At 58.6% G+C, this 54594-nt stretch carries 61 protein-coding genes and 3 pseudogenes (2 of these 64 only partly in view); 21 read left to right on the forward strand and 43 right to left on the reverse strand.

Translation table 11 applies throughout. From position 1 onward, the window contains the following. The 19 genes and pseudogenes from TU75_RS12790 to TU75_RS12870 all read right to left on the reverse strand — a co-directional run. Positions 1-938: the start of a phage tail protein gene (locus tag TU75_RS12790; RefSeq protein WP_060549129.1), read on the reverse strand. Its footprint begins 946 nt before the window's first position; only the first 938 of its 1884 coding nucleotides appear in the window; it begins with the start codon at positions 936-938; the stop codon falls past the left edge of the window. Further along, positions 935-1636: a phage tail protein I gene (locus tag TU75_RS12795; protein WP_060549130.1), complete on the reverse strand. Its 702-nt coding sequence runs from the start codon at positions 1634-1636 to the stop codon at positions 935-937. Before TU75_RS12795 ends, TU75_RS12790 begins: the two co-directional genes overlap by 4 nt. Further along, positions 1636-2547 (reverse strand): baseplate assembly protein, encoded by a 912-nt coding sequence (locus tag TU75_RS12800; RefSeq protein ID WP_060549131.1) that lies wholly within the window; start codon positions 2545-2547, stop codon positions 1636-1638. Before TU75_RS12800 ends, TU75_RS12795 begins: the two co-directional genes overlap by 1 nt. Beyond that, a complete protein-coding gene (locus TU75_RS12805) occupies positions 2544-2888 on the reverse strand; it encodes a GPW/gp25 family protein (protein ID WP_060549132.1) in 345 nt (114 codons plus the stop codon). Before TU75_RS12805 ends, TU75_RS12800 begins: the two co-directional genes overlap by 4 nt. Then, positions 2885-3463, reverse strand: a complete 579-nt coding sequence (locus TU75_RS12810) for a phage baseplate assembly protein V (protein WP_060549133.1) — start codon at positions 3461-3463, stop codon at positions 2885-2887. The genes TU75_RS12805 and TU75_RS12810 overlap by 4 nt, the downstream gene beginning before the upstream one ends. A 74-nt stretch (positions 3464-3537) precedes the next feature. Then, positions 3538-4263, reverse strand: coding sequence for a DUF4145 domain-containing protein (locus TU75_RS26535; RefSeq protein ID WP_082630391.1), 726 nt, complete (start codon positions 4261-4263; stop codon positions 3538-3540). Between the two features lie 105 nt (positions 4264-4368). Next, positions 4369-4833, reverse strand: coding sequence for a phage virion morphogenesis protein (locus TU75_RS12815; protein WP_060549134.1), 465 nt, complete (start codon positions 4831-4833; stop codon positions 4369-4371). Beyond that, positions 4823-5305, reverse strand: coding sequence for a phage tail protein (locus TU75_RS12820; RefSeq protein WP_060549135.1), 483 nt, complete (start codon positions 5303-5305; stop codon positions 4823-4825). The genes TU75_RS12815 and TU75_RS12820 overlap by 11 nt, the downstream gene beginning before the upstream one ends. Then, positions 5302-5487: pseudogene (gene lysC, locus TU75_RS28050) on the reverse strand (Rz1-like lysis system protein LysC); the annotation flags it as partial. The gene TU75_RS12820 and the pseudogene lysC, both read right to left, overlap by 4 nt. Beyond that, a complete protein-coding gene (gene lysB, locus TU75_RS12825; RefSeq protein WP_060549136.1) occupies positions 5402-5845 on the reverse strand; it encodes an Rz-like lysis system protein LysB in 444 nt (147 codons plus the stop codon). The gene lysB and the pseudogene lysC, both read right to left, overlap by 86 nt. Beyond that, positions 5842-6045: a hypothetical protein gene (locus TU75_RS12830; protein ID WP_060549137.1), complete on the reverse strand. Its 204-nt coding sequence runs from the start codon at positions 6043-6045 to the stop codon at positions 5842-5844. The genes lysB and TU75_RS12830 overlap by 4 nt, the downstream gene beginning before the upstream one ends. Next, entirely contained in the window at positions 6042-6887 is an 846-nt protein-coding gene (locus TU75_RS12835) for an N-acetylmuramidase domain-containing protein (protein WP_060549138.1), read from the reverse strand. Before TU75_RS12835 ends, TU75_RS12830 begins: the two co-directional genes overlap by 4 nt. Further along, complete coding sequence (locus TU75_RS12840; RefSeq protein WP_014717567.1) at positions 6884-7162, reverse strand: phage holin family protein; 279 nt, start codon at positions 7160-7162, stop codon at positions 6884-6886. The genes TU75_RS12835 and TU75_RS12840 overlap by 4 nt, the downstream gene beginning before the upstream one ends. Before the next feature lies 1 nt (position 7163). Further along, positions 7164-7517, reverse strand: a complete 354-nt coding sequence (locus TU75_RS12845) for a putative holin (RefSeq protein WP_060549139.1) — start codon at positions 7515-7517, stop codon at positions 7164-7166. A gap of 27 nt (positions 7518-7544) precedes the next feature. Then, positions 7545-7757 carry a tail protein X gene (locus TU75_RS12850; RefSeq protein WP_060549140.1) on the reverse strand — a complete coding sequence of 71 codons (213 nt, stop codon included), beginning with the start codon at positions 7755-7757 and terminating at the stop codon, positions 7545-7547. Beyond that, positions 7757-8218 (reverse strand): head completion/stabilization protein, encoded by a 462-nt coding sequence (locus tag TU75_RS12855; RefSeq protein WP_060549141.1) that lies wholly within the window; start codon positions 8216-8218, stop codon positions 7757-7759. Before TU75_RS12855 ends, TU75_RS12850 begins: the two co-directional genes overlap by 1 nt. Positions 8219-8316: 98 nt before the next feature. Next, positions 8317-9027 (reverse strand): phage terminase small subunit, encoded by a 711-nt coding sequence (gpM, locus tag TU75_RS12860; protein WP_060549142.1) that lies wholly within the window; start codon positions 9025-9027, stop codon positions 8317-8319. 10 nt (positions 9028-9037) lie between these two features. Next, the gene (locus tag TU75_RS12865) at positions 9038-10162 is read right to left on the reverse strand and encodes a phage major capsid protein, P2 family (protein ID WP_060549143.1); all 1125 of its coding nucleotides are present in this window, start codon (positions 10160-10162) and stop codon (positions 9038-9040) included. Positions 10163-10206: 44 nt separating this feature from the next. After that, positions 10207-11052 (reverse strand): GPO family capsid scaffolding protein, encoded by an 846-nt coding sequence (locus TU75_RS12870; RefSeq protein ID WP_060549144.1) that lies wholly within the window; start codon positions 11050-11052, stop codon positions 10207-10209. Positions 11053-11205: 153 nt separating this feature from the next. On the opposite strand from TU75_RS12870, the gene TU75_RS12875 reads away from it, so the two are divergent. Both TU75_RS12875 and TU75_RS12880 read left to right on the forward strand, forming a co-directional pair. Then, positions 11206-12966, forward strand: coding sequence for a terminase ATPase subunit family protein (locus tag TU75_RS12875; protein WP_060549145.1), 1761 nt, complete (start codon positions 11206-11208; stop codon positions 12964-12966). Further along, a complete protein-coding gene (locus tag TU75_RS12880) occupies positions 12966-13997 on the forward strand; it encodes a phage portal protein (protein WP_060549146.1) in 1032 nt (343 codons plus the stop codon). Before TU75_RS12875 ends, TU75_RS12880 begins: the two co-directional genes overlap by 1 nt. A gap of 78 nt (positions 13998-14075) precedes the next feature. Here TU75_RS12880 and TU75_RS12885 read toward each other — a convergent pair whose 3' ends face one another. From TU75_RS12885 to TU75_RS12915, 6 genes are all read right to left on the reverse strand, one after another. Next, positions 14076-14786, reverse strand: coding sequence for a hypothetical protein (locus TU75_RS12885; protein WP_141719190.1), 711 nt, complete (start codon positions 14784-14786; stop codon positions 14076-14078). Between the two features lie 888 nt (positions 14787-15674). Then, positions 15675-15965, reverse strand: coding sequence for a hypothetical protein (locus TU75_RS12895; protein ID WP_060549149.1), 291 nt, complete (start codon positions 15963-15965; stop codon positions 15675-15677). Positions 15966-16236: 271 nt separating this feature from the next. Further along, positions 16237-16713 (reverse strand): hypothetical protein, encoded by a 477-nt coding sequence (locus TU75_RS12900; RefSeq protein ID WP_060549150.1) that lies wholly within the window; start codon positions 16711-16713, stop codon positions 16237-16239. A gap of 118 nt (positions 16714-16831) precedes the next feature. Then, positions 16832-17080 (reverse strand): hypothetical protein, encoded by a 249-nt coding sequence (locus TU75_RS12905; RefSeq protein ID WP_060549151.1) that lies wholly within the window; start codon positions 17078-17080, stop codon positions 16832-16834. A gap of 228 nt (positions 17081-17308) precedes the next feature. Beyond that, positions 17309-18067 (reverse strand): DUF4435 domain-containing protein, encoded by a 759-nt coding sequence (locus TU75_RS12910; protein ID WP_060549152.1) that lies wholly within the window; start codon positions 18065-18067, stop codon positions 17309-17311. Between the two features lie 2 nt (positions 18068-18069). Next, on the reverse strand, positions 18070-19170 hold the full coding sequence (locus TU75_RS12915; protein WP_060549197.1) for an AAA family ATPase: 1101 nt from the start codon (positions 19168-19170) through the stop codon (positions 18070-18072). A gap of 558 nt (positions 19171-19728) precedes the next feature. Here TU75_RS12915 and TU75_RS28555 point away from each other — a divergent pair. Continuing rightward, positions 19729-19966, forward strand: a pseudogene (locus TU75_RS28555) (site-specific integrase); the annotation flags it as partial. A gap of 53 nt (positions 19967-20019) precedes the next feature. Here TU75_RS28555 and TU75_RS12930 read toward each other — a convergent pair. Beyond that, positions 20020-20802 carry a sulfite exporter TauE/SafE family protein gene (locus TU75_RS12930; RefSeq protein WP_060549154.1) on the reverse strand — a complete coding sequence of 261 codons (783 nt, stop codon included), beginning with the start codon at positions 20800-20802 and terminating at the stop codon, positions 20020-20022. 45 nt (positions 20803-20847) lie between these two features. Continuing rightward, the gene (locus tag TU75_RS12935; protein ID WP_060549155.1) at positions 20848-21822 is read right to left on the reverse strand and encodes a hypothetical protein; all 975 of its coding nucleotides are present in this window, start codon (positions 21820-21822) and stop codon (positions 20848-20850) included. Positions 21823-21967: 145 nt separating this feature from the next. Between TU75_RS12935 and TU75_RS12940 the strand changes: the two genes are divergently transcribed. Continuing rightward, positions 21968-22837 (forward strand): LysR family transcriptional regulator, encoded by an 870-nt coding sequence (locus TU75_RS12940; protein WP_060549156.1) that lies wholly within the window; start codon positions 21968-21970, stop codon positions 22835-22837. 41 nt (positions 22838-22878) lie between these two features. Here the strand turns inward: TU75_RS12940 and TU75_RS28055 are convergent. After that, positions 22879-23090: pseudogene (locus tag TU75_RS28055) on the reverse strand (CopG family ribbon-helix-helix protein). A gap of 245 nt (positions 23091-23335) precedes the next feature. Between TU75_RS28055 and TU75_RS12950 the strand changes: the two are divergent. Continuing rightward, positions 23336-24004 carry a class I SAM-dependent methyltransferase gene (locus TU75_RS12950; RefSeq protein WP_060549157.1) on the forward strand — a complete coding sequence of 223 codons (669 nt, stop codon included), beginning with the start codon at positions 23336-23338 and terminating at the stop codon, positions 24002-24004. A gap of 127 nt (positions 24005-24131) precedes the next feature. Then, positions 24132-24350, forward strand: coding sequence for a hypothetical protein (locus tag TU75_RS26540; protein ID WP_015371540.1), 219 nt, complete (start codon positions 24132-24134; stop codon positions 24348-24350). Between the two features lie 79 nt (positions 24351-24429). On the opposite strand, the gene TU75_RS12955 is transcribed toward TU75_RS26540, so the two are convergent. Beyond that, positions 24430-25617, reverse strand: coding sequence for an MFS transporter (locus TU75_RS12955; protein ID WP_003235282.1), 1188 nt, complete (start codon positions 25615-25617; stop codon positions 24430-24432). Between the two features lie 427 nt (positions 25618-26044). On the opposite strand from TU75_RS12955, the gene mqo reads away from it, so the two are divergent. After that, on the forward strand, positions 26045-27691 hold the full coding sequence (mqo, locus tag TU75_RS12960) for a malate dehydrogenase (quinone) (RefSeq protein ID WP_003235284.1): 1647 nt from the start codon (positions 26045-26047) through the stop codon (positions 27689-27691). A 78-nt stretch (positions 27692-27769) separates the two neighbouring features. Here the strand turns inward: mqo and TU75_RS12965 are convergent, their stop codons facing one another. Beyond that, complete coding sequence (locus TU75_RS12965; protein WP_060549158.1) at positions 27770-28606, reverse strand: LysR family transcriptional regulator; 837 nt, start codon at positions 28604-28606, stop codon at positions 27770-27772. Positions 28607-28704: 98 nt separating this feature from the next. Here TU75_RS12965 and TU75_RS12970 point away from each other — a divergent pair, with 98 nt between their 5' ends. After that, positions 28705-29604, forward strand: a complete 900-nt coding sequence (locus tag TU75_RS12970; protein ID WP_060549159.1) for a DMT family transporter — start codon at positions 28705-28707, stop codon at positions 29602-29604. 124 nt (positions 29605-29728) lie between these two features. Beyond that, a complete protein-coding gene (locus tag TU75_RS12975; protein ID WP_049818518.1) occupies positions 29729-30058 on the forward strand; it encodes a YXWGXW repeat-containing protein in 330 nt (109 codons plus the stop codon). A gap of 6 nt (positions 30059-30064) precedes the next feature. On the opposite strand, the gene TU75_RS12980 is transcribed toward TU75_RS12975, so the two are convergent. The 5 genes from TU75_RS12980 to TU75_RS13000 form a co-directional block, all read right to left on the reverse strand. Further along, positions 30065-30415 carry a hypothetical protein gene (locus tag TU75_RS12980; RefSeq protein ID WP_231982014.1) on the reverse strand — a complete coding sequence of 117 codons (351 nt, stop codon included), beginning with the start codon at positions 30413-30415 and terminating at the stop codon, positions 30065-30067. Between the two features lie 96 nt (positions 30416-30511). Further along, positions 30512-30907: a type II toxin-antitoxin system VapC family toxin gene (locus TU75_RS12985; RefSeq protein WP_003235293.1), complete on the reverse strand. Its 396-nt coding sequence runs from the start codon at positions 30905-30907 to the stop codon at positions 30512-30514. After that, the gene (locus TU75_RS12990) at positions 30904-31218 is read right to left on the reverse strand and encodes an AbrB/MazE/SpoVT family DNA-binding domain-containing protein (RefSeq protein ID WP_173664747.1); all 315 of its coding nucleotides are present in this window, start codon (positions 31216-31218) and stop codon (positions 30904-30906) included. Before TU75_RS12990 ends, TU75_RS12985 begins: the two co-directional genes overlap by 4 nt. A gap of 115 nt (positions 31219-31333) precedes the next feature. After that, positions 31334-32707 carry a nucleotide 5'-monophosphate nucleosidase PpnN gene (ppnN, locus tag TU75_RS12995; protein ID WP_003235297.1) on the reverse strand — a complete coding sequence of 458 codons (1374 nt, stop codon included), beginning with the start codon at positions 32705-32707 and terminating at the stop codon, positions 31334-31336. Positions 32708-32854: 147 nt separating this feature from the next. Further along, positions 32855-33679: an aspartyl/asparaginyl beta-hydroxylase domain-containing protein gene (locus TU75_RS13000; RefSeq protein ID WP_060549161.1), complete on the reverse strand. Its 825-nt coding sequence runs from the start codon at positions 33677-33679 to the stop codon at positions 32855-32857. Positions 33680-33996: 317 nt separating this feature from the next. Between TU75_RS13000 and fabV the strand changes: the two genes are divergently transcribed. Both fabV and TU75_RS13010 read left to right on the forward strand, forming a co-directional pair. After that, on the forward strand, positions 33997-35190 hold the full coding sequence (gene fabV, locus TU75_RS13005; RefSeq protein ID WP_003235301.1) for an enoyl-ACP reductase FabV: 1194 nt from the start codon (positions 33997-33999) through the stop codon (positions 35188-35190). 214 nt (positions 35191-35404) lie between these two features. Further along, positions 35405-36028 carry an HAD family hydrolase gene (locus tag TU75_RS13010; RefSeq protein ID WP_060549162.1) on the forward strand — a complete coding sequence of 208 codons (624 nt, stop codon included), beginning with the start codon at positions 35405-35407 and terminating at the stop codon, positions 36026-36028. On the opposite strand, the gene TU75_RS13015 is transcribed toward TU75_RS13010, so the two are convergent. Next, a complete protein-coding gene (locus TU75_RS13015) occupies positions 36025-36930 on the reverse strand; it encodes a LysR family transcriptional regulator (RefSeq protein WP_060549163.1) in 906 nt (301 codons plus the stop codon). The genes TU75_RS13010 and TU75_RS13015 overlap by 4 nt on opposite strands. Before the next feature lie 104 nt (positions 36931-37034). Here TU75_RS13015 and TU75_RS13020 point away from each other — a divergent pair, with 104 nt between their 5' ends. Further along, positions 37035-38204, forward strand: coding sequence for an aspartate aminotransferase family protein (locus TU75_RS13020; RefSeq protein WP_060549164.1), 1170 nt, complete (start codon positions 37035-37037; stop codon positions 38202-38204). A gap of 61 nt (positions 38205-38265) precedes the next feature. On the opposite strand, the gene punR is transcribed toward TU75_RS13020, so the two are convergent. After that, positions 38266-39180, reverse strand: a complete 915-nt coding sequence (gene punR, locus TU75_RS13025; protein WP_060549165.1) for a DNA-binding transcriptional activator PunR — start codon at positions 39178-39180, stop codon at positions 38266-38268. Between the two features lie 123 nt (positions 39181-39303). Between punR and punC the strand changes: the two genes are divergently transcribed. After that, a complete protein-coding gene (punC, locus tag TU75_RS13030; protein ID WP_015371551.1) occupies positions 39304-40494 on the forward strand; it encodes a purine nucleoside transporter PunC in 1191 nt (396 codons plus the stop codon). A gap of 77 nt (positions 40495-40571) precedes the next feature. Then, positions 40572-42074: a nucleobase:cation symporter-2 family protein gene (locus TU75_RS13035; RefSeq protein WP_003235311.1), complete on the forward strand. Its 1503-nt coding sequence runs from the start codon at positions 40572-40574 to the stop codon at positions 42072-42074. Between the two features lie 36 nt (positions 42075-42110). On the opposite strand, the gene TU75_RS13040 is transcribed toward TU75_RS13035, so the two are convergent. Next, positions 42111-43043 (reverse strand): proline iminopeptidase-family hydrolase, encoded by a 933-nt coding sequence (locus TU75_RS13040; protein WP_060549166.1) that lies wholly within the window; start codon positions 43041-43043, stop codon positions 42111-42113. Positions 43044-43136: 93 nt separating this feature from the next. Beyond that, complete coding sequence (locus tag TU75_RS13045; RefSeq protein ID WP_003235316.1) at positions 43137-43901, reverse strand: LuxR family transcriptional regulator; 765 nt, start codon at positions 43899-43901, stop codon at positions 43137-43139. Positions 43902-44084: 183 nt separating this feature from the next. Here TU75_RS13045 and TU75_RS13050 point away from each other — a divergent pair, with 183 nt between their 5' ends. The 6 genes from TU75_RS13050 to TU75_RS13075 are packed head-to-tail and all read left to right on the forward strand — an operon-like array spanning position 44085 to position 50247. Then, positions 44085-44972 (forward strand): proline iminopeptidase-family hydrolase, encoded by an 888-nt coding sequence (locus TU75_RS13050; RefSeq protein ID WP_060549167.1) that lies wholly within the window; start codon positions 44085-44087, stop codon positions 44970-44972. 3 nt (positions 44973-44975) lie between these two features. Further along, complete coding sequence (locus TU75_RS13055; protein WP_060549168.1) at positions 44976-45923, forward strand: ABC transporter permease; 948 nt, start codon at positions 44976-44978, stop codon at positions 45921-45923. Next, entirely contained in the window at positions 45920-46777 is an 858-nt protein-coding gene (locus TU75_RS13060; protein WP_003235322.1) for an ABC transporter permease, read from the forward strand. Before TU75_RS13055 ends, TU75_RS13060 begins: the two co-directional genes overlap by 4 nt. After that, the gene (locus TU75_RS13065) at positions 46774-47730 is read left to right on the forward strand and encodes an ABC transporter ATP-binding protein (RefSeq protein WP_060549169.1); all 957 of its coding nucleotides are present in this window, start codon (positions 46774-46776) and stop codon (positions 47728-47730) included. The genes TU75_RS13060 and TU75_RS13065 overlap by 4 nt, the downstream gene beginning before the upstream one ends. Next, positions 47727-48698 carry an ABC transporter ATP-binding protein gene (locus TU75_RS13070; protein WP_060549170.1) on the forward strand — a complete coding sequence of 324 codons (972 nt, stop codon included), beginning with the start codon at positions 47727-47729 and terminating at the stop codon, positions 48696-48698. The genes TU75_RS13065 and TU75_RS13070 overlap by 4 nt, the downstream gene beginning before the upstream one ends. Before the next feature lie 34 nt (positions 48699-48732). Continuing rightward, complete coding sequence (locus tag TU75_RS13075; protein WP_060549171.1) at positions 48733-50247, forward strand: ABC transporter substrate-binding protein; 1515 nt, start codon at positions 48733-48735, stop codon at positions 50245-50247. A 287-nt stretch (positions 50248-50534) separates the two neighbouring features. Here the strand turns inward: TU75_RS13075 and TU75_RS13080 are convergent, their stop codons facing one another. The 4 genes from TU75_RS13080 to TU75_RS13095 all read right to left on the reverse strand — a co-directional run bounded on the left by TU75_RS13080 (position 50535) and on the right by TU75_RS13095 (position 54122). Then, the gene (locus TU75_RS13080) at positions 50535-51275 is read right to left on the reverse strand and encodes a YciK family oxidoreductase (RefSeq protein WP_060549172.1); all 741 of its coding nucleotides are present in this window, start codon (positions 51273-51275) and stop codon (positions 50535-50537) included. Positions 51276-51353: 78 nt separating this feature from the next. Further along, positions 51354-52025 (reverse strand): N-acetylmuramic acid 6-phosphate phosphatase MupP, encoded by a 672-nt coding sequence (gene mupP / locus TU75_RS13085; protein WP_003235332.1) that lies wholly within the window; start codon positions 52023-52025, stop codon positions 51354-51356. A gap of 4 nt (positions 52026-52029) precedes the next feature. Further along, complete coding sequence (ubiG, locus tag TU75_RS13090) at positions 52030-52728, reverse strand: bifunctional 2-polyprenyl-6-hydroxyphenol methylase/3-demethylubiquinol 3-O-methyltransferase UbiG (protein ID WP_060549173.1); 699 nt, start codon at positions 52726-52728, stop codon at positions 52030-52032. A gap of 62 nt (positions 52729-52790) precedes the next feature. Further along, a complete protein-coding gene (locus tag TU75_RS13095; RefSeq protein ID WP_060549174.1) occupies positions 52791-54122 on the reverse strand; it encodes a TRZ/ATZ family hydrolase in 1332 nt (443 codons plus the stop codon). Positions 54123-54231: 109 nt separating this feature from the next. On the opposite strand from TU75_RS13095, the gene mtnA reads away from it, so the two are divergent. Beyond that, positions 54232-54594, forward strand: the beginning of a protein-coding gene (gene mtnA / locus TU75_RS13100; protein WP_060549175.1) for an S-methyl-5-thioribose-1-phosphate isomerase. It continues 708 nt past the right edge of the window; only the first 363 of its 1071 coding nucleotides appear in the window; it begins with the start codon at positions 54232-54234; the stop codon falls past the right edge of the window.

Raw genomic sequence — 54594 nt, forward strand, 5'->3', positions numbered from 1 at the left:
TTCTTGCGATATACCTGGCTTGGGAATTGTTGATTCTGACTTTCGATTTGCGCCCTGACTGATTCAGTGTTGGTAACCTTCTTAGAGCGGTCATCAACTGCGGGCGTAGGCACATTCTGCCCACCTGCCCACTGAAAGGTTAGTGTCGTGGTGCCCAGGATGATTGGCCCGTCAGTGGTTAGGTGCCAGAGCGTGTCGCCATTGGTAACACCACGTTCTACGTGGACCAGCAGACCTGGTGTCACCTCGCTACCGATATCAGCATCCGCAGTACGGGTCCAGATTTCGGCGGTGGTGAGGTAAAAGCCATTGTCTTTACCCTGGACCTGATCTTTCACCAACACCCGCGAGCCCACCGGCACTGCTACGCCGTCGATTGTTTGCGCACCCGCCAGCACGATAGGACCGGTAGTCGCGACCAGTACCGACTGTTTCACGTCCTGCTGATTGATCGCATCAGTGATGGAGTCCGTAACGAACTTACGGGTGGCGAGCACCACCGCTGGATCGATCATCAGCACCACGTTTGCCGCGCTGGAGACGATGAAGTTCATGCGCACCACTTGCGTCCGGCCGGAGCCCTGAGACATCAGCGGCTTGTAGCTGGGCGCGCAGTTCGCCACCGCGACCAGGTCGCCGTCACCGTCGTACAACCCAATCTCACGAATCCACCATCCGCCTTCGTCGGCCGGAATGATCTGCTCGGCGATAAGGATGTTGGAATTGGCGGGGTCAATCGAGAGCTTATTCAACGGGCGGCGGCGGCGCTCATTGATCAGCTTCTTCTGGCTGCGATCAGGAATTGGATCGGTACCGTTCGCATCACCCACGCCCATTTCGGTGAGTTTCCAGGGAATGCCCAGCGCGTCCGCGTTGGCCTGTTTAGCTTCACCGACAGCGGTGAGAATCGCAAAGAACTGTGAGTTGGGATCAATCATGGGTAGATGTCCAGTGTGTCGATGGAATGTTCCCGGCCAGCGGCGCCGATGTAGCACGTGAGGTTGATAACCCCTGGTACTGGCGGATAGATATCGAGGGTGTCGATGGTGTGTTCGCGCCCAGGTGCGCCGATTACGCCCGTGGTAACGATGTCGCGGAGGACCGGCGGATATACGTCGATTTCATCGCCGTCATATGTGCTGGCGAAAATGTTTATGCCGCCGGTGGTTTCGAGGCTAATGGCCAGGCCGGTCAGGTGGCGCGTGACGGGCCTGGCGTCGTCAATGAGCCAGGTCAGCTCCTCGTACATTTCCTCAGTGATGCCGGTTTCCAGTACGCCCACCTTGATGGCAAACGTACCCGGTACGCCGTTCGGTGTGGTTTGCCACCACTCCAGCACCTCGATCAAGTAACCGAGCGGCTCCACGACGCGGCGTAGCGCACCGATGGTGCCTTTGCGCGAGTGGATGTAGTGGGATGACCGGATGGCAGCGCGTTTCGCGGCCTCCGTCCACCTACTGTCCCAGCGATCAACCGAGAAAGCCCAAGCCAGATAGGGCAGCAGGTCGACGGGACAGGTGTCCGGGTTGCAGAGCTGTCGCAAAGGAATGGGGACGCGTTGGATCTGCGCGAGCGCCTGTGCCGCCTGGCGCTCAATCGGCGTAGCGTTTCCCGGTAACAGCTGCTGCGCACTCATCACTCAACGCCTCGGCTCAATGTGATACCGGTGCAATACGGCGCCTGAGCCTTGGTTGCAACGATGTCCGCCCAGCCCTCAAGCTCGACCTTGCGCACGCCTTCGACGTGGAGCGCGGCATGTAGGGCCGATTCCGAGACCTCCATGCCCAAGCGGCGCCGTTGATGTACGTAGGCCAGCAAACGTTGCTCAGCAGCAGCCAGGATAGGTTCCGATTCCGGGCCGCTTGACAGCAAATAGAGCTTGGCCTTGACCTGGTAATTCAGAATTTGCGCGCCTTGAACGGTGAGACGGTCGGCCACCGGCCGGCGGTCATCGTCGCTCAGGTAAGCGTTGACGACGGCAAGCAGCTCGGGGGGCGCCGTGCCATCGCCCAACAATGATTGAACCGTGACCACGGCGACGGCAGGCGAGGGGCTTTCGGCGGTGGCGTCGGCCACGCGACCATCCGCGGCCCGGGCGTGGAAGATGTAGCTGTTGCGCGGGCCGGCAGTGCTCAATCCTTCCCAGGCCATTTGCGCACGCTCGCGCAGGCTGTCGTCGCTTTCCATCAAAGTAGGGATCGGCGGCACGGCATTGGCCTTGCCTTGCTGAATCACCAGCCGCTTGACGTTGAAGTTGCCGGCCAGCTGTTCCAGGTCAGTGCCACGCGCGGTGGCGAGCAGGTTGGCAAGCGATGCTTCGTTGACTCGCTGACGCCATACGGTCTCGCGGTAGGTGTTTTCCTGCAGCAGCTTGGTGAGCGGCTCCGACTCTATCTCCAGGCGTGCCGCGATCTGGGCCTGCTCTTCGGCCGGCCAGAGGCTGATCATGTACGCCTTTCGCTCGGCCAGGATCTGTTCGAAGTCGATCTGCTCGACGATCTGAGGCGGCGGCAGCTGGCTGAGGTCGATGGCGGCGAAACTGTTCATACACTGCCTCCCAGCTGCAGCGGCACGCTGAGGCTCAGCGGCTCATTGGTATCCACCACAGTGCCCTCTAGAGCGATCGAGGCCTGGCCCTGCATGTTCGCTCCCGCGAACTGCATACGGCTCAGGCTGATGCGGGTTTCCCAGCGCATAAGGGCCATGACGGTGGCCGCGTAAACGCGCAGACGGTTGACGTCGTTGAAGGGGTGATCCACCAGCTCTGGCACCAGGCTGCCGTATTCGCGGCGCATTACACGCGTGCCAATGCGCGTGGTGAGAATGTCGGTGATCGCCTGACTGATGTGCTCGCGCTCGCTGATGGCGCCGCCGGTATGTCGATTCATGATGGGATGGGCGCCCCGGATTGATCGCCGCCAGCCCTGACGCCGGTGTGCGGGTGTTTGACCAAGCTGACGCCGGCTGCAACCACGTCAATCGACACGTCAACCCGACCGGTGACGGTCTGATTGCCGGTTTGGTTGTAGTCGCCTTTGTGCGTGATGTCGCCGACCAGGTTGATGCCGCCAGTGCTGATCAGGTTGGTGGTGCCGCCGTCGACCAGCGTGGCGTTGAGGTGGTGGGCAACGCTGTCGTATTCGATCACCGTGCCGTCCGAGTAGGTGCGACGGTGCAGGCCGGCGCGGTTACCGTTGGCCGGGATGTGGTCGCTGAACACGCCTGTCACGACGATGCCGTTGGCGAGCTGGCCCGATGGGCTGAGCAGGATCACTTGTTCGCCGACAGTGGGCGGGTCCCAGTCGCGGTCGGCTCCGGCGCGCAATGCGAGCCAGGGAAGCCAGGCCGTGGTCAGTTTTCCGGTTGTCACCTGCACGCGCGGGGGCACCATCTGCACGGCGGCGATGACGCCGAAGCGAATGAGGTTTTCGAGCAGGCGGGCGAGGGCGGCTAAGTCGTTCATGGCGCCGATGGTGGCGCCACGCGTGCACGACTGCAGCTCTGGAGAGTTGTATCGGAGGGAGTTACAAGCTCAAATCAGGTGTTCTGAGTCGGTGGTTTTATTTTCGGTGATCGAGCCGGCCGCGGAGGAATTTTGTCCGCTATAGATTGTGTAGCCTTACCACTGATCACTGTTCGGTGAATGAACTGTTCCAGAGTTGTCAGTAATGTCTTGAACTCATCTCGGTTTGGAGACCAAGCGCGATGAGCTGCTGCACTTCCTGCATCAGTAACTACCTCCAAATTTTTGGACTCTGTTTCACCGATAAAACCTTCATTGAAAAGATGTTTGACCTTTGCCTCCAAAGAAAGTGAGGGGTCAATTTTTAGGATTTCTGTACTGCGATCAAATGCTGTTCTTAGACCAACTGAAGCGAGGATAAATGAAGAATGTTCATACGCCTGATACATTTCATTAAGAATAGAAAATAGCTGAGGGTCGATTGTTGCGATGTTCCAAACCCAGTCGGGCTTCTCAGTTTCTTTTTCTGGTGCAGGGAAGGTTATGTTTGTAGTCGGGTAGCACATAACGTCTTGCTTTGATTCTTTGTCATAGACATAGTCAAAATCCTCAGAGTGCCAGCTTGACTGGTGGAAGAAGACTTCTTCGCAACCGCGGCACTCAGCCAACCGGTAAACAGTATGTCCCCATTGCTCATGCATTCCGTCTGACCAGTCCCAAGGTCGATCCAGTTGGCCGTGAACGACACAGACCCTATCTCCCTTACACCGCGGGCAGTGAGCTTTGAACGTTTTATCCATGCCCGTTATTTCTCCTAGTAGAAGGCTAGCTTTTAATCAGCAAAATTTTGCCTAACCTTTTACTCGCTCCTCAACCTCAATGTAAATGGTACCGAGCTATACCAGCTACGTTGAATGGATGAAGTGCTCAAGCACAGCGTCTCGAATTTGATCCAAGTCCGTGGCTGTAAAACCCAATAATTCACGTTGTTCGTAGCGAACTTCGGGCGCGCCACGCTCCGCGCGGTCTTTCAATCCGAACTGGTGAACCCTGGCGATGTGGGAGATCCGCCCAGTGAAACCAACTGTCACGGCATTGCTATCGCCTCGGGCTTTCATGTACGTCGCGGTACGCAGCTTTTTGAACATCTCAACCTTGCGCCGGATGCGGCCTTGCTTGCCGCGCAAGTCCCGCTTTTTCCGTGGTGCGAACTTGCTGCCATCCGGGTTGTGCTGTGTCAGTACCCGCTTTTGCTGGCTGCGCCGCAGTTCCTGGCCGATGGAGCGGGCAAGTTGATTGCGGGCTGCTGGCTGCAGTTGGTCCAGCAGCCCAGACGCCCAGGTCTCCAGCGCTTCAAGCTTATTTGTCATCTGGAACTATCCATTCGCTGGCGTTGCCTTGGGAACCTGGCACCCAATTCGGATCGAGGTAACCCGCCACTCGCTGCGGCTCGCCGGCATGCTTCACGGTCGTGTTGCCTTGAGCATCGGTGCCTACCACCACCCGCTCTGTCAGGCGCAATGTGAGGCCGAGATCTACCTTGTCTTTATCAAGAATGTCGGCTTCGAACTGAATACCGGTTTGCATTTTTTCGTAGTTTTCGAGCAGCTCCGGTTGGTTGATGCTGATCCACCCCAGCACGGGCAGCATCACGCTGTCAGGGTGCCCCGCGAAGGCGGTAAAGATGATCTGCAGATCGTAGCTGTACTCAAAAGAAAGGGTTGCCGCAGCGGTGCAGCGGACCTTGCCGTTGTCGATGAAGATCAGCAACAGGTCGGGGTTGTGCTGCAGCTCGGCAACGGTGGCCAGCAGGTGAGCGCGGAGGCTCTCAGGTTTGTTCATGGGTTGGCCCGCTGGTGTTTGTAAACCATGTCGACCTGGGCGGCGCAAGCGGCCCAGGCGGCTTCGGCGCGGTCTTCGTCGGTGAGTAGGTCGCCGTTATTGGCTGGGCTTGTCGCCGGCAGCTGGCACGGCACCACGGCCGGACAGCCAGTCACGGTAAGCTGCGGCGCCGGTGAGGGCGGGGCGCTCGCGCAGCCGGCGAGCAGCGTCAGGCAGAGGCTGAATAGCCCAGTTGCGTAGTTCGGCGTTTTCAAGTTTCAGTTCCTCTATGGTTCGTGCGCGCTTTGCCAGGGCCTGGCGCAGTTGGTCCTGCTGGGCGCGCAGAGCGGACTGGCTTTCGCGCTCTTGCTTCAGGGTGGCGGTTAGCGTGGTGGCGGTCGCCAGATTGCGGTCGGCGTCGTCGCGGGCCGTCTTGGCTGCACTCTTTGCCAGGTCTGCTTGGCTTTGGGCGGTGTTAATGCGCTGTTGCTGGCCCCAGATCAGCAGCGCCAGGGCACCGAGCAGGGCAATGCCGTACAGGGCCTGGCGCAGGGTGCTCACGCGCGGTACCAGCCGAGTTTGTTCATAGCTGCGGCATCGAGCTGCTTGATCGGGCCGCGTACGATCACGGCCCTGGCGTTGTTCATCAGCTGGATGCATTCGGCCAGCCGAAGCATGTCGTCTTGTTCGGTCGATTCCGGGACCACCAGCAGATCCCCGTCCCGCACGCGGAGTTTCTTCACTGCTTCGAAGTCAATCATGCCGCCACCCCTTGTCCGCACTCACAGCCAGCGTGCCGTTCATAGGCGCGCTGCAGCTTGGTGTCGTAAAGATTCCGCAGGTAATCCGGCCCGTTGTAGATCCGGGCAAACTCGGCCCATTTGCGGGCTTTCAGCGCCTTGTGCAGCACCGGGTCGGTTTCAATGAAGCGCGTGAAAGCGTCGAACTGCTGCGATTCGCCGGCACTCATTGCTGCCACGAAGTCGTGCACGCTCGCGTAGCCAAGGCGCTCCCAGTGACATCCCATGATCTGGAAAGCGCCCCAGGATGCGGATTCAAGTGCGGCTGTGTCGTCGATCAGGCGGGCCATGGCCAGGCGTTGGTGCTCGGCGGTACCGCCGATATAACCACCGGCCTTCGGGTTGACCAGGGCGGGGTTGGTCGCGGCGAGTTCGTCGGCATGGCGCTTGATCTCTGCGGGGTCATCGCCCGTGTGTCGAACCTTGGCAAGCTGGCGGTACATAACGTGCCGTTCGAACAGGATGACCGGCTTGCCATTGTCGAGGAAGCCTTTGCCCTTGGACTCGACCTCGTTGACCGCGTAGATGCTTGCCAGCGGCACGTCCAGGCGTTCGGCTGCGACGACGAGGTCGCTGTTGCGAAGCAACTGGGCGCAGTCACCGCCGGCCAGGCTGGCCTGGGTCTTGGTGCCGGCGACGCCATCGGCTACCAGACCAACTTTCACCTGGTACGCACGGACGGCCGTCTCTGTAGCGTCACCATAGTGGCCGTCGGGCACCAGTTTGGCGCCGTTTCTGTTGAGGTTCTTTTGCAGGATAAGCACCGCCTGCGAGCGGTCGCCATGGCGAAGGGTGGTGGTCATGCGCTGGGCCTCAGCAGGGCGGCGACGTTGCCGCGTGAACGGAAAATCAGGGTGCAGAGCAATACGATGGAGACGGCTTGCCAGAGGCTGGTGGGCTGGCGGTACAGCAGAATTTCCAGACCGCAGATGCACAGCGCGGAGCCGAACAGGCTGGCGAGTAGTGAGATGCTGCGCCGGTACCGGGATGCGCCTCGGGTGTAGCAGGCCAACCGGAAGGCGCTCAGCAAGTAGGCGATTGCCGTGATCAGTTGCACGGCCAGTTCGATGTTTGGCATGTCAGCTGCCCCCTCGGATACGACGCCAGATGTCCCAGATGTCCGCTTTTTCCACCCACACCATCAGCTTGATGCTGATCGGGATGACCACCAAGGCGCAGACAAATGCACCGCCGCCGCTGGTGATGAACGGGAGGGCTTGCAGGGCCATCGGCGCGAACAGATAGCCCACGCCGGCCGACAGAAACAGCGAGCCCAGCCGCTGCCAGACCTTGAGGTCATGCTTGGTGCTGGTCACCAGCCATGCGCCGAGGATTGCGCCAAACAGCGCCTCGCCGTCGATAATCGGCGTCACGGTTGCCAGGCCCAGGCCCATAAGCAGGCCGGTCACGGCGCTGGAAGTCGGATCAGCCATGGTGTGGGTTTCCTTGGTTGCAGGGAGTCAGTCCCATAGGTTCACCATCTGCCGCTGGGGCGCGCTGGTTTGGGCTTCGGGCATGTTGACGGGGAGGCCGTGCGGCAAGATGGGGCCGTGATCAGCCAAGCCGGGATTCGCCTGTAGCACCGCTTCGGTGACGCCCGCGGTTCGGCCGTAATACCGCCAACACAGCGCGTCGACGGTTTCGTTTTGATTGGCGCGGATGGTGGCGGGCATCAGATCAGCTCCACGGTGGTGCGGTTTTTTCCGAGAAAATCACGGACTGCCCAGCGCAGGTCGCGGCGGTAGTCGTCGATGGTGGGTGCAGTCTCTTCGGTCTTGGCATTGCCGGAGTTGGTGGCGCTGTAGTCGCGGTAACGCTCGCACACCTCGGCACCGGTAGCGGCTTCGATGGCGCGACGGTAGAGATGAGCCTGTACCGACACACCTTTGATGCGATCACCAGGGACGTCGGCCAGCGTCGCGTAGCCAGCGGCTTGCTGAGTCGCTCGCCAGTCACTTAACTCGCGATTGAGGTCGATGGCGGCAGAGATCACGGCGGTTTCCAAGCGGGCCGGGGTGACGCTGGCGTCGATGCGCAGGGTGGCGCGCAGGTTGTCCAGGTCAATCGACGGCCAGAACGGGTCGGTGTTGATATGCCCACCGATAACTGGGCCGCTGGCTACAAATGCGCTCATGACTGCACTCGAAAATAGATCGCCGGTGGTCGGGGCTTCACGTTCAGGAGGAGCGGCCTGGCCAATCCGCCCCGAGCCGGCGGGGTGCGTGGGGACGCTCAGTTAGCTGCTGGAGCAGCGTATTTTTTGAGGAGACGCTCGACGCGCTCCAAATCCTTTTTGCCGCCGCAGTTGCTGTGCAGGTCGATGGCTTTGCTCAGATGAGCCTTTGCCAGTACCAGAAAACCAACGTCTGTTTGCGTGAGGTTTTCGTTTGGAACCTTTGCAGCGTTTTCCTTACCGATTGCCAGGTGCAGCTTGGCGCGGGCTTGGTCGGGCATGTCTTGTTCGGCGGTGATACGGGCGGCTTGTTCTAGAATCCACAACGGGAAGCCTTCGCCAGCTTTCTGCGCTTTGAGCGCGGCCTCGGCGATTTCCTCGGCGATCAAGGTGCCCGTTGTGCGTTCGAAGCGGTCCGGCATTTTCAAACCGTGCTTGATGACGTATTCGGCGATTTGCAGTGCACCGGGATACCCGCCGGCATCTATGCACCAGAGCATGATGGTGGTGAGTACTTCATCTTGGGCACCGTTGCCGGCGTCCAGCACGCCTTGCACATAGGGCTCGTACTCGGGGATCAGCAACGCCTTGAGTTCGGCTTTGCCCTGGTTGGACTGCACCTGCTTGAGACGTGCGCGGTGTTGGGCCAGTTGGGCAAGTTGATGCTCGTACGCAGTGGCGCCTTCCATTGAAGTGGCCGGCGCAGTTGCAGCGGCCTCAATGGCTGCGCGTTTGCGCAGCTGGTTGCGTTGGGCTGGTGTCTGGTGCATGGCGCGCCTCTTAAGCCTCAGTCTGTTCTGGAGACCCAGCTGGCTCTGGAGCCTCAGTCTGTTCTGGAGACCCAACTGGCTCTGGAGCCTCTGTCGGTACTGGGTAGCTGACGGCTGTGATGCCCTCCACAAGGGCGACCAGGCCGAAGTCTTCGATGACGTAGGCTTCGTTCGACGACTGGTAGTCGGCGATGCGATCCAGCTCGGGTTCGTCTTTCAGGTGACGGCGACGGGCACCGTTTTGGTAGTAAATCGACAGGTTGCTGAGGGTGGTGATCAGCACGGTGTTGTCCGGGAAGAACGGAGCGTCGACCACTGGCAGGCCACCCAAGCGGGCTCGGCTGACGATCTCTTGAGCCGCGTTCTCTTCCTGGTTGGAGTCCGCCCCCTTTTCCACGGCTGCGAGCAATTTGCTGTGCATTAGGTTGCGGGAAACCATAACGCGCAGGTCCGGGCGGTTGCGGTGCCATGGGTCGAGCATCTGGATGGCGTCGAACACCAGACCGTCGAGGTTGGCGTAATCACCCTCGAATACAGTGTCGACGCCCGCAACCTTGATGACTTTGCGTGGGCCGATGGTGGCAGCGTCAAGCACGCGGTCACCTGCGCTCACGCGGATCTTTTCCAGCCAACCGATGTTGACGTCTTGCAACAGAGGGTTGGCCGCACGGTTGGTGGTCGCAGCGGCGCTGGTGCCGTTGAAACCGATCATGATGCGGTCCAGGGCCTGGCGCAGGATGATCGCGTTGCTCAGCTTGACTTGGAAGTCAGGGAACTTAGCCCAGGCATCCAGCAGGGCATAGGGAAACGCGCTGTCGAAGTTCGTCTGCTTGCAGACGTAGCTGTCTTTGCTCAGCGTGCTACGGCTCAGCGGGCTGCGGCGGGTGCCACCGGAAGTATCAGTGCGGCTTGCAACCGGACCATTGACCCCCAGCAGCAGGGCCTCGCCTGACTGCTCGTCGACGCCAATGATGTTGATCTGTTTCAGGAAACCATCAGACTCCTGCACCGCAACTTCCAGTTTTTGCTGGATGCTCGGGTCAACGCTGAATTTTTCGTGGGCACTGGCTACGCCATTGAGCAGGGCGATCTGCACGGCCAGGGCGGCGAAGGCGAAGCGTGTTTCTTTACGCATGGGGGTGTTCTCCGGTGAATAGGCTTGTCGGTGTTGGCCGTGGATCAGTAAGCAGTCAGTACGGTGCCGTCGCCGCCAGTGCTGAGTGGTCGCTGTTGTTGGCTGAGGTCAGCGGTTTGGCCGAGCTTGGTTTTGAGCGTTTTCAGCTCGGTATCCAGTCCGGTGAACTGCTTTTTAAGGTCCGCCAGCGCTGTACTTGAGGCTTCGGCTTGCTCAGCCTGCTGGGTGGCGAGGGTTACCAGGCTTTCCAACGCTTCACCGATATCGGAGAAAGTGTTGGCGTCCTTGCCTTCCTTGTCCTTGCTCAGTTTGATGAACTCACCGAGCTTGGCCTTGATCGCTGCAAAAGCACTGGGCTGGTCGGTGACTTCTTCGAATTCAAGTTCGGCTTCTTCAGCGGCGCTGAACAGGTTGTCTTTGTCCTGTTTGCGACCGGCCAAGGTGCCGTGGATGGCACTGAAACTCAGAGCTTCCGTGCCCAGGCTGGCCGGGGTGTCGGTGATGGCGAGGCCGACCAGGTAGGCCTTGCCGCTGTCGGCAAACTTCGGCTGGATCTCGACCGAGGTGTAAACCTTCTGGCCTTTCTTGTTCAGGGCCAGTAATGCGTCGTTGGGTTCAAGTTGGGCGAATAGAGCCAGTTTCTTGATGCCGGCGATTTCGACCTCTTCCGCCTTGAGCGCCACGACGTCGCCATACGCGCCGAACTCGCCGCCGGGCCAGTAGCCCTTGATGTGCTCGCAGTTGATGCGAGCGCCATAGGTATTGGTGCTGTACTGGGAGGCCATATCGGCAATCCAGCTCTTTTCGATAATGCGGCCATCGGTGGTCGCGCCTTCAACGGCAATGCGAGTCCACTTGGAGCGGAATTTCTGTTTGGTGCTGCTAGCCATGGGGAGTCCTCAGTGCGATGGCGGCGAACTGCCGTTGCGATGTGGGCATGGTCGGTAGCTGCGGCCTCGCGGGCAACGAGCCGCACTTGTAGAGCGAGCCCCTACAGGGAGCGGAGCGGGTGTACCACGCGCGCGGGAGGCAGCATCTGCGCCATGAATGCTCTCGCTGAAATTCCCGTCCGTGATAACCGTCGCCAGGCAAAGTTTTTGTACTGGACCGGTTGGCGCATCACTGAAATTGCCGACTATCTGGATGAAAAAGAGAAGACCGTCCACAGCTGGAAGGCCCGTGACGATTGGGATAGGGCAGATAACGTCGAGCGTATCGGCGGAGCGTTGGAAGCGCGGTTGGTGCAGTTGATCCTGAAGGACGGCAAGACCAGCGGCGACTTCAAAGAAATTGACCTGCTCCACCGGCAGTTGGAGCGCCAGGCCCGTATTGAGCGGTTCCAAGGCGGCGGTACCGAGTCGGAGCTAAACCCGAAACTGAATGACCGCAACAGCGGGCCGAAGAAAAAGCCGAGCCGCAATGAGTTCAGCGAGGAGCATATCGAGCTGCTCACTCAGGCGTTTGTCGATGGGTGCTTCGGCTATCAGTTGGATTGGTACAAGGCGGGTAATCAGCGCACCAGGGCAATCCTGAAAAGCCGGCAGATCGGGGCGACTTTCTACTTCGCTCGGGAGGCGTTGATTGATGCCCTGACCACGGGCCGTAACCAGATTTTCCTGTCGGCGTCGAAGAATCAGGCTCACATTTTCAAGTCGTATATTCAGTCTTTTGCCAGGGAAGTCGTCGGCGTTGAGCTGACTGGCGATCCCATCACGCTGGCGAATGGCGCCGAGCTGCACTTCCTGGGCACCAATGCTCGCACCGCCCAGGGCTACCACGGCAATTTCTACTTCGACGAATTTTTCTGGACGTTCAAGTTCAAGGAACTGAACAAAGTCGCCTCGGGTATGGCGATGCAAAAGCAATACCGCCGTACCTACTTCAGCACGCCGTCGAGCATGGCTCACGAGGCATATACGTTCTGGACGGGTGAGCGATTCAACAAGGGCAAACCCGCTGCCAACCGTATTTCAGTCGATGTTTCCCACGATGCCCTGCACCAGGGGCGGTTGTGCGAGGACAAGGTGTGGCGGCAGATCGTCACGATTCTGGACGCTGAGCAGCGCGGCTGTGATCTGTTCGACCTTGAAGAACTGCGCCAGGAGTATGACGCCGAGGCCTTCCAGAACCTGCTGATGTGCCAGTTTGTGGACGACGGGGCGAGCATCTTTCCTCTGTCGATGTTGCAGTCGTGCATGGTGGACAGCTGGGTTAACTGGGCCGAGGACTACAAACCATTGGCGCCGCGCCCGCTTGCAGACCGCCAGGTGTGGTTGGGCTATGACCCGGCCGAAACGGGCGACAGCTCTGGTCTGGTGGTCGTAGCGCCGCCGATGGTGCCGGGCGGTAAGTTCCGGGTCATTGAGCGGCACCAGTTCCGGGGCATGGATTTCGCGGCGCAGGCTGAGTCCATCCGCATGGTGACCCAGCGCTATTGGGTGACCTATATCGGCATCGACGTAACAGGCATGGGTTCGGGCGTGGCGCAGCTGGTGCGGCAGTTCTTCCCCGGACTGACGACGTTCAGCTATTCGCCAGAGGTGAAGTCGCGCCTGGTTATGAAAGCCTATGACGTGATCAACAAAGGTCGACTGGAGTTCGACGCCGGCTGGACGGACTTCGCGCAATCACTGATGGCGATCCGTAAAACCATCACCGCCAGCGGCCGGCAGTTTACCTATACCGCTGGACGTAGCGAATCAACCGGCCACGCCGACCTGGCCTGGGCACTTTTCCATGCACTACACCACGAACCGCTCGAAGGGCAGACCGCTGCCAATACCGGGCGGATGGAGCTTTTTTGATGAGTACAAACAATGAGGTGGCTGTTGCCACGGAACAGGCCGTGAGTGAGCACAAGTCGGTGGCGTTCACGTTCGGCGAGCCGGAGTCGGTGTTATCGGCCAGGGAGATATTCGACTCGTTGGAGTGTTGGTTTAACGGGCGTTGGTATGAGCCGCCGTTGTCGCTGGATGGACTGGCCCGGTCGGTTAAGGCCAGCGTTCATCTCGACTCGGGGTTGCGGTTCAAGCGCAACCAACTGACCCGCACGTTCATACCGCACAAGCTGCTGAGCCGGCAGGCGTTTGACCAGTACGCACAGGACTACTTGGCACTCGGCAATGGTTATATCGAGGCGCGGCGATCATTGCTGGGCACGCCTGTGGCTCTCAAGCCCTCGCTGGCGAAGTACATGCGGGTAGGCAAGGACGAGCGATTTTTTCAAGTGCATGGCTGGAAGCATGAACACGAATTTGACCAGGGCAGCATTTTTCATTTGCGTGAGCTGGATCTACACCAAGAAATTTACGGGTTGCCGGAATGGCTCTGCGCGCTGCAGTCGGCGTTGTTGAATCAGTCAGCGACGTTATTTCGCCGCAAGTATTACGAGAACGGTAGTCACGCTGGTTTCATCCTGTACATGACGGACGCGGCGCAAAACGAGTCCGACATCGAGGACTTACGCGTCGCGCTGAAAAACTCCAAAGGCCCAGGCAATTTTCGCAACTTGTTCGTGTACGCGCCGAACGGGAAGAAGGAAGGCATCCAACTGATCCCGGTGAGCGAGGTGTCGGCTAAAGACGAGTTCAACTCGATCAAGGATCAGACTGAGGGCGATGTGCTGGCTGCGTTGCGGGTTTATCCCCAACTGATGGGCATCGTGCCGAAAAATGCGGGGGGCTTCGGCTCGCCGAAGGAAGCGGGGGAGGTCTGGGCTACCCTGGAACTGGAGCCTATCCAGACGCGGCTGGCCCTGCTGAATGATTGGATCGGTGAGGAGGTGGTGAGGTTCAAACAGTTTGAGATTGTGGTGGGAGAGAAAGCCCCCGCTTGATATCCACAGACGCAAACTCAGCACAGCAAAAAGCCGCTTTTCAGCGGCTTTTTTCTTTGATGCGTTTGTATGGTCGTGTCAGTCAGCTTCTACTTCTAACTCAACGGAGACGAGCAGCTCGGCAGGCAAGGCTACTTTTGAGATCAGCGCCAAATGGTACTCTTGCGCATCATCCTCAGCCCAAAGCCGGTCCTCAAGGTTGTTTAATTCCTCTTGGGTCTTGATAGCTTCAAGATCCGCTGTGAGCATTTGATAGTAGTAAACATGCAAACCAAGAGCTAAAGCATTGGACATCTGACGCTGCCAGAAGAACTTACCTTCACCCGTTTGCTGATTGTCTGACAAAATCACATCGTATCGATCAAGGATGTAATTGAAGAATACCTTCTGAGCTACGTCTCTCAGAACTGCCGCATGCTGAGCGTCAGGTGAGCGCCAGACAAGATTCTGTGTTGCCGGTCGGCAATTCAGATCGACAATGTTGGAAATGGCTACGCGGTTGTAGTAAACCACGGCCTTGACCACGTCGTTGATCAAGGCAATCTCGAACTCATCGCTAGACGGCCGTACACGATGATCCACCCGGAGCAGGCGATAGCCAGGCGCCAGAATACACTGAGCGTCTGCGCTGATATCGGTGGTGCGTTCAGCATTCGTAAGCAAATCGTATAGATGCGAGTTTTCGACCGACCGCATCAGATGTGCGAACGTTTTACGAATCTCGGTGTGTTGAACGATTAGCTTAGGCATAGCTACCAACGAAAAATGAAGGTTTTTCTGTTCGATCAAGCTAACAAAAGACTGCTATTTACACAAGTAAATGCAAGCAAACACGACGAAGTGCAAGCCGAAGCGCCCGTCGAAGCTGTCATTGAAGTCACCGCCGAATGCCCATCCGCAAAGCCCTCCCTAAGAACATCAGAGCAGGTAGCCCTATTTTGGTGCGTTGAATCGTGCCAGTGACGTGCTACACGTCGAACCGGCCTGCTTGCCCTGGCGCGCGCCGTCGTCCCCCCACCTCGCCTGCGGGCTAAATGGGTCGTTTTTTCTGCGCACCTGCGTACCACTCTCGACAGCGTAGGCTGGGGGCTTGCTTGGCGTTTTAGAGAGGGCAGAAAACCTGCGGAATCCTGCGAAGGTGGATGTTTTTAGCAACGCTCATAAGCACGCGCACACAGCTGAATTCAGTAGGTGCCTCGGGAAAAAGGTTAGTTTTTTATTGAGGGGGGTGTTGTGACTTGGAAGGCCCGTGTTTGTTGGGCTTGAGACCTAACTTTGATGGGTTAGGTTGGGTTAGGTCAAAGGTTATTAATTCGTAAGCTGTTGTTTTTAAAGGAATTAATATATTGAATATTTAACGCTAATAAAGGTTAGGAAATAACCAGACCTAACCAAAAAGCTAACCTTGCCAACCATTCGAAAAGCCATAACAAACAAGGCTTTCAAGGCGCTCTGAAAAAAACTAACCCTCCTAACCTCTTTCCCGTGGGTCAACATGAAAACGCGAGAGGTGCCTAGGGCGGGCTGCTTTTGAAGCTGTGTGCGGGATTGCGCAGTACTCACGACCTTTGCGTTCACGCGCCCACACTCGCGCTCACACAGCGTCAGATATTTACGTTTACATGGGATGTTGGAATCGGGGCGATAGGCATTGGCGATCAGTACCATGGCGCAACATCAAGCGTGCCTTCTGACTCGAACGATAAAGTCGCTCACCTGCGCCCGTGTCAGGCAATTCAACTTCCCGAAGGTCTCCAGGTGCTGAACCATTGCTTCATGACTGCCGGGTTGCCGGGCGATCATGCGACGGCAGGTCTTTTCCAGAATCAATCGCGCCATTTGCGGGTTCTCGACCCTCGTCGCATCGAAGGCCAGCGCGATGGCAGTGGCTAGCTCACCCAGATCCCGGTCCTTGCGTTGCAGCGCCCTGAGCGCATTCATCTGCCGTGCGGTGATGGGGAGCGACACGTCTCTCGTCCTTAGCGATCATGCTCAGCCATTATCAAGGGTAATGGTAGACCAGGCTCCTGGGGTCTGGTTTCCGCCAAGCGCAAAAAAGCCCGTCGGAGCGGGCCTTGATGTGGGGGGCCATTGAACATAGGGCGCGTTCTATTCACCCGTCAGCAAATGCCACAATCGACCGAAGCGGGCGGTGTTATAAGACGCGTAAGGGGCAATGGATGAGGCATCCACCCAGTAATGAAAGCTAGCCGTACAAAAATTGAACTCAGCCCCTAGCTCACTGCGTGTGATTGGCATTAAAGCTGATTCTAGAGGCAAACCAAACGCATACCAGTGAAGTGAAGATCTCTAGTATTTCTTTAGGCTGGGTTGATTCCGCGTACTCCGGGCCGCAGGCTTTCTTCAGGTATTGAGAGAGCGGAAGCAACTCCACACTACCTATTTTGAAGTCGATATTGTGACTGAGCTTATTCCGAAGGTTGTTCATATGCTTGATAGCGGGAATGGAGTTGTACTTCTCCGGATAACCATCTGTAGCAAGAAGCGACACTTTCTGCCCAAACGACTGCCTAGAGGAATCCCAGTCCAGCTTGGGGTATTGGGATTTCAGGTACTCATCAAGGTAGTGCTCAATGATGAGGTGGCAGGACAAAAAATAACCAATTAACTCGTAGTTCAAGTTATCGAGGCGCTGCCAAGTGATTTTGCCATCGCGGGTTTCACCGACTAGAGGAGGAAGGCTCATCTTGTTCATAGAAGGACTCAATTTTTGATTCTGCGGCCGGCACCGCTTGGTGCGGGGCTGTTGGGGAACTCGGCATCATGGACTCCGGAGACGCCTTATCAAACTGGCTGAATTGGCGTAAATTAATTTATGGGCGATCCTGCTTCTTCAGCTTGGCTAAGCCTTGTTTGATGTGGCCTGCATTCTCACCAAGCGTTTGAAGGGCGCCACGGACGTTTCCACCAGTCGTCAATTCGCCACGCTCTTCTGTCCATAACACCAGCTCCATTAACGCCGCCTCTAACGCCAGTTGGTTCTCATACATCCTTTCCAGCACATCCGCTAGTGAGTATTCGCTCGCCATCAATATCGCCCTGGTTCCTAAAGCTTGAAGCATAGCATTTTCCAATCCATCACGGATAACGCTGGTGGTTTTGCGCGAGACTGGCAACAATCGACTTGAAGCGATGTTTGCTGAGAGCAGTTAATCGTAATAACCATGTGATTGTCGTCAAAATTTTTACCAGTAACACAGTAACAATCCTCATTTCGGTAGAAACAAAGAGATCCGGCACATTGAGTGGCGGGTTCACTCTGACCTAAATGAAAGCAGTGCGATAAAAACCTAAATTGAGACGCGCTTGATCAACTCATCTCTTATGGCTGACTGAATGCGTAGAAAATTAGGTCCAGCCCTAGAAGCACCAAATACCATCAGCTGTTTACCACTAAACTTTACAGGTCTTTTTTTCGCAGAGAGCTCTCGTAACAATAAAGCAAACAGAGATTTCCCCCGAACGAGCTTGGCATATTCAGCACGCGTTCTAACGTAAAAATCTTCAGGATATTTTTCTCCTTCCTTCAACTCCAAGTCCGCTTCGTAGAAACCAGGTTCACCTAACACCTGTTGAGGATGAGTCCGAAACCTTCCTACGCCCCCCTCAAAATGTCGGAACACAGCTAACGCATACCATCTAATAAAACGATCTAGCCCTGATTCAAATCGGGCTCGTTCTTCAACAGTTAGAATCCCCTCCAGCGCACCGTCCAAATAAAGATCATTTTCAATAGAATATCCATTGGTGGTGATAAGCTTAGTTCCATACCGCCCCTCTTCAGGAGGAGCATGAACCCAAAGATCTTTATCAACTACGAACAAGACCGTTGCTGATATGGGGTTGGCTTGTATTTTTTCATAAAGGCTTAGAACTATGCCTTTATCACCAGCAGGGAGCATGTCCACACCCAAGTCTTTGAGGTTGTCTTCCACGTACCGGTAGAATATTATGTCGTCCTTGCCTTCAACAAGAACAGTGGGCAGCGAAGTCCTTTTCAGAGTCTCGAAAAGTTCCTCGACTGTCGGCCTAGGTTTTTCAGAGCTCATAGTTATTCTCCCTTGTCCCATCCAATAGCGACTTCCTTGTCAGGATATTTTGCGTATATAAAGGGCGAATGCGTTGCGAAGATGAACTGGTTGCTAGACCCCTGTGATTGAAGAATTTGATATAGTTGTCGCTGCCAATCAACATGCAGACTTAATTCCGGCTCATCAATAAATATGACGGCATTTTTGTAAAATGCGTTATAACAGATGAAGCTTAACATCTGTTTTTCGCCTGCGGACAGTACATCGCTGTTTACTGCAGCCGCCGCATCACCGAAATTTAGTCGCTTACCGAAAGAGATGCCAGAATGATTAAAGAGCTTCTCGACGAGAGCTCTCATTGCATCTAGTGGCTGCATTGTCTTAGATCTAAATTCTTCAATCTTTTCGATTTCCGCGCGTGTTTCGGAGAGTAATGCGTCCGCAGCTTGTTGAGCACTTTGCGTGTTTTCGTACTGTCGAATTTTTTGAATAACGCTTCTCGAAACTTTTTCTTGATACGCGTTTACTTCTTCCGAGAAAGAAGCATACCGTTTAAGCAGCAAAGTGATTACATCTTGAGTTGAGATCGCCGAAACAAACAGATGCTCGTTATTGCTCAGTTTTCTAGATAGAGAACTCAACGCTTCATCTATTTCAGATTCTCCTCTTGCAGACGCCCTCGTCCTCACGGGGCCTGAGGAGGACATCGTAAATCCACCCTCTATTCGTCTGAAGGTAGGAAAGAAAATAGAGCTACCTCTTGTAACCAAGATCGCGTTCGCTTTCTCTTCGGCCGCATCCGCAAACGGATTGTCTTCATCCTGTTCATCTTCTATGAGGTAACGATCGCCATCAATCTCCATTTCAACTTTGCACTGCACGTCGCCTAGCCTAATTACCGTACAAATGTATTCAGTCGTGGCGATGGTGAAAGACTTGAAGTTTATCTCGCGGAGAGCATTTAAAATATTTCCGCTCATCACGAACCAAGCCAATTTCATGGCTGTGGTCTTCCCCGAGCCGTTACGCCCTGTAAGGATATTGAGGTCCGGATTAAGCGTATAGCTGCGAACTCCTGGCTTTCCGAACAACCCAACTACCGATATAGATTTAATTTGCAAGCGCTGCACTCCCTTATAGTCTTGCATTTAACTAAGTTGGCTTTTTTCGATATCAGTGAAATTTGACCCACTTCCTGAAGGCACCACCACCTAGCGGTTGGAGGATGAATGGCTTGCGGAAACTCGTCAATTGCTAAAAATGAAATTGCAGGTCGAGCTTACAGGGAGGGGGCCCCCGCTGAGCTGTTCGACGTGCCTTTGCCTTCAGATCTGATCGGGGAGGAGCCAGGCTGCTATGGCCGATTGCCGCCCGTTGTGAGTGGCAAGGCCCCATGGGTTGCGGTGATGTTGGTACAAAAGTGGTACGCAGTCTTCAGGGCGGCTCTGTAGCGCTCAGAATACGTGGCCTACGTTATTAGTAGATCCAATCCATCATGGGGGCGACGGAGAAGCGGCGGGAGGGCTCGGACCGTGAAAGGCTTGATTTTACTGGTGCTGAGACTTTTTCGGAATTCATTGATACTGATCTTTAATACAGCGGTTTTTACCCGTTTCCCCTTTTTTCTGAAATCGGTTGCTACGTTGTAGCGATCGAATTCGGCAACGTAGCAACTGAAAATGGGCACGATCACAGCACATAAGCGCGAGGACAACTCGACAGCCTACACGGCGCAGATACGGATCAATCGGGATGGCAAGACAGTTTATCAGGAAAGCCAAACCTTCGACCGTAAGCAGGTCGCCCAAGCCTGGATCAGCGTCGGGGGACGGAACTGGCTTATGAACGGTCGAATTTGACGGTTGGACGATCAAGAAGGTGATTGAGCGGTACCTGGATGAGTGCGAAAGGATCCGCCGCGTCTGATCAAAGCCAAAACTCAATTTCTATTAACAAGTACTCCGTCTTAGTTAATTAATTAGGTAGTTACTAGATATCGTCAGTCCCATTCTCCCTATTAAAAATACGAGCAAAATCAGGAAAAATATCCTGATGAAGCCGCTTCCATAGCGCAGCGCTAAGAAAACCCCAGTGAGTGAGCCTACGATATTGCAAGCCGCTACCACGCCGCCTACTGTCCATAAGACATTGCCAGATGGGACAAAAAAGATAAGGGCCGCACTAAATGTTCCCAAATTAACGAGCTTTGCAGAGGCTGATGCGTTTAAAAAGTCGAAACCAAAAAATTTGACAAAAACAAAAAGCAGAAGGCTTCCGCTGCCCGGTCCAAAAACGCCATCATAAAAACCAATGAGGCCGCCAAAAAAAATGCCTAATATAATCTGCTTTGTTCCGCAGTGTATGGCGTGACTGAATAAACCCAGGTTTTTTTCCGTAAAAGTATAAATGGCCATTGCTATAAGGATAAAAAAAACAACAAATTCCATCATCTGTTTTGGCACGATGGATACTGATGCGGCGCCAAGAAATGCAAATAAGAATGCTGAAAGCATGGTGGGTAGCATCAGTCTCCAAACTATTTTAATCCTTTTTAGGTATCTAAATATTGAGGATAGGTTTCCCGCCAAGACAGCTAATTTGTTAGTGCCAAAAACAGTAGCAAGTGATTGCTGAGGCAGGGCATGTAAAAGTGCTGGAATTTGTACAAGCCCACCACCGCCTACCGCCGCGTCTATCAATCCGCCGCAAAAGGCGAAAAAGCCCAAGACGATGAGAGCGTGGTCAAAATTCATACAGGGGATCCCTTCATATGCTCTAAACAGTGTTGAGCCTTGCTTTTATGAGCTTAGGGCTCTGTGCATCGCCGCAAAAGCTTTTCCTACTCGCTCATTGTAGTTAAGCATAATTCCCTTCAGTCGCCCCAGCTTGAAGCTTGTATCTACCGTTCGACCATATGATTGCGCGGCAGCTAAAGCATGTAATCCATGCTTGTTTTCAACGTCGCCGGAATGGGCTGTTATATAACCTTTGGCGCTACGTAATTTTTGAGCGTTTGCCTTCAGTGAGGGATCGATTGCAATCAATTTATCCTCTATGAACTGAGCGATGAAGTTGTATTCACGACCATTCCATAGCTCTGATGCGATAGCAACCATCATGGCATCCATGATTGAGTTTTTATGGTCGGCTGAGTTCAAGGCTGACTTATGCTGCGCTACGCCGGTATTGTATAAGAACTGGGAGAACTCGGTGCATTCTTTCAGTGTGTATTGGTCCCCAACCCAATCCGTCGCGCCAAAGGCTGTGGTCATATAACTATACATACCATCATGCCCTGGGTGGCCAAGTCCAAAATCATCTTTAGCCACTTCATGCATGTGCGCCATGACGTTGTGGTAGCTAATTCGTTGTTCGGCCGGTACCGATATCGCATCCGCTGATAGGCGCATGATGATTTTAGCTGAGACCAGGCTAGTTGTTTTATGGGTTTCATTCCAGCCATTGAAGAACTTAAGAACAGCAGAATCTACAGTTTGTTTTTTAAGGAAGATCCTGAAAGCACCCTCTGTGTGAAACTGAGCTTCTTGCGTGATTGGATGGCGAAGGACTTCGAGCAAAGCATTCTGTGTTTCGGGTATTTTCAGAAGTTGCGCTGATACGGGCTCTCTGCGGTGGTTTTCAAATATAATTCGCCCGGGAATTTTTAAACTTCGTATATGCTTCGGTAGCGCTTCAATAAAAGTTTCACCAAACTCCTGCATTGATGTTTTTTCAAAGGTTTCGAAAAAAAATTTCGGCGATGCTGAGCTCATAAAGTGTCTCTCTTCTTGATGAGTCGGTGGAATGGTTCCGATTTATAGCTTTTATGCGAAGTTAGAGTCCAAAACGTAAACGACTTGATCGCTTGTGACAAGTGACTTATAGTGAGTTTGTCGTTCACTTTTAGTGAGTAATGGAATGGAGCTCTCACAGCTGGCTATGTTCAAAGCGGTTGCCGATCAAGGTAGTATTGTTCGCGCTGCTGAACTGTTGCATTGTGTTCCATCAAATATAACGAACAGAATTAAAATATTGGAAAAAGAGTTAGGTGTTTCGTTGTTTGTAAGGAAGGGGCGTGGGCTGGTTATCAGTCCGTCTGGGAAGAGGTTTCTCAGTTACGCTAACAAGATCTTGTCTTTATGCCAAGAATCAAAAAGAGCTCTCGATCCTACCGCTGCGCCATCGGGGACCTTAAAGATCGGTGCCATAGAGTCGTCCGCTACAGGCAGGTTGCCCAAACTACTGTCAAAATACCACTGTCTTTATCCCTCTGTGCACATGCAGTTTAGTACTGGAGAGTGGTCGCAGTTATTAAAGGGTGTGGTCAGTCATGAATTGGACGGGGCGATTGTTGCTGTTGAAATTAAGCATGAAGATATTGAGTGTGCTGAAATTTACAAGGAAGAATTAGTACTGATAGCCTCTCCAGCTGCGGCAGTGATACGTGATCCGCAGGATCTTGGAGGCTTGGACATTTTCATGTGGCCTGAAGGATGCCCTTACAGAAAGTCGTTGGTGAATTGGTTGGATCTTCATAAGGTATCGAGTTCTATAATCAGTATAGCAAGTTATGGCACTATTCTTGGCTGCGTGAGTTCAGGGGCGGGAGTTTCGTTAGTTCCCAAGGGCGTCTTTGAACAGTTTAGACTGATCGGAGGCATCTGTGGGCATGTGTTTAGTGATTTGGTTCCCGTGCGGAATTATTTTATATGGAATAAGCATATTGAGTTTCATCGTGCAAAGGATAAGTTTTCAGAACTATTAAAGGAAGAGTTCAAAGACCTATAACGAGCTTTTTTCAGGGAGAAGTCCGTGCGGAAAATGTAGGGTCAGCTATCGCTGCCCTGGTCATCGGTGGCGAAATTGCCCTGATCGGCCTCTCTGACTGCGCGCTTGATTTGGGCTCTCAGCATTTTTTCCTGCTCTACGTATTCACGAAGAACGTCCATTGCCAGATAGCTCGCCGTTTGGCCGTTGGTTTGGCCAGTGCGGCAAGAGAGTTGGACAGATCTTTCGTCAGGTCTAGAAGTAGCCCAGTCATGGCAACCTTGATGGTGGACAATTTTTGGCCGCCTTACACCCTGGATTGCTGGGTCGAATCGACAGGTCGTCGTGAGAGATATATCTGGAAGTGATCCTGTGAGGCTGCTGTGAGAATTCAAAGGCGGAGTTACGGTCTGGCGCGCTGGCCGATGGCCTTGTGAACTTGCAGGAGACGATCCAGACTGTTGAAAGGCGTGTTTTTCAGCGCATGCCCCTCTAGCCGTTTGGAGTGATCAGAAAACAATGATAACTATCCAGGAACTCAACGAATTCACCAGCAACCCGGAATTGACTGGCAGCATCGCCCAGGTCTGGGAATTGATCGGCCAGCATTTCGAGCAGGCCCAGGCCAGCTTGCCGCCCGGGCAGGCGATGGAGCGTCGTGAGTTGTCGTTCCATGATCACGTACGCCTGCTGGGCTACCTGTCGCTTTTGGTGGCCGAGCTGCCGGGTGACGTGGTGGAAATCGGCGTGTGGAAGGGCAAGTCGTTGATGCTGATGAACGAGGTGTGCAATGGCGAGCGGCGTGTCATCGGTATTGACCCGTTTGAGTTGCCGAACCAGTTTGAGGAGTTCAGTCACTATCAGGCGTTGATGCTGCCTGATGCGGTGGTGATTCGCGGCTTCTCGGAACTCAGTGCCGAGCGTTTCTACAATCTGGCGCCCAGAGTTGCGCTGTTGCATATCGATGGCGGCCACACCATGCGCAACGTGTTGCTGGATTTCCTGCTGTATTCGCCGAGCGTGGTGCCGGGCGGTTTTATCGTGCTGGACGATTATCGCGACTTTAAACACTCGCCTGAGGTGGGGCCAGCGGTCGATCTGCTCAGGGCTACGGGGCTCTTCAAAGACTTCAACGTGCTGGGGAGCGTGCATGGTTTTGAGAACAGCTACGTGTTACAGCGGATGTAGGCGTTTTCCAAGTCGGCGCTCTGGATACAGCCTGTCCCAAGCAACATTTCATCATTCTCTGCAGTGTTGAGGTTTACGATTCTCTGCAAGAGAGGCCCAACGCCTCAGCCTGCAGAGAACCCAGGAAATGACCTCAAACCTCATCAAACTTTTGCTGATCAGCGGCACATTGCTATTGAGCGCCTGCTCCTCGGGCGGGAGCGTCAGCAGCGACCCATGCTTCTCGGGCGGATGCCAGGCGTTTGGCGACCATAGCCCGAGTAAAGCCGCCAAAATGAGTTTTGGCGGCAGCGGGCTGGGTAGCAGTTATGGAGAGTATGGTTCGGGGTTGTTGCATGATGATTGATGCGGCACTGGGCCAGCCAGTTTTGTGGTGACTGACCCATTGCTATCGGGAGCAAGCCCGAGCTGCGCAGGTTGGCGGGTTAGTGCCCGCCTTTCATGCGTCGGGCGATGAGGTAAAGGCCCAGGCCAAGCAGTGCTGTCGCGGCGCCGATGTAACCGGTGCTTGTCCAACCAAATCCGGCGGTAATCGCCATCCCGCCAAACCACGGGCCCAGCGCGTTCGCCAGGTTGAACGCCGCGTGGTTGGACGCGGCCGCCAGGCTCGGGGCTTCGTGGGCGATATCCATCAGGCGGATCTGCAACGGCGCCGCCAGCGACACCATGGTGCCGACCAGCCCCATGCTCAGCAGCACGCCCCACAGCGACGATGCCGCGAACGGAAAGAACAGCAGCACGGCTATCGACCACACCAATATCAGCCCCACAGCGCGAAATTGCATACGATCAAACAGTTTGCCGCCTGCGATGTTGCCGATGATCCCGCCGACACCAAACGCCGCGAGGCCAAAGGGAATCCACTGTGGCGACACTTTGGTCACTTCCAGCATGGTCGGCGCCAGGTAGCTGAATACGCAGAACATCCCGGCAAAGCCAATCGCGCCGATGGACAGGGCCATCCACACCTGGGGTTTGGTGAAGGCACGCATTTCCTTGCGCGGGTCGCTGCGTTCTTCGTCATGGCGGTGGGGGACGAATTGCCACACCAGCGCGATGGTGCATAGGGCGATCACGCTGACCAGGGCGAAGGCCGAGCGCCAGCCCAGGTGTTGGCCGAGAAAGGTGGCAATCGGGTTGCCCAGCAGCATGGCGAGGGTCAGGCCCATCATTACGCGGGCTACGGCGCCGGCGCGTTTATCCGAGGGCACCATGCTCGAGGCGACCACGGCGGCGATGCCGAAATAAGCACCATGGGGCAGGCCGCTGATGAAGCGGAAAGCCACCAGTGAACTGAAGCTCGGGGTGAAGGCGGTGGCGAGGTTGCCCAGGGCGTAGAGCGCCATCAATAGCAGCAGCATGTGTTTACGCAGCAGTTTGGCGCCGAGGATCGCCAGCAGCGGGGCGCCTACCATCACGCCCAGAGCGTAGGCGCTGATGGCGTGGCCAACCTGGGGCTCGCTCAGGTTGAGGTTTTGGGCGATGTCGGGCATTAGGCCCATGATGGCGAACTCGCCAGTGCCGATTGCGAAAGCGCCCACGGCCATGGCCGCTTCCATTTTGGCGGCACTGCGCGCGGGCAGCAGGTGCCCGGGTGTTTGCTGGATAGACATGGATGGCTCTGCTTGAATGGGTGCACGAAAGACAGTCGCCGATGCTACGCATGCGACCGTGAAGGTGTCTAGAACAGCCGCTTGTCCGAGAGTTCCAGGCCTGTGACTTCAGGTCGCGCCTGCCAGCCTTGACACCTGGGCAATAAAAGCCGCGATTTGATGCTGTCAATTGGCCAAACGACCCATAAACGCTGTTTGGCGTGATATTCTGCGCGCCGTTCTGGACAGGTCTCACCCTGGTCGTACATCCGTATACGTCCCGGCGGTGGGCTGTCGCCCAGATAGCTGAAGCCAATAATGATAAAAAGTCAGCGCAGAAGGGACAAAAGTGAGGTCGATACGTCGGCCTTGTGTGCCCACCCTACGGTCTGAAGATCTGAAGAGTCAGGGCGGTAGGGCGGATGGCGTTTTATCATAGGTGCTACTGATGTTTAAGAAAGTAAACACTGCCCTGCTGGGGCTGGCTTTGTCGATGGGGATCACGTCCGTTCACGCGGAAGAGGCAAAGAAAGTCGATGTGCTGCTGATCGGCGGCGGCATCATGAGTGCGACCCTGGGTGTGTGGCTCAACGAGCTGCAGCCGGACTGGTCGATGGAGATGGTCGAGCGCCTCGATGGCGTGGCCGAAGAAAGCTCCAACGGCTGGAACAACGCCGGCACCGGTCACTCGGCCCTGGCCGAGCTGAACTACACCCCGGAAGACAAGAACGGCAACGTTGAGATCCCGAAAGCGGTCGAGATCAACGAAGCGTTCCAGATCTCCCGTCAGTTCTGGTCCTGGCAGGTCCAGCAGGGCGTGCTGAAGAACCCGCGCTCGTTTATCAATTCCACTCCGCACATGAGCTTTGTGTGGGGCGATGACAACATCAAGTTCCTGAAAAAACGCTACGAAGCCCTGAAGGCGAGCCCGCTGTTTGCCGGCATGCAGTACTCCGAAGACCCGGCGCAGATCGCCAAGTGGGTTCCGCTGATGATGCAAGGGCGTGACCCGAGTCAGAAAATCGCGGCCACCTGGACTCCGATCGGCACCGACGTGAACTTTGGCGAGATCACCCGCCAGTTCGTTGCCCACCTGCAAACCACGCCGAAGTTCGACCTGAAACTGTCGAGCGAAGTGCAGGACATCACCAAGAACGCCGACGGCTCGTGGCGTGTGAGCTACAAAAACCTGAAAGACGGCACCAAGACCGAAACCGACGCCAAGTTCGTGTTCATCGGCGCGGGCGGCGGTGCACTGCACCTGCTGCAGAAGTCTGGCATACCTGAAGCCAAGGAATACGCAGGCTTCCCGGTTGGCGGCTCGTTCCTGGTGACCGATAACCCGGCCATCGCTGAACAGCACATGGCCAAGGCCTACGGTAAAGCTTCGGTTGGCGCACCGCCGATGTCGGTTCCGCACCTGGACACCCGCGTGCTGGACGGCAAGCGCGTGATCCTGTTTGGCCCATTCGCGACCTTCTCCACCAAGTTCCTGAAGGAAGGCTCGTACCTGGACCTGCTGACCAGCACCACCACCCACAACATCTGGCCAATGACCAAAGTCGGTATTCGTGAATACCCGCTGGTCGAGTACCTTGCCGGCCAACTGATGCTGTCGGACGACGACCGCTTCAAGGCGCTGCAGGAATACTTCCCGAACGCCAAGCAGTCCGACTGGCGCCTGTGGCAAGCCGGTCAGCGCGTGCAGATCATCAAGCGTGACGAAGAGCAGGGCGGCGTCCTGAAACTCGGCACCGAAGTGGTCAGCTCCGCCGACAACACCATCGCAGGCCTGTTGGGTGCATCGCCAGGCGCGTCCACCGCGGCTCCGATCATGCTGACCGTGCTGCAAAAAGTGTTCAAGGACAAGGTGGCCACTCCTGAGTGGCAGGCCAAACTGCACCAGATCGTACCGAGCTACGGCACCAAGCTGAACGACAGCCCTGAAGCGGTTGCCAAGGAATGGGCCTACACCGCCGGTGTCCTGCAACTGACGCCACCGCCAGCGATTCCGCAACTGGCGGCGCCAAAGGCCACCGAGGCTGCCAAGCCTGCGGCCGAGCCGAGCAAGCCAGCGTCTGACCTGGCGCTTTAAGCTGCTCAGCCACACGCACCGCTGAAGAAAAAGCCCGCTGAACCGGTGACGGTCAGCGGGCTTTTTTGTGGGTGACGTTCACACCTTGAAATGCCTGACCTGCTCATGCACGTGCAAGGCCAGTGCATTGCTGGTGTCGCACAGCAGGTAAAGATGCTGCAGTGCAAGGACGGGCAGGTCCGTCATCTGCATCAGCCCATCGCCCATGCGACTGGCCTCCATCAGGCCCACGGCCACGCCACTGCGTATACAGGCCTCGACCGCCGATGAATTGGGGCTTTCCAGCAGAAGTCGATGGTAAATTCCGTGGTCCTTCAGCGCCTGCAAGGCGGCCGCGCGATAAGGGCAGCCGGCGATGGGAACGGTCACGGGCAGCGGCGCGTTGGGCGGGCAATTGAAGTGCTGAGCGGCAACCCACAATGGCTGAACCTCGCCCAGGCGTTCACCCTGGGCCAGGGGCTGAGCGCTGACGGTGATCGCCAGGTCCAGCTGATTGGCCATGAACAGATTCAGCAGTTCGCCGCTGGTGCGAGCCTCGATCTCCAGTTCGAGCAAAGGGTTGTCGGCGATCAAGCGCGGCAGGAATGCCTGGATGAATGCGCTGGCATAGGTGTCCGGCACGCCAAGACGGATCTTGCCCTGCATGCGCTGTGGCATCAGCGAGATCAACAGGCGGTCATGGCTCTTGAGAAACTCGGTGGTGTCGCCCAGCAGTTTTGTGCCGTACAGCGTCAGTTCCACGCCCTGATTATTGCGACTGAACAGGCGTTGGCCCACCTGGTCCTCCAGCTTCTGAATCTGTGTGGTCACGGTTGAGGCACTGCGGTGCACATGTTCGGCCGCCTCGTTGAAGCGACGAAAACGGGCCACAGCGTGAAAGGTGCGCAACAGCTCGATGTTCAATTGTCTGGGCATAATTCGTCTTTTACGGATTAGTTGTGCGGTTAATTTCAATATACACAATCATTGGTTGCTCATAGCCTTGGCGTCAATGCACAGATGCTGGAGGCTATATGAAGTGCTCACCCTTGGGCCTGCTGTTGTTACAAGGCGCGTTTGTCCTGTCGTGGAGCTCAGGCTACATCGGCGCCAAGCTGGGCACGCAGGGCGGCGGGGCGTTCAACCTGCTGTTCTGGCGCTTCTTGTTGGTGTCGGTGTGCCTGGGGTTGTTTCTGAATGTCAGGTTGATGAGCGTTTCCTGGGCGCAGATTCGCCATTACGCGGTGATCGGTTTCCTTTCCCAGTTTGCTTACCTGAGCTGCCTCTACGTGGCGATCCAGAATGGCTTGCCCCCCGGCATTGCGGCCATCATCGCCGCGCTGCAGCCGCTGATGACGGCGGCGCTGTCCACTGGCAGCGCTGTCGAGCGCAGTGGCGGCTGGCAGTGGCTTGGGCTGTTGATCAGTTTTGTCGGCGTGGCGATCGTGATCGCCGGGCAGTACGGCCAGAGTGGGCAAGGCGTTGGCCTGGTCATGTATCTGTTGCCATTGGCGGCGGCACTGGGGCTGACACTGGCCACACTCTATGAGCGCCGCTCGCTGCAAAAAAACGACGCGGGCCTGGTGTTGCCGCTGTTTATCCAATCGCTGCTGACCTTGATCGGTTTCACTGGCGCGGTGCTCTACACAGACACCCTGAGCATTCCCCGCGACCCGAATGTGCTGATTTCGATTGTCTGGCTGACCGTGTTCTCCACCTTTGTCGCTTACCTGAGCTTGTGGATGCTGTTGCGTGTGATGACCGCAACCCGGGTAGCGGCGCTGGTCTATCTGGAACCACCGGTGACGCTGGTGTGGGCGGCATTGATGTTCGGCGACGTGATCCATGGGGCGACCTATGCGGGTATGGCCGTGGTCGTCGCGGGTTTACTGCTGGTGCGTGTGAAACGACCGGCAGTCGCATGCACCTCGTAAGGCGCGCGGGTTCAGCAAGCTGACAGACACATCCTGTTAAAAAATACCCAGGGCCATGCAGGAGCGTGGTTGCAGCAAAGGGGGATTTTTACCATTGCAGGGTGCAAGCGCCCGAGGGTTTCGTATGTTGTTACGTTATGCGGCATTGGCGGCAGTGGTCGTCGCGGCGTCTGGATGTGTGCAGGAGCGCGTGGTGCATGAGCGTGTTCCGATGCAGCGGGACTACGTTGAAGTGGTCGCGCCACAACCGCCGCCGGTGCAGGTGATCGAGGTCGAGCCGGCGCCACGTTATGGCTATGTATGGTCGCGCGGTTACTGGCGTTGGGCGGGCGGGCGGTATGTCGCGGTGCACGGCCATTGGGAGCCGGTTCGCGAGGGTTATCGCTATGTGCATCCCCATTGGGTGCAGCACAGCGATGGTTTCCATTGGCAAGTGGGTGGCTGGGTACGCTGAGCCTGGTTAAATCGGCTTTTGGGTGCCCAGGAGCCGAATCTCTCGCAGCAAAGCCGCACCGAGTTGATCGGTGCCCAATTCCCGATACCCCACCGCCTTGACCTCGCCGTTTTCCTCCGCCTGGATGATGATCACCGGTGTTTCCTTGCCCGATGCTTCGTCCACATGCATCGCGTACTGCGGAATTTTCAGCTCTATCGGCGTACCTGCCGCCTTGCCCTTCACGTTGATCAGGAACGCCGCGCACCCACTGTCCACATCCTCACTGGTGGCCGGGCGGCCGCTGACGAAGCAGCTCTGCGGCAGGTCGGGCCAAGCGATGGCATCACCCAAGGCGAGTGCAGGCAGTAGGGTCATGGCTGTGAGCAAAAATGTGCGCACGTTCGGTGTTCTCTTGATCAAAAGGGCAGTCGATTTTTACCAAAGCTTTGCCGTCAGCCGCAACGCCGTGGCTCAGCCCAGTCGTTTCATGCCCGTCGTTTTGGCGGCGTCGAGGTCGAAGGTGGCGGTGTATTCGCAGCCGGCTGCGTGGGCGCAACGCTCGATCAGGCAGTCCGCGAAGTCGGCCTTGCTGGCGATGAACTTGCGCAGTGCCTTCCATACGATATCGGCGTGTTCGATGGTCAGTTCACGGGTGTGCAGCAGGGTTTCCAGCACCAGCACCACGTCAGCCTTGGCCGATTGGTAGCAGGACTGCAGGACCCACACCAATTCGACGATGGACACCACGCTGACAAAACCCGGCGACGCAGCAGTCAGCGATTCGATCAGGTGCGATGCCCTGGCCGATTGAACCGCATCGTCCTGGGTGACGTAGCGCACCAGCACATTGGTATCCAGACCGATCATCGCGCTTTTGCTCCCCGGTCCGCGATGGCCTGGTTCATGTCCTCGATGGACACCGCTCTGGCAGGCTTGCGGATCAATCCCTTGAGGTCCTTGACGGTTTTGCTCGCGGCAATCATGGAAAACTTGCCGTCCTCCAGTTCGACGAATTCCACCCGGTCGCCCGTTTCCAGGCCCAGAGCCGTCCTGACCTGGACAGGAATGGTGATTTGCCCTTTCGACGTAAGTGTGGCGGTTGCCATGGTTAATACCTCCAACATAATGCTCCTTACCCTAGGGTAAGGAGTGTTGAAGGACAAGACCCGTTGGTCCATAGAATGCTCGCAAAAGTGAGTTGGAATAGGAAAACCCTAGTCCGAACGCACGATCCTCACACGCTCGCCCATGCACCAAAGCGCTACAAACTATGACCAACCGCCCCCCCGGGATTTATTGCACCACGCGATAACACGGCACATAGGCTGCGCCGCCCGGCAGTTTCATCCGGTGCTGGGCCACGAATGCCTTCAACAGCTCATCCAGCGGTTTCATGATCGCCGGGTCGCCATGAATTTCGTAAGGACCGTTTTCCTCGATCAGGCGAATGCCCTTGTCCTTCACGTTGCCCGCCACGATCCCCGAGAACGCACGACGCAGGTTGGCCGCCAACTCATGGGGAGCCAGCGCATGGCTCAACTGCAGGCTGGCCATGTTTTCGTGGGTGGGATCGAACGGACGCTGGAACCCCTCGTCAATCTTGAGCAGCCAGTTGAAGTGAAATGCATCGTTGCGCTCGCGACGGAACTGCTTCACCGCCTTGAGGCCGGCGGTCATCTGGCGCGCCACTTCGGCCGGATCGTCGATGATGATCTGGTAGTGCTGTTGCGCCGCTTCACCCAGGGTGGCGCCGACGAACGCATGCAGTTGTTCCAGATAAGGCGCCGCGTGTTTGGGCCCGGTCAGTACTACCGGGAACGGCACGTCACGGTTGTCCGGGTGCATCAGAATGCCCAGCAGGTACAGGAACTCTTCGGCCGTGCCCGCGCCGCCCGGGAAGATGATGATGCCGTGGCCCACGCGGACGAAGGCTTCCAGGCGCTTTTCGATGTCCGGCAGGATCACCAGTTCGTTGACGATGGGGTTGGGTGCCTCGGCGGCGATGATGCCAGGCTCCGTCAAGCCCAGGTAGCGCCCGCCGGTGATGCGTTGTTTGGCGTGGGAAATGGTCGCGCCCTTCATCGGCCCTTTCATTACGCCGGGGCCGCAGCCGGTGCATACGTCGAGGCTGCGCAGGCCCAGTTCGTGGCCGACTTTCTTGGTGTATTTGTATTCTTCGGTGTTGATCGAGTGCCCGCCCCAGCACACCACGATTTTCGGCTCGACGCCCGGGCGCAGCGTACGGGCGTTGCGCAGCAGGTGGAACACGTAGTCGGTGATGCCTTGGGAGTCGCTCAGGTCGATGCGCTGGCTGTCGAGTTCGTTCTCGGTGTAGACGATGTCGCGCAAGGCGCTGAACAGCATCTCGCGGGTGCTGGCGATCATTTCGCCGTCGACGAATGCATCCGCAGGCGCGTTCAACAATTCGAGGCGCACGCCGCGGTCCTGCTGATGGATACGCACTTCAAAGTCTTTGTACGCGTCAAGAATGGTCTTGGCGTTGTCGATGTGCGCGCCGGTGTTGAGGATGGCCAGGGCGCACTGGCGGAACAGGGTGTAGATGCTGCCGGTTCCGGCGGCGCTCAGTTGCTGGACTTCACGTTGGGAGAGGGTTTCGAGGCTGCCCTTGGGGCTGACGGAGGCGTTGATGACGTGACGTTGGGGCATTCTGATTCCTTGAAAGCACAGCCACCGCATCCTGTGCGAAGCGATGGCTTGAGAAGGGTGGGCGCCGTTGACGGCGCGCGAGCCGAATATTTACCTCAGGCGCAAGGCCAAGCGCAAATACCGTCCGCCCCCATCATGCCGCAGAACCTACTGAATCAGCTTCCAGTTTTTGTAGAAAACCCGACGCAGGGTAAAGACGAGGCCGGCAAAACCGGCGATCACGGCGTTAAGCACCGAAGGCAGCAAGGTCGGTCGCACAATGTCGATAAACAGGCAGTAACGCTTTGCGTCGTTCTTGTTGAAGGAGGCGTGCATCAGCGTGTCATCGAAAATGAACAGTGGGTCGTCGTGCCAATAGTGTTTGTGTTTGCCGACCTGGATGTACACGCCTTCGTGGTGCGGTGCCGGCGCCATGTTGTAGAGCACGCGAAACATCATGCGCAGCGGGCCGAAGTGAAACGAGGTGGAGCGGTTTTCGTTGAACACCGATACGCCGATGGTTTTCACGAACGGCAGCTTCTTGCGCAGTTGCGGAATATCCAGCGTGGTTTCGATCGGGCGGCCGTACCACTGGAAAAACAGCATGCCGCGCTTTTTCTCGGCCATGCGCGTATCCAGGTAGCCGATGATTTCATCCTTGTGGGCCATGGCGTCGTCGATCACCTGTTGCAGGTCATCGCGCCACGCCGGCGGCAGGTCATGCATCGTATAAACATGGCGATTGCGGCGGCTCAGCAGGTCGAGCAGGGTGTTGAACGGTGCCAGCACCCAGGTGTTGCGTCCGTTTCCGATGAAATATTTCTTGATGGTGTCGCGGTCGTACAGGCCGTTGCGCAGGAAGTCATACACACCGCACACCAGCACCAGCCCAAGGAACACCGCCGAGGTCAGCGGGAACAGACCAATGATCAGCAGCACGCCTGCCACCCAGGCGAGCGACACGGCTCTTTTACGTAAAACGGACTTGCTCATCAAACTCAGCTCCAGCTGGACGCCATTCGACAGGTCCGGATCCCTGGCTGCGAGTGGTGGATTTTGAAACATATTGAAACAATCCGTTCATGATAAAGGCGTTCTACCGATTACGGGCGTTTTAAATAGAGGGGAATTGTGAAGATCCCGTTCAGGATTTAACCCTAGCCGTACTTGGCAGGCCGTGCGGATTGGATTTTGTAAACGGAAGATTTGCGACTATCGTGACGCTTCGGTTTTTTGGGCGTCATAGACCGGTACGATTAAGCTGAATGGCCACCATTGGCCTTCGGCACCTTGGAAGAGGCAGAATTTTTATGATCATCAAACCGCGGGTTCGTGGCTTTATCTGTGTGACCGCTCACCCTGTTGGCTGTGAAGCGAACGTCAAAGAGCAGATCGACTACGTGACTCAACACGGCGTCATCGAGGGCGGTGCCAAGAAGGTGCTGGTACTCGGCGCTTCCACGGGCTACGGCCTGGCCGCGCGCATCAGTGCTGCGTTTGGCTGTGGCGCCGACACCCTGGGCGTGTTTTTTGAGAAAGAAGGCGAAGAGGGCAAACTCAGTTCCGCCGGTTGGTACAACAGCGCTGCGTTCGAGAAGTTTGCCGTCGAGAAAGGCCTGTACGCCAAGAGCATCAACGGCGACGCATTCTCCGACGAGATCAAGCGCCTGACCATCGACACCATCAAAAAAGACCTGGGCAAGATCGACCTCGTGGTCTACAGCCTGGCCGCGCCGCGCCGTACCGATCCGCAGGGCGTGGTGCACACCTCCACCCTCAAGCCGATCGGCAAGGCCGTGACCCTGCGCGGCATCAACACCGACAAGGGCGTCGTGGTCGACACCACCCTTGAGCCGGCCACCCAGGAAGAAATCGACGGCACCGTGAAAGTCATGGGCGGCGAAGACTGGCAGCTGTGGATCGACGCCCTGCGCGACGCCGACGTACTGGCCGAAGGCGCCAAGACCACCGCGTTCACCTACCTCGGCGAGAAACTGACCCAGGACATCTACTGGAACGGTTCCATCGGTGAAGCCAAGAAAGACCTCGATAAAAAAGTGCTGACCTTGCGCGACAACCTCGCGGCACTCAAGGGCGACGCCCGTGTGTCGGTGCTCAAGGCCGTGGTCACCCAGGCCAGCTCGGCGATCCCGATCATGCCGCTGTACCTGTCGCTGCTGTTCAAGGTGATGAAAGAGCAGGGCACCCACGAAGGCTGCATCGAGCAGGTCTATGGCCTGTTCAAGGACAGCCTGTACGGCAGCGAGCCTAAGCTGGATGCCGACGGCCGTCTGCGCGCCGACCTGGCCGAGCTGGAACCCAAGGTCCAGGACGCCGTGGCCGCACTGTGGAACCAGGTGACCGACGACAACGTCAACGAGATCAGCGATTTTGCTGGCTACAAGGCTGAGTTCCTGCGCTTGTTCGGTTTTGAAGTCGATGGCGTGGACTACGATGCCGACGTGAACCCGACCGTGAAGATCAACGGCCTGATCCAGGCCTGAGACACGGTTTAAAACAATGTGGGAGGGGGCTTGCTCCCGATAGCGATGTGTCAACCAAAGATAAATTGACTGACACTCCGCCATCGGAGCAAGCCCCCTCTTCATTTGCGTTGCGGGTGTTTTTCAGAAACATCCTACGTGCCGACGCGCAGCTCCCGCCTGACAAACTCTGCCAGACTCCTTGGGCTATCACGCCATGCCAACGGAGGATCTGATGACGATTCGTGCAGTAGTTTTCGATTTCGGCGGTGTCCTGTTCGACTGGAGCCCGCTGCACCTGTACCGCAAGCTGATTGCCGACGACCATGAGCGCCAGTGGTTCCTGGACACCATCTGCACCCAGGCCTGGAACACCGAGCAGGACGCTGGCCGCCCCCTGGCCGAGGCCACCCGCACACTGGTTGACCAATACCCGCACCATGAAACCCTGATCCGCGCTTACTACGACCGCTGGCACGAAATGCTGCGTGGCCCATTGCCCGAAGGTGTGGCGATTCTCAAGGCCTTGCACGCCGTCAATATGCCGCTGTTCGGGCTTACCAACTGGTCCGCTGAAACCTTCCCCTACGCCCGCGCCAACTACCCGTTCCTGCAATGTCTGCGCGATATTGTCGTGTCCGGCGAGTTGAAGCTGATCAAGCCCGATCCCGCGATCTATCACGCCAGCCTTGACCAGGTGCGCGCCCATTTGCCGGATATCCAGGCAGGGGAAGTGGTGTTTATCGATGACGTGGCAGGCAATGTCGAGGCCGCCATCGCGCTGGGCTGGCAGGGTATTCATCATGTGTCAGCCGAGCGCACTGCCGCACAGTTGCGTGGGTTGGGTGTGGGCTTTTAGCGGGCGAACTGTTCCATTACGAAGTCGACGAAGGCGCGCAGCTTTGGCAAGCGGTAGCGGTCCTGGCGATACACCAGGTGCATGGGGCGGCTGGGCAGTTGGTAGGTGGGCAGCAAGGCCACCAGCTTGCCGGCTTCCAGGTCCGGCCGCACCAGCGCATCGGGCAACATGACGATCCCCATGCCGTGTACGGCCGCCTGACGCAGGCCTTGTGAGCTGTTGAGGGTCAGCGAGCCGGACACCTCGACCTCGATTTCCCCTTCGGCGCCGGTCATGCGCCAGAGTTTGTCGGCGTTGCGCCAATCGTCAGCGGCGGGGTAGGCGAAGGCGAGGCAGTCGTGTTGCCGCAGGTCTTCGGGTGTCTGCGGGGTGCCCTGGCGTGCCAGGTAATCCGGTGATGCGCACAGGGTGATGGTGTAGTCCTGCAATGGGCGAGCGATGAGGCCGGGTGTTTCCAGTTCACCCAGGCGGATGGCGACGTCGAAGCCGCTGTCGATCAGGTCCATACGCTCATTGCTGAGCACCACATACAGCTTGATCAGCGGGTAGCGGCGGGAGAACTCACTCAGCGCCGGCGCGAGGCGCTCGGTGCCGAAGGCCGGCGGTGCGGTGATGCGCAAGGTGCCCTTGGGAGTCTCGCTGTGGGCCTGTTCGGCCAGGTGCTCGGAGTCGGCCACCAGCCCCAGCACTTCCAGGCAGCGCTGGTAATACTGGCCGCCGAACTCCGTGAGGCTTTGCTTGCGCGTGGTGCGCTTGAGCAGGCTCACGCCCAGGCGCTGTTCCAACGCGCGCAGGTGGTTGCCGACCATGGTGGTCGACAGGCCGCACGCCTGGGCGGCGGCGGTCATGCTGCCGCTTTCGACCACCTTCACGTACACCGACATTGCCTGGAACACATCCATTATCAAGCCTTGCTTTAAAGTCATTGCACAAAAGCGGAGTTTATCCAGCTGAGGTGGCTAACGATACTTCAAGCCACCCCAACAAGACACTGGAGCCCGCTACCATGACCGCCGCCTGCCTGATGAGCACTTATCAACCCCTGGCCCTGAGCTTCACCCGTGGCCTTGGCACACGCCTGTGGGATCAGCAGGGCCGTGAATACCTGGACGCAGTGGCGGGCGTGGCGGTGACCAATGTCGGGCACTCCCACCCCAAACTGGTGAGCGCCATCAGCGAACAGGCAGGGCTGTTGTTGCACACCTCCAACCTCTACAGCATCGACTGGCAACAGCGTTTGGCCCTGCGGCTGACGCAGTTGTCCGGTTTGGACCGGGCGTTTTTCAACAACTCCGGTGCCGAGGCCAACGAGACGGCACTCAAGCTTGCCCGCCTGCATGGCTGGAAAAAAGGCATCGAGCAGCCGTTGGTGGTGGTGATGGAAAACGCCTTTCACGGCCGCACCCTCGGCACCATGGCGGCCAGTGACGGGCCTTCCGTGCGCCTGGGGTTTCAGCGTCTGCCGGGAGATTTCATCAAGGTCGGCTTTGGTGACCTGCACGCCCTGGATGCGATCACCGTGCAATGGGGCACGCGCATCGCGGCGGTTTTGCTGGAACCGATCCAGGGCGAAAGCGGTGTGCTGATAGCGCCGCCGGGTTATCTGAAAGCCCTGCGCGACCACTGCACACGCCACGGCTGGCTGATGATGCTCGACGAGATCCAGACCGGCATCGGCCGCACCGGCACCTGGTTTGCCTTTGAGCATGAAGGCATCGTGCCGGACGTGATGACTCTGGCCAAGGGCCTCGGCAATGGCGTGCCCATCGGCGCCTGCCTGGCCAAGGCCTCGGTCGCTCAATTGTTCACGCCGGGCAGTCACGGCAGCACCTTTGGTGGCAACCCGCTGGCTTGCCGTGTGGGTTGCACGGTGCTGGACATCATCGAAGAGCAAGGTCTGCTGCACAACGCGGCGCGCCAGGGCGAACACCTGCTGGCGCGGTTACGTATGGAGTTGGACGAGTGCCCGCAGGTGGTGGCAATTCGCGGTAAAGGCTTGATGATCGGTATCGAACTGGCCAGTCCCTATCGTGACCTGGCCCGGCGCGCCGCTCATGAACATGGGCTGCTAATCAACGTGACCCGGGGCAAGATCATCCGTCTGTTGCCTCCGTTGACCCTGGACGGCAAGGAAGTGGAAATGATCGTGCGGGCCATCACCCGACTGCTGAACTGAAAAAATGCAGTCTCACTGTGGGAGGCAGCAATTCCCCTCCCACAGGGGAGCAGCGTGACGCTCAAAGGTCGGCGCCATTGAGCCACTCCTGATTCAGCGTGTCGGTGTCTCCCAGGTACTCCAGCAACCACGTCATGGCCGGCGACACTCTGTTCTGCGCCCAGGCCACGCACGACGGGCTGGCGGGGAAGGGCCGGTGCAGGTGCAGCGCCATCAACTCGCCACGCTCGATCCACGGCAACACCTGATGCGCCGGTGCCATGCCCACGCACAGACCGTCGCGCAGGCAGTCGATGGCCGAGGCCCAGTTGGGCACCACCAGCCGCCGTTGGTTGTCCAGGGTCCATGTGTCGCGCTTGGGCAGGTTGCGAGAGGTGTCGGTCATGCACAGGGAGGCGAACGGGCGCAATTGGTCGTCGCTGAGCAAACCCTCCACTGCCGCCAACGGATGCCTGGCACTGACCACGCACAGCCAGTTCATGAGGCCCATGTCACGAAAGGTGAAATGGCTGGCCACCGGCACCGCGCTGGTCGCGCCGATCACAAGATCGGTGCGCTCATCGGCGAGGGCGTCCCACACGCCGTTGTACACCTCGTATTCCAGCAGCAACTCCACCTCGGGAAACTGCCGGTAGAAATCCACGACCAACTGCCGACAGCGCTGCGGTTTGACGATGGAGTCCACCGCCACCTTCAACTGACCGCTCCAGCCATTGGCCACCTGCTGGCACAGGCGCCGGGTGCCGAGCATTTTTTTCATCACGCCACGGGCTTCATCGATAAACAGACGGCCCGCGGGAGTCAGCTCCACATCCCGGTGGCGGCGGATGAACAGCGGCACCGCCAGCCATTCTTCAAGCTGGCGCACGGTGTAGCTGATAGCCGATGGCACACGGTGCAGCTCCTGGGCAGCGGCACTGAAACTGCCATGGCGCGCCACGGCATCCACCACATCCAGCGAATATTCGGACCACATGAGTGACTGCCTTCAAAATAGTTGATAGGAGTTTCCAATTATTCTCGCTTCACACAGGATTTGTCAGCTTCATAATGGGCGCCATCCAGCAAATAGTTTGATGGCAAGGTTAAAAAGGCTTCAATGAAAAATTCGTTTGGTTTTATCGGCTATTTGGCGGGGCTGAGCATGCTCGGTTATCTCGCCATGGACATGTACTTGCCGGCGTTTGGCGCCATGGGCGAGCAGCTGCAGATCGGCGCGGGCGCAGTGGGCGCCAGCCTGAGTGTTTTTCTCGCAGGTTTTGCCGTGGGCCAGTTGCTGTGGGGGCCGCTGTCGGACCGCCTGGGGCGCAAGCCGATCCTGCTGGCAGGCCTGAGCCTGTTCGTGCTGGGTTGTGCCGGGATGTTCTGGGTCGAAACTGCGCCGCAGTTGCTGGCCTTGCGTTTCATTCAGGCGATTGGCGTGTGTGCAGCGGCCGTGAGCTGGCAGGCGCTGGTGATCGACCGCTACCCGGCCGCCAAGGCCCATCGTGTGTTCGCCAGCATCATGCCGCTGATGTCGCTGTCGCCGGCCCTCGCGCCGCTGTTGGGGGCGATGGTGTTGAACCACTTCGGCTGGCAGGCGATTTTCGCCGTGTTGCTCGGGGTGTCGCTGTTGCTGCTGCTGCCCACCTTGTTCCTGCGCAGCTTGCCGAACCCCCCTGCAGACAAACCGGCAGCACGCCTCAGCTACGGGCAGTTGCTCACCTCGCGAGTGTTCACCGGCAATGTGATGATTTTTGCCGCGTGCTCTGCGAGCTTCTTCGCCTGGCTCACCGCTTCGCCGTTCATCCTCGGGGGCATGGGCTACAGCCCCAGCGATATTGGCCTGAGCTATGTGGTGCCGACGCTGGCCTTCCTGATCGGCGGCTACAGTTGCCGCAGTGCCCTGCGGCATGTTGAGGGCAAGGCGTTGCTGCCGTGGCTGCTGGTGGCGTACTGCATCAGCATGATGGCGCTGTACCTGGTTGCCACCTTTACCGCCCCGACCCTCACCACCTTGCTGATTCCCTTTTGCCTCATGGCGTTGGTCAACGGTGCGAGCTACCCCATCGTAGTGGCGAATGCGCTGATGCCGTTCGCGGAGAACTCCGGCAAAGCAGCAGCGCTGCAAAACACGTTGCAGCTGGGGTTGTGCTTTCTCGGCAGCCTGCTGGTGTCGTCGAGGCTCGACCAGCCGCTCATGATCACCGTAGGCGTGATGCTGGCAACCGCACCGGTGGCGGTGTTGGGTTATTGGCTGGCGCGGCCGAGGGCTGAGTGCGGCACGCTGGCGAGTGAGATGTCCGATTGATTGTATACAACTCTATGGACATATAACCTTTACATTGCATACAGTGGTCTCACAACAAAAACAGAGACCTTCTCACCATGACTACCCCGAAGGCATCACCGCAGCGGCCAGAAGATGAGAATCTGGGCGTTGCCGCCAACCTGGCTTACGGCCTGCAGCATGTGTTGACCATGTATGGCGGCATCGTTGCCGTGCCTCTGATCGTCGGCCAGGCGGCCGGTTTGGCGCCGGCACAGATCGGCCTGCTGATCGCCGCATCTCTGTTTGCCGGTGGCTTGGCGACCCTGTTGCAGACCCTTGGCGTGCCGTTTTTCGGCTGCCAGTTGCCACTGGTGCAGGGCGTGTCGTTCGCGGGCGTGGCAACCATGGTGGCGATTGTCGGCGACGACGGTGCGGCGGGGCTGCCGGCAGTTCTCGGGGCGGTGATGGCCGCGTCATTTATCGGCCTGCTGATCACCCCCGTATTCTCGCGGATCACCCGTTTTTTCCCGCCGCTGGTGACCGGCATCGTGATCACCACCATCGGCCTGACCTTGATGCCCGTGGCTGCGCGCTGGGCCATGGGCGGCAACAGTCATGCGGCGGACTTTGGCAGCGTGTCGAATATCGGACTGGCCGCGCTCACGCTGGTATTGGTGCTGCTGCTTAGCAAGATCGGCAGCGCGGCCCTCTCACGGTTGTCGATCCTGCTGGCAATGGTGATCGGTACCGTGATCGCAGTGGTGCTCGGCATGGCGGACTTTTCCGGCGTTACCCAGGGGCCGATGTTCGGTTTTCCCGCCCCCTTGCACTTCGGCATGCCCACTTTTCAGGTGGCCGCGATCATTTCCATGTGCATCGTGGTGATGGTGACGCTGGTGGAAACGTCGGCGGACATCCTGGCGGTGGGTGAGATCATCGACACCCGGGTCGACTCAAAACGCCTGGGTAATGGGTTGCGCGCCGATATGCTGTCAAGCCTGTTCGCGCCGATCTTTGGCTCGTTCACCCAAAGCGCGTTCGCCCAGAATGTCGGGCTGGTGGCCGTCACCGGAGTGAAGAGCCGGTTTGTGGTGGCCACGGGTGGGGCGTTCCTGGTGATTCTTGGCCTGCTGCCGTTCATGGGCCGGGTGATTGCCGCCGTGCCCACGTCGGTGCTGGGCGGCGCGGGCATCGTGTTGTTCGGCACCGTGGCGGCCAGCGGTATTCGCACGTTGTCGAAGGTGGATTACCGCAACAACATGAACCTGATCATCGTCGCCACTTCCATCGGTTTTGGCATGATTCCGATTGCCGCGCCGAGTTTCTACGACCAGTTTCCCGGCTGGTTCGCAACCATTTTCCATTCAGGGATAAGCTCGTCGGCGATCATGGCGATCGTGCTGAACCTGGCGTTCAATCACTTCACCGTCGGCAACTCGGACCAGCAGTCAGTGTTCGTGGCCGGCACCGAGCGCAGGCTGTGCTTTCACGATGTGGCGGCGTTGCGTGATGGCGATTATTTTCGCGGCGGCAAGCTGTTTGATGCCGAGGGGAAGGAGGTTCCGTTGTTGGCCGACATTCCAGGGAAAACAGCGAAACCTGAAGTCACTGAGGTCTGAATGTGAGAGGGGGACAGCCCCTCTCGCACCACCTGTTCAACCGGCCTTGAGTTCACCGTGCCGCGCCGAACACACCTCATCCAGAAACTTCACCACCGTGCCCATGCACGCCTGGCGTTCTTCTACATGGGGCATGTGGCTGGAGTCTTCAAACAGTGCCCAGCGCACATCGGCGATCTCATCCAGGAACGGCTTGACCACCAGCGGTGTGGCCTCATCGTGCCGCCCGGAGATCACCAGCGTCGGCACGTTGATCGCCGACAGCCGACCGATCACGTTCCAGTCCTTCAAGCTGCCGATCACATGGAACTCGGTCGGGCCGCTCATGGCGTGGTACACCGTTGGATCGGCGTCGACCTGGGCGAAGGTGCGTGCCACTTCTTCGGGCCACGGGTTGACCCGACACACATGCTGGTCATAGAAAATTCGTGAAGCGGCGAGGTATTCCGGGTCCTGATAGGTGCCGGCTGCTTCGTGCTTGAGCAGGGTTTCATCGACGCCTTCGGGCAATAATTTGCGCAGGCGGTTGGCTTCGCTGACCCAGGTGCGCATGCAGGTGGGCGAGTTGGCCGGGATGAAGGCGCGCAGGCCCTTGGGTTGCGCAATGGCGTGTTCGCTGCCGAGCATACCGCCCCAGGATTGCCCGAGGATTGCGTAGTCATTGCTGATTTGCAGGTGGTCCAGCAGGTTGTTCAACTCGTCGAGGAACAGGCCGACGGTCCAGAAGGCGGCGGGTTTGTCGGGCAGGTGGGTGGAGCGGCCGTTGCCCAGCTGGTCGTAGTGGATGACGGCGTGGCCGCTGGCGGCGACGTCCTTGAACGCGTCGACGTAATCATGGGTGCAGCCGGGACCGCCGTGAATGATGACCAGCGGCGTGCGCCCGGTGCTCAGGTCGCCGGTGACGCGGTACCAGGTCTGGTAGGCGCCGAAGGCCGCGTAGCCTTCGCGGATTTTGTCGATGAATTCCATTTCGTACCCTGCTCTGAAAAAAAAGGATCAGGGCTACGATAATTGGCCTGGGCGATTCAGGTAACTAGCAAAACAGCTAGGTTTTGCCGAGTTTCAGTCTTCCAGTAGCCGGTAATGGCTGGCACGCACCACCGCCTGCACGCGGTTCCTGGCCCCCAGCTTGTGCATCGCCGAGGCCAGGTGCAGGGTGACCACCGCCAGCGAGCGGCTCAATTGCGCAGCGATTTCGGCGGCGGTCATGCCCTCGGCGGCCCATTTGAGGCACTCGCGTTCGCGTTTGGTCAGGTGAATATGCGGGTAGGTGCGCAGTTCTTTGCTGAACAGCGGGTAGGCCGCTTCCTGCAAGGCGTGGGTAATGAGGCTGAAGTCCGGCAGCGTCTGCCGGGCATCCTGCAGCACCGCGCCGGCCTTGCCGGTGCGCAGGCCGGTCAGCGAAGCAAAGCCGCCGCGCGGCAAGTGGATGGGCACGCTGACGCCGCAGGTCAGTTGCTGGTCGTGCAGGTAGGAGGATACCGGGGCGTGGCAGGGATCGATGATGGTTTGCAGTGCGGTTTCGGCCTTGGCTTCGTAGGACCAGACAAACGGCGACACCGTGCGCAAGGCCAGGTGTTGCACTGGATCGATCTGGTAAAACCCTTCGCCGCACCACAAGGCATGCCAGTCGGGCGGTGTGTTGCGCAGCTCCAGCACCGAGGGAGTGATCAGGCTGCCGTCGTGATCGATCGGCACCGGGGTGTAGTCGTACACCAGCGCATCGAAACCCAATTGCTGGGCAAGAACAAACGTATTGTCCATCTGCTCATCCAGGCTCCTGCCCGGCATCAGACGATTGTTGAAGGCAGTTAGCTTGGCCAGCATCCGTTCTGCTCCCGAATTCATTTGAATCTCGACTTGCGGCAAGTAGAATGCCACGCCCCGGCGAAGGACTGCCAGACCAAACCTATAAGAAATACTAGGTTATGGACACGCGGCATCCTCGGTAGTGTTGGCCTGATCAGCGGCCACTGCCAGCCAGGCCGATACCACACAAGGAATGTACGCATGTGGCGTGAAATTGCCCCCGACCAGCAGTACAACGTGCAAGTCGACGGCCACAACCTCGTGGTCTACAGCTTTGGCGAAGGCGATGAGGTGTTGCTGTGCCTCAACGGCGGCCCGGGCCTGCCATGTGACTACTTGCGCGACGCCCATGGCTGGCTCAAGGACCATAACCTGCGAGTGGTTGCATTCGACCAGCTTGGTACGGGCGCTTCTGCCAGACCCACCGACGTCTCCTTGTGGGAAATCGGCCGTTATGTCGAAGAAGTTGAAACCGTACGCCAAGCCCTGGGCCTGGGCCGCGTGCATATGCTCGGCCATTCCTGGGGCGGCTGGCTCGGCATCGAATACGCCATTCATTACCCGCACGCGCTGAAAAGCCTGATCCTGGAAAATACCGTCGGCGACATCCCGCACCTGTCCCAGGAGCTGCAACGCCTGCGTGGCGCCCTGGGCAGTGAGACTGTGGCGATGATGCAGCGCCACGAAGCCATGGGCACCCTGGACCATCCGCAATACCAGGCCGCAATCACCTTGCTCAACTATCGCCATGTGTGTCGCCTGGACGAGTGGCCGGAGCCGGTCAAACGCTCCCTCGGCGACTGGAACATGGGGCCCTACGAAACCATGCAGGGCCCCAACGAATTCCTCTACATCGGCAACCTCAAGGACTGGAACCGTCTTGAGGAGATGGCCGCGTTCAGCATGCCGATTCTGATCACCACCGGCCAGCACGACGAACTCACGCCGGCCTGCGCACTGCGCATGAAACTGGCAGCCCGGCATGCCGAGTTGCATGTGTTCCCCAACAGCAGCCATATGCCGTTCTACGAAGAACCCCAGGCGTATTTTCCGGTGCTGCTGGACTTTCTCGCGCGTCATCGAGGCTGACGAATGAACCTTGCGCGCTACCGTTTCGTGCTGTCCCGGCCGCTGCAATTGCTGCCGGTGCTGTTTGGCATCAGCCTGATCACCTTTGTGCTGGTGCGCTCGATTCCCGGCGACCCGGCGCGGGCCTTGCTCGGTTCGCGCAGCACGCCGGATGCGTTGCTGAAGATTCGCGCGCAATTCGGCCTCGACCAGCCGCTGTGGCTGCAATATTTCTACTTCCTGAAGAACCTGCTCAAGGGCGACCTCGGCCAGTCGCTGCTGTACAAGGTTGACGCCCTGAAGCTGATCGTGACCCGCATCGAGCCGACCCTGGTGCTGGTGCTCGGCAGCGTGCTGCTGGCGCTGCTGATCGCGGTGCCGCTGGCCACGGTGGCGGCACGCCGCAAAGGTGGCTGGGCGGATAACCTGATCCGCGTGTTCACCACCCTCGGCCTGGGCATGCCGGCGTTCTGGCTGGGCCTGATGCTGATTCTTGTGCTGAGCGTGCAATGGGGCCTGTTCCCGGTGTCCGGTTACGGTCGGACCTGGCAGGACAAGGCGCACCACATGGTGCTGCCGTGCCTGACCATTGCCCTGGCGCTCTCGGCGGTGCTGGTGCGCAACCTGCGGGCGAGCATGCTAATGGAGTTGCAGGCCGACCATGTCACCGCCGCCCGTGCCCGTGGGCTGTCGGAAGCGGCGGTGTTTCGTCGGCATGTGCTGCCCAATTCCCTGGTGCCGGCGGTCAACCTGCTGGCGGTGAATATCGGCTGGTTGATCAGCGGCACAGTGGTCATTGAAAGCCTGTTCGCCATTCCCGGTATCGGCCAACTGTTGGTACGCGGCATTTTTACCCGCGACTACATGGTGGTGCAGGGCGTGGCGATGGTGCTGGCGTGTGCGACGGTGCTGGTCAACTTCATCGCGGACATAGTGACCGTGACCCTCGACCCACGGGTGAAGATGCAATGACCAGCCGCCCGATGATTGCGCCATGGCGCCTGCGCCTGCGTCTGGGTTTTCGTAATGGCCGGCTGACCGCTGCGTGGGGGCTGCTGATGCTTCTGGTGTGGCTGGCCCTGGCGCTGTTTGCGCCCTGGATCGCGCCCTATGACCCGATTGCGCAGAACACCGAGTTCAGTCTGCTGGCGCCGAGCCTGGCGCACCCGTTCGGCACCGACAACTATGGGCGCGACATCCTGTCCCGAGTGATCTGGGGCGCGCGAATTGACCTGCAGCTGGCCATTATTGGGGTGATCTTTCCGTTCATGATCGGCACCTTCGTCGGCGCGGTGTCCGGTTATATCGGCGGGCGCTTCGACAGCGTGTGCATGCGGGTGATCGACGTGATCCTGGCGTTCCCGTTCCTGGTGCTGATGCTGGCGATCATGGCCATCCTCGGCCCTGGCCTGAAGAGCTTTTATATCGCCATGGCGCTGGTGGGCTGGGTGTCTTACGCGCGGCTGATCCGCTCGCAGATTCTGGTGCTCAAGGAAAGCGAGTTCGCCCTGGCCGCCAAGAGCCTGGGCTTTGGTCATGGGCGCATCCTGTTCCGCCATTTGCTGCCCAACGCGATGTTTGGCTCGATTGTGTTTTCCATGTCGGATGCGGTGCTGGTGCTGCTCAACGGCGCCGCCGTGAGTTACCTGGGCCTGGGTGTGCAGCCACCGACAGCCGAGTGGGGCACCATGGTGGCGGAGGGGCAGGCATTCATCACCACGGCCTGGTGGATCTGCACCTTTCCAGGGCTGGCCATCGTGACCCTGGCCATGGGCTTCAGCCTGCTGGCCGATGGCGTGGCGCAGGTATTGGGGGACCGCACATGAGCCTGCTGCAGGTGCGTGACCTGAGCGTGATCGCCAACAACGCCGGGCGCGATATCACGCTGGTCGACCGCGTGTCCTTCGACCTGGCCGAAGGCGAAATCCTCGGCTTGGTGGGCGAGAGCGGCTCGGGCAAGACCATGGCCTGTCGTGGCCTGATACGTTTGCTGCCGTCGCCGAACCTGCGGGTGCAGGGCGGCGCCGTGCGGCTGGCCGGCCAGGACTTGCTGGCGCTTGATGAGGCCGGCATGCGTGCGGTACGTGGTGGGCAGTTGGGCATGATCTTCCAGAATCCAAGCAGTCACCTTGACCCGTTGATGCGCATCGGCGAGCAGATCGCCGAAGGCATCCGCCTGCATCAAGGCGCTTCGAAAAAGGAGGCGCGCCAGCAGGCCATCGAGGTGTTGCGCCAAGTGGGCATCCCTGACCCGCAGGCGCGGGTCGATAATTATCCCCATGAGTTTTCCGGCGGCATGCGCCAGCGCGCGATGATCGCCGTGGCCCTGGGCTGCAACCCGCAGGTGCTGATCGCCGACGAGCCGACCACGGCGCTGGACGTGACGGTGCAGGCGCAGATCCTGCGCCTGTTGCTGGAGCTGCGTGACACGCGCGGCCTGTCGATCATCATGATCACCCACGACCTCGGCGTGGTGGCGCAAACCTGTGATTCCATCGCGGTGATGTACGCCGGGCGCCTGTGCGAGCACGGCAGCAAATACGCGCTGCTGGCTAATCCGCAGCATCCGTACACCGCCGGCCTGATCGACTGCCAGCCTGCCCACAGCAGTGGCCACGCCTTGCTGCGCACCATTGCCGGCCAGCCGCCATTGCTGGATGCGCTGCCGCCCGGTTGCCGTTTCAATCCCCGCTGCCCGCAGGTGGGCGCGTTGTGCACCGAGGTGCTGCCCGAGGGCGCGCGGGTGGCGTGCCACTATCCGTTGGGAGAACGCCCATGAGCCTGCTGCAGATCAAGGATCTGGAGGTGAAGTTTGCCGCGTCCGGCACGGGCGTGTTCGGCTTGAATAAACAGTGGGTGAGGGCGGTGAACGGAGTGTCGCTGAACCTGGCGGCGGGGCAAACCCTTGGGTTGGTGGGCGAGTCCGGCAGCGGCAAAAGCACCCTCGGCCGCGCGATCCTGCACCTGAGCCCCATCAGTGCCGGTCAGGTGCTGTTCGATGGCATCGACATGGCCCACGGCAGCGCCATCGACATCGCCCGCCTGCGCCATGAAACCGCAATGATCTTCCAGGACCCGTACGCGGCGTTGAACCCGCGCCACACCATCGGCGAAACCATTGCCGAAGTGTTGCGGGTGCAGCGCAAAGTTGCGCCGCCGCAGATCCCGGCGCGCGTGAATCAATTGCTCGATCTGGTCGGCCTGCGCCCCGAGTTGGCGTCGCGCAAGCCTGGCGCCCTCAGTGGCGGGCAGTGCCAGCGCGTCGGCATCGCCCGTGCGCTGGCGGTGGAGCCGCGCCTGATCATCGCCGATGAATGCGTGGCGGCGCTGGATGTGTCGATCCAGGGCCAGATCATCAACCTGCTGCTGGAACTGCAAGAACGCATGAACCTGGCGATTCTGTTTATCGCCCACGACCTCGCCATCGTGCGCCGCCTGTGCGACCGCGTGGCAGTGATGTACCTGGGCAAGATCGTCGAAGAAGGGCCGGTGGAAGCTGTGTTCACCGCGCCCCGTCATCCGTACACGGCGGCGCTGATCCAGGCGATCCCGGAGATCGATCCTCACCGGCCGTTACCTGCCGAGCCGCTGCCAGGCGAGCCGCCAAGCCCGCTGAACCTGCCCGAAGGCTGCGCGTTTCACCCGCGTTGCCGGCATGCGCGGACCATGTGTTCCGTGGTGTTGCCGCCTACCCATTTCCTGCACGAGCATCGATACAGTTGCGTGCTTGAAGAACCTTTGCTTTGACCCCCCCTGCCATTCATAGACAAGGAGTTATGACATGCCATCACGCCACTTGAAGTTGCTTGCCGCCGCCACATTGACCGCCTGGTCCCTCACCGCCGGGCTGGTCCAGGCCGCAGGGGTGCTGACCATCGGCTGTCGCGAGGACAGCACCACGTTCGACCCGATCAAGAGCGCGCAGAACCGCGACACCTGGGTGTTCGCCAACGTCTACGACACCCTGGTGCGCGTGGATAACCTGGGCACCAAAATGGAACCTGGCCTGGCCGAAAGCTGGGAGATTTCCAAGGACGGCCTGACCTACACCTTCAAGTTGCGTGATGCGAAATTCTCCGACGGCTCGGCAATCACCGCCGCCGATGCGGCCTTCAGCCTGCTGCGCATCCGTGACAACAAAGCCTCGCTGTGGGCTGACCCGTTCAACCTGATCAACACTGCCAAGGCCGCCGACGCGAAGACCCTGGTTGTCACCTTGAAGACCCCGGCCGTGGCCTTCCTCTCGCAACTGGCGTCGCCAACCGTCTCGATCCTGTCGGAAAAAGCCATGACCGAAATGGGCGAAGACGCCTACTCGGAAAACCCGGTGACCTCCGGTGCGTTCACTGTGGATGAATGGCGCAAGGGCGACCGTGTGATCCTGAAAAAGAACCCGAACTTCTGGCAGGCCAAAAACGTCAGCCTCGATGGCGTGGAATGGGTGTCGGTGACCGATGACAACACGCGCATGCGCATGGTGCAGAACAACGAGTTGGATACGGCGATCTTCGTCCCGTTTTCACGGGTTGAAGAGCTGAAGAAAGACAAGAATGTCGTGATCCACGCCGACCCCTCCACCCGTGAGGATCACCTGTTGATCAACCACGCCCACGGCCTGCTGGCCAAACAGCAAGTACGTGAAGCGCTGGACATGGCCATCGACAAACAATCGCTGGTGAAGGCCGCCACCTACGGTCAGGGCACTGTGGCCTATTCCTACATTCCGAAAGGTTCGCTGTACCACTACGCCGACAACCTGCAACGCCCGTACGACCCGACCGCCGCGAAAAAGCTGCTGGAAGCGGCCGGTGCCAAGGACTTGAAGCTCAACTATGTGGTCAACGCCGGCAACGAAGCCGACGAGCAGATTGCGGTGATCATCAAGGACCAGTTGGCCAAGGTCGGCGTCACCGCCAACCTGCAGAAGGTTGACCCGACCCAGAGCTGGCAGATGCTGGTGGACGGTGAGTACGATATTTCGGTGATGTACTGGACCAACGACATCCTCGACCCGGACCAGAAGACCACCTTCGTGCTGGGCCACGATACCAACCAGAACTACATGACCCGCTACAAGAACGACAAGGTCAGGGAGCTGGTGGCCGCCGCGCGGATCGAAGCTGACCCGGTCAAGCGCGAGCAGATGTATGTGGAGTTGCAGAAGTTGGCCAAGCAGGACGTGAACTGGATCGACCTGTACTACAGCCCGTACATCAATATCTCGCGCAAGAATGTGAGCAACTTCCTGCAGAACCCGCTGGGCCGCTTCACCCTCGAAGAAGTGGTGAAGAACTGACCTTGCAAACCCGATGTAACAGGGTACCTGTGGCGAGCGGGCAAGCCCTAATGCCGTTCAGTTAAGGAAAATGTGTGGGCTTATTGTGGCGAGCGGGCTTGCCCCGCGTTGGGGTGCGAAGCGCCGCCAATCCAGCAAACCGCGGTGTGCCTGATACGGCTAAGCGCCTGGTTTTGGGGCTGCTACGCAGCCCAACGCAGGACAAGCCTGCTCGCCACAGGGAATCTGCGCTTAACTGAACGGCATTAGGACAAGCCCGCTCGCCACAAAGCCCTTTCCAAACTGGATTACTGCGCGTCGAATGCCTGCCCGCTCACCCCGGCACTGTCCGGACCCATCAGGTACAGATACACCGGCATGATGTCTTCCGGTGCCGGCCTGTCCATCGGGTTTTCCCCCGGGTACGCCTGGGCGCGCATGCTGGTGCGGGTGCCGCCCGGGTTGATGCTGTTGGCGCGCACCGCCGCCACGTCTTCCAGCTCATCGGCCAGGGTTTGCATCAAGCCTTCGGTGGCGAACTTCGATACCCCATAGGCGCCCCAATGGGCCCGGCCCTTGCGTCCGACGCTGCTGGAGGTGAACACCACCGACGCGTCCTGGGACAGCTTGAGCAGTGGCAACATGGCGCGAGTCAGCATGAACATCGCGTTGACGTTCACCTGCATCACCTGCATGAACTGCTCGCCGGACAATTGCTCGAGCGGCGTGCGCGGGCCGATGATGGACGCGTTGTGCAACAGGCCGTCGAGGCGGCCGAAGGCTTTTTCGATCATCACGGCCAGCTCATCGTACTGATGGGGCAGGGCGGTCTCCAGGTTGAACGGGATCACCACCGGTTGTGGCTGGCCGGCGGCCTCGATGTGGTCATACACCTCGCCCAGGTTGGCTTCGGTCTTGCCCAGCAACAGGACGGTGGCGCCATGGGCGGCATAGGTTTTCGCCGCCGCAGCGCCAATCCCCCGACCGGCACCGGTCACCAGAATCACCCGGCCTTTGAGCAGTTCCGGGCGTGCGGAGTAATCAAACATAAACAACCTCGACGTTGAAAAACACTGACGATCCCTTGTGGGAGGGGATGTTCATGGGATAACAAGACCTTGCAACGCTCAGCAACTGCACAGTGCGTTATCCAGCACCTTGCGCAGCTCCAGCGGGTGGTCCACCACCACATCCGCGCCCCAGTGACGCGGGTTGTCGTCCGGGTGGATATAGCCATAGGTGACCGCAGCCGTACGCGTGCCAGCATCACGGCCGGATTCGATATCGCGCAGGTCATCGCCCACGAACAGCACGCTGGCCGGGTCGAGGTCGAGCATCTTGCACGCCAGGATCAGCGGCTCCGGGTCCGGTTTGCTGTTTTTCACGTGGTCCGGGCAGATCAGCAAGGCCGAGCGCTCGGCCAGGCCCAGTTGCTGCATGATCGGCTCGGCGAAGCGCAGCGGCTTGTTGGTGACCACGCCCCAGATCAGCTTGGACTTCTCGATGTCCTGCAGCAGTTGCTCCATGCCATCGAACAATGTGCTGTGGATGGCGCAGCCCTTGAGGTAGCGTTCGAGGAATTCCTGGCGCAGGTCTTCAAAGCCTGGTGACTCCGGGTCCATGGAGAAGGTCACCGCGACCATCGCCCGTGCGCCGCCGGAAATTTCATCGCGCACATGGTCGGGGTTGATCGGCGCCAGGCCTCGGTCGGCGCGCATGGCCTGGCAGATGGCGATAAAGTCCGGCGCGGTGTCCAGCAGGGTACCGTCCATATCGAAGAGAACTGCTCGCAGCTTCACAGGCTCACTCCTCGCGCAGGGTCTGCATCATGTAGTTGACGTCAACATCGTTGGCCAGCTTGTAGTGCTTGGTCAGCGGATTGTAGGTCAGGCCGATGATGTCCTTGACGGTCAGGCCGGCCTGGCGGCTCCAGGCACCCAGCTCGCTCGGGCGGATGAATTTCTTGAAGTCATGGGTGCCGCGCGGCAGCAGCTTCATGATGTATTCGGCGCCGATGATCGCGAACAGGTAGGCCTTGGGGTTGCGGTTGATGGTGGAGAAGAACACCTGGCCGCCGGGCTTGACCATGCGGAAACAGGCGCGGATCACCGAAGACGGGTCCGGCACGTGCTCCAGCATTTCAAGGCAGGTGACCACGTCGAATTGCTCGGGCAGCTCTTCGGCCAGGGCTTCGGCGGTGATCTGGCGGTATTCGACGCTCACGCCCGATTCCAGCTGGTGCAGTTGGGCCACGGCCAGCGGCGCCTCGCCCATGTCGATGCCGGTCACGGTGGCGCCGCGCAGGGCCATGGCTTCACTGAGGATGCCGCCGCCGCAGCCCACGTCCAGCACCTTCTTGCCGGCCAGGTTGACGCGTTCATCAATCCAGTTGACCCGCAGCGGATTGATGTCGTGCAGGGGTTTGAATTCGCTCTCGCGGTCCCACCAGCGATGGGCCAGGGCTTCGAATTTGGCGATTTCGGCGTGGTCGACGTTGCTCATGGTCAATCCTCTGAATCTGATAATCGGTGTGTCGGTGCTGAACGTGTGGTCCGGCCCCTTCGTTATTCGTTATGCCCGCTGATGCGTTGGCCCCAGGCGATGGCCCTGGCGGTCAACTGTTGTTCATCCATGCGGGTCAGTCGCCGGTCGTCGAGCAACTGCTTGCCGGCGACCCACAGATGTTTCACGCACTCGCGCCCGGTGGCATAGATAAGTTGTGAGACCGGATCATAGATCGGTTGTTGCGCCAGGCCTGAAAGATCGAAGGCGACCATGTCAGCGGCCTTGCCCACTTCCAGCGAGCCGATCTGGTTTTCCAGGCCCATGGCCCGCGCGCCGTTGAGGGTGGCCATGCGCAAGGCGCGGTGGGCATCCAGCGCGGTGGCCGAGCCAGCTACGGCCTTGGCCAGCAGCGCGGCGGTGCGGGTTTCGCCGAGCAGGTCGAGGTCATTATTACTGGCGGCGCCGTCGGTACCGATGGCCACATTGACCCCGGCCTGCCACAGGCGCTCCACCGGACAAAAGCCGCTGGCCAGTTTCAGGTTGGATTCGGGGCAATGGATGAGGCTGGTGTTGCTTTCAACCAGCAAGGCCAGGTCGTCCTCGCTGATCTGCGTCATGTGTACGGCCTGGAAGCGCGGGCCGAGCAAACCGAGGCGGCCCAGGCGCGCCAGGGGGCGCTCGCCGGTCTGCTCGACGGCCAGCTGCACCTCCGACGCCGTTTCATGCACATGCATCTGGATCGCGGCGTCCAGCTCTTCGGCGATGACCCGGACCTTTTCCAGGTTGGCGTCGCACACCGTGTAGGGGGCGTGCGGGCCGAAGGCGATCTTGATGCGCGGGTGGTGCTTGAGGTCGCCGAACAGTTCGATGCCCTGGCGGATCGCCTCATCGGCGGTGCTGGCGCCGGGGATCGGGAAGTCGAGGATCGGGATCGCGATCTGCGCGCGCATGCCGCTGTTGTGTACGCAGTCGCTGGCGACCTTGGGGTGGAAGTACATGTCGGCAAAGCAGGTGATGCCGCCCATGAGTTGCTCGGCGATGGCCAGGTCGGTGCCGTCGCGTACGAAGGCCTCGTCGACCCACTTGGCTTCGGCGGGCCAGATGTGTTTTTCCAGCCAGGTCATCAGCGGCAGGTCGTCGGCGAGGCCGCGAAACAGGCTCATCGCCGCGTGCCCGTGGGCGTTGATCAGGCCCGGGCTGAGCAGCATGCCCGGCAGCTCGCGTACTTCGTTGGCCGAAAGCTTCAGCGCGGCCGCCCGTGGCCCGATAAACGCAATGCAGCCATCGCGAATGCCCAGTGCGTGCTCCTTGAGCACCACGCCGGCGGGTTCGACAGGTACCAGCCAGGTCGGCAGCAGCAATAAGTCGAGCGGGGCGGCGGTAGCGGTCATCGCAGGCTTGTTCCCTGGCAGCTATAAAAGAAGGGCGAAGTATACCCGAGCGTCCTGGCTGGCGGATCGCTATAATCGGCGGCTTTTGTTCATGAGTGCGGGGTTAGGCATGCGCGACCGACTGTTGGCTGCAGAGAAAGTGAAGGCCATCGAGTGGCGTGATGGCGCACTGTTCCTGCTCGATCAGCGTATCTTGCCGGCCCGGCAAAGCTGGGTGGTCTGCTCGACGGTAGAGGAAGTGGCCACGGCCATTCGCGCAAGGGCGGTGCGTGGGGCGTCCGCCATCGGCATCAGCGCCGCCTACGGCCTGGTGCTGGCCGCCCGCACGCGTATCGCCGAAGGCGGTGACTGGCAGGCGAAGTGGGAGGAAGACTACGCGCTGCTGGCCGAAACCCGTCCGACTGCCGCCAACCTGTTCTGGGCGCTCAAGCGCATGCGTGACCGCCTGGACCGCCTCAAGCAGCACGCCGAG

The organism is Pseudomonas poae (genome assembly GCF_001439785.1).
Classification (GTDB): Bacteria; Pseudomonadota; Gammaproteobacteria; order Pseudomonadales; family Pseudomonadaceae; genus Aquipseudomonas; species Aquipseudomonas poae.

Bases quoted from the DNA above. Each gene is read 5' to 3' on its own strand.
- TU75_RS12810 (WP_060549133.1), bottom strand. From the start codon at position 3,463: ATGAACGACTTAGCCGCCCTCGCCCGCCTGCTCGAAAACCTCATTCGC.
- TU75_RS12975 (WP_049818518.1), top strand. From the start codon at position 29,729: ATGTTGTTACGTTATGCGGCATTGGCGGCAGTGGTCGTCGCGGCGTCT.
- TU75_RS12980 (WP_231982014.1), bottom strand. From the start codon at position 30,415: ATGACCCTACTGCCTGCACTCGCCTTGGGTGATGCCATCGCTTGGCCC.
- TU75_RS12930 (WP_060549154.1), bottom strand. From the start codon at position 20,802: ATGAATTTTGACCACGCTCTCATCGTCTTGGGCTTTTTCGCCTTTTGC.
- TU75_RS12835 (WP_060549138.1), bottom strand. From the start codon at position 6,887: ATGACCACCACCCTTCGCCATGGCGACCGCTCGCAGGCGGTGCTTATC.
- ubiG (WP_060549173.1), bottom strand. From the start codon at position 52,728: ATGAGCAACGTCGACCACGCCGAAATCGCCAAATTCGAAGCCCTGGCC.
- TU75_RS13035 (WP_003235311.1), top strand. From the start codon at position 40,572: ATGACTACCCCGAAGGCATCACCGCAGCGGCCAGAAGATGAGAATCTG.
- fabV (WP_003235301.1), top strand. From the start codon at position 33,997: ATGATCATCAAACCGCGGGTTCGTGGCTTTATCTGTGTGACCGCTCAC.
- TU75_RS12800 (WP_060549131.1), bottom strand. From the start codon at position 2,547: ATGAACAGTTTCGCCGCCATCGACCTCAGCCAGCTGCCGCCGCCTCAG.
- TU75_RS12855 (WP_060549141.1), bottom strand. From the start codon at position 8,218: ATGAGCGCATTTGTAGCCAGCGGCCCAGTTATCGGTGGGCATATCAAC.
- TU75_RS12815 (WP_060549134.1), bottom strand. From the start codon at position 4,833: ATGACAAATAAGCTTGAAGCGCTGGAGACCTGGGCGTCTGGGCTGCTG.
- ppnN (WP_003235297.1), bottom strand. From the start codon at position 32,707: ATGCCCCAACGTCACGTCATCAACGCCTCCGTCAGCCCCAAGGGCAGC.
- TU75_RS13070 (WP_060549170.1), top strand. From the start codon at position 47,727: ATGAGCCTGCTGCAGATCAAGGATCTGGAGGTGAAGTTTGCCGCGTCC.
- TU75_RS12830 (WP_060549137.1), bottom strand. From the start codon at position 6,045: ATGATTGACTTCGAAGCAGTGAAGAAACTCCGCGTGCGGGACGGGGAT.
- TU75_RS26540 (WP_015371540.1), top strand. From the start codon at position 24,132: ATGACCTCAAACCTCATCAAACTTTTGCTGATCAGCGGCACATTGCTA.
- TU75_RS12990 (WP_173664747.1), bottom strand. From the start codon at position 31,218: ATGGACCAACGGGTCTTGTCCTTCAACACTCCTTACCCTAGGGTAAGG.
- gpM (WP_060549142.1), bottom strand. From the start codon at position 9,027: ATGCACCAGACACCAGCCCAACGCAACCAGCTGCGCAAACGCGCAGCC.
- punR (WP_060549165.1), bottom strand. From the start codon at position 39,180: ATGTGGTCCGAATATTCGCTGGATGTGGTGGATGCCGTGGCGCGCCAT.
- TU75_RS13075 (WP_060549171.1), top strand. From the start codon at position 48,733: ATGCCATCACGCCACTTGAAGTTGCTTGCCGCCGCCACATTGACCGCC.
- TU75_RS12845 (WP_060549139.1), bottom strand. From the start codon at position 7,517: ATGGCTGATCCGACTTCCAGCGCCGTGACCGGCCTGCTTATGGGCCTG.
- TU75_RS13045 (WP_003235316.1), bottom strand. From the start codon at position 43,901: ATGCTGGCCAAGCTAACTGCCTTCAACAATCGTCTGATGCCGGGCAGG.
- TU75_RS12865 (WP_060549143.1), bottom strand. From the start codon at position 10,162: ATGCGTAAAGAAACACGCTTCGCCTTCGCCGCCCTGGCCGTGCAGATC.
- TU75_RS12850 (WP_060549140.1), bottom strand. From the start codon at position 7,757: ATGCCCGCCACCATCCGCGCCAATCAAAACGAAACCGTCGACGCGCTG.
- punC (WP_015371551.1), top strand. From the start codon at position 39,304: ATGAAAAATTCGTTTGGTTTTATCGGCTATTTGGCGGGGCTGAGCATG.
- TU75_RS12900 (WP_060549150.1), bottom strand. From the start codon at position 16,713: ATGAACAAGATGAGCCTTCCTCCTCTAGTCGGTGAAACCCGCGATGGC.
- TU75_RS13095 (WP_060549174.1), bottom strand. From the start codon at position 54,122: ATGACCGCTACCGCCGCCCCGCTCGACTTATTGCTGCTGCCGACCTGG.
- TU75_RS13015 (WP_060549163.1), bottom strand. From the start codon at position 36,930: ATGGATGTGTTCCAGGCAATGTCGGTGTACGTGAAGGTGGTCGAAAGC.
- TU75_RS12965 (WP_060549158.1), bottom strand. From the start codon at position 28,606: ATGCCCAGACAATTGAACATCGAGCTGTTGCGCACCTTTCACGCTGTG.
- TU75_RS12875 (WP_060549145.1), top strand. From the start codon at position 11,206: ATGAATGCTCTCGCTGAAATTCCCGTCCGTGATAACCGTCGCCAGGCA.
- mqo (WP_003235284.1), top strand. From the start codon at position 26,045: ATGTTTAAGAAAGTAAACACTGCCCTGCTGGGGCTGGCTTTGTCGATG.
- TU75_RS12955 (WP_003235282.1), bottom strand. From the start codon at position 25,617: ATGTCTATCCAGCAAACACCCGGGCACCTGCTGCCCGCGCGCAGTGCC.
- TU75_RS12880 (WP_060549146.1), top strand. From the start codon at position 12,966: ATGAGTACAAACAATGAGGTGGCTGTTGCCACGGAACAGGCCGTGAGT.
- TU75_RS13065 (WP_060549169.1), top strand. From the start codon at position 46,774: ATGAGCCTGCTGCAGGTGCGTGACCTGAGCGTGATCGCCAACAACGCC.
- TU75_RS12795 (WP_060549130.1), bottom strand. From the start codon at position 1,636: ATGAGTGCGCAGCAGCTGTTACCGGGAAACGCTACGCCGATTGAGCGC.
- TU75_RS12950 (WP_060549157.1), top strand. From the start codon at position 23,336: ATGATAACTATCCAGGAACTCAACGAATTCACCAGCAACCCGGAATTG.
- TU75_RS13060 (WP_003235322.1), top strand. From the start codon at position 45,920: ATGACCAGCCGCCCGATGATTGCGCCATGGCGCCTGCGCCTGCGTCTG.
- TU75_RS12935 (WP_060549155.1), bottom strand. From the start codon at position 21,822: ATGAGCTCAGCATCGCCGAAATTTTTTTTCGAAACCTTTGAAAAAACA.
- TU75_RS12905 (WP_060549151.1), bottom strand. From the start codon at position 17,080: ATGCTTCAAGCTTTAGGAACCAGGGCGATATTGATGGCGAGCGAATAC.
- TU75_RS12870 (WP_060549144.1), bottom strand. From the start codon at position 11,052: ATGGCTAGCAGCACCAAACAGAAATTCCGCTCCAAGTGGACTCGCATT.
- TU75_RS12970 (WP_060549159.1), top strand. From the start codon at position 28,705: ATGAAGTGCTCACCCTTGGGCCTGCTGTTGTTACAAGGCGCGTTTGTC.
- TU75_RS12805 (WP_060549132.1), bottom strand. From the start codon at position 2,888: ATGAATCGACATACCGGCGGCGCCATCAGCGAGCGCGAGCACATCAGT.
- TU75_RS13050 (WP_060549167.1), top strand. From the start codon at position 44,085: ATGTGGCGTGAAATTGCCCCCGACCAGCAGTACAACGTGCAAGTCGAC.
- TU75_RS12840 (WP_014717567.1), bottom strand. From the start codon at position 7,162: ATGCCAAACATCGAACTGGCCGTGCAACTGATCACGGCAATCGCCTAC.
- TU75_RS26535 (WP_082630391.1), bottom strand. From the start codon at position 4,263: ATGGATAAAACGTTCAAAGCTCACTGCCCGCGGTGTAAGGGAGATAGG.
- TU75_RS13010 (WP_060549162.1), top strand. From the start codon at position 35,405: ATGACGATTCGTGCAGTAGTTTTCGATTTCGGCGGTGTCCTGTTCGAC.
- TU75_RS12985 (WP_003235293.1), bottom strand. From the start codon at position 30,907: ATGATCGGTCTGGATACCAATGTGCTGGTGCGCTACGTCACCCAGGAC.
- TU75_RS13080 (WP_060549172.1), bottom strand. From the start codon at position 51,275: ATGTTTGATTACTCCGCACGCCCGGAACTGCTCAAAGGCCGGGTGATT.
- TU75_RS12940 (WP_060549156.1), top strand. From the start codon at position 21,968: ATGGAGCTCTCACAGCTGGCTATGTTCAAAGCGGTTGCCGATCAAGGT.
- TU75_RS12820 (WP_060549135.1), bottom strand. From the start codon at position 5,305: ATGAACAAACCTGAGAGCCTCCGCGCTCACCTGCTGGCCACCGTTGCC.
- TU75_RS13040 (WP_060549166.1), bottom strand. From the start codon at position 43,043: ATGGAATTCATCGACAAAATCCGCGAAGGCTACGCGGCCTTCGGCGCC.
- TU75_RS13055 (WP_060549168.1), top strand. From the start codon at position 44,976: ATGAACCTTGCGCGCTACCGTTTCGTGCTGTCCCGGCCGCTGCAATTG.
- TU75_RS13000 (WP_060549161.1), bottom strand. From the start codon at position 33,679: ATGAGCAAGTCCGTTTTACGTAAAAGAGCCGTGTCGCTCGCCTGGGTG.
- TU75_RS12910 (WP_060549152.1), bottom strand. From the start codon at position 18,067: ATGAGCTCTGAAAAACCTAGGCCGACAGTCGAGGAACTTTTCGAGACT.
- TU75_RS13020 (WP_060549164.1), top strand. From the start codon at position 37,035: ATGACCGCCGCCTGCCTGATGAGCACTTATCAACCCCTGGCCCTGAGC.